At 39.1% G+C, this 57,671-nt stretch carries 39 protein-coding genes; 22 read left to right on the top strand and 17 right to left on the bottom strand.

The genetic code is table 11. The features are described from left to right. Positions 1-217 precede the first annotated feature (217 nt). On the bottom strand, positions 218-598 hold the full coding sequence (locus tag CDG79_RS05880; RefSeq protein ID WP_094341303.1) for a hypothetical protein: 381 nt from the start codon (positions 596-598) through the stop codon (positions 218-220). Between the two features lie 89 nt (positions 599-687). Here CDG79_RS05880 and CDG79_RS05875 point away from each other — a divergent pair, with 89 nt between their 5' ends. Both CDG79_RS05875 and CDG79_RS05870 read left to right on the top strand, forming a co-directional pair. Then, a complete protein-coding gene (locus tag CDG79_RS05875) occupies positions 688-1,518 on the top strand; it encodes a hypothetical protein (RefSeq protein WP_094341302.1) in 831 nt (276 codons plus the stop codon). Between the two features lie 37 nt (positions 1,519-1,555). Next, positions 1,556-2,194: a HesA/MoeB/ThiF family protein gene (locus tag CDG79_RS05870; protein WP_094341301.1), complete on the top strand. Its 639-nt coding sequence runs from the start codon at positions 1,556-1,558 to the stop codon at positions 2,192-2,194. A gap of 288 nt (positions 2,195-2,482) precedes the next feature. On the opposite strand, the gene CDG79_RS05865 is transcribed toward CDG79_RS05870, so the two are convergent. From CDG79_RS05865 to CDG79_RS05850, 4 genes are all read right to left on the bottom strand, one after another. Beyond that, a complete protein-coding gene (locus CDG79_RS05865; RefSeq protein WP_094341300.1) occupies positions 2,483-3,463 on the bottom strand; it encodes an RNA polymerase sigma factor, RpoD/SigA family in 981 nt (326 codons plus the stop codon). 569 nt (positions 3,464-4,032) lie between these two features. Continuing rightward, positions 4,033-4,314 carry a peptidase gene (locus CDG79_RS05860; RefSeq protein ID WP_094332569.1) on the bottom strand — a complete coding sequence of 94 codons (282 nt, stop codon included), beginning with the start codon at positions 4,312-4,314 and terminating at the stop codon, positions 4,033-4,035. Between the two features lie 175 nt (positions 4,315-4,489). Then, the gene (locus CDG79_RS05855) at positions 4,490-4,912 is read right to left on the bottom strand and encodes a DUF4363 domain-containing protein (protein ID WP_094341299.1); all 423 of its coding nucleotides are present in this window, start codon (positions 4,910-4,912) and stop codon (positions 4,490-4,492) included. A gap of 260 nt (positions 4,913-5,172) precedes the next feature. Beyond that, positions 5,173-9,852: a GAF domain-containing protein gene (locus tag CDG79_RS05850; protein WP_094341298.1), complete on the bottom strand. Its 4,680-nt coding sequence runs from the start codon at positions 9,850-9,852 to the stop codon at positions 5,173-5,175. Positions 9,853-10,113: 261 nt separating this feature from the next. Between CDG79_RS05850 and CDG79_RS05845 the strand changes: the two genes are divergently transcribed. The 4 genes from CDG79_RS05845 (at position 10,114) to CDG79_RS05830 (ending at position 14,747) form a co-directional block, all read left to right on the top strand. Further along, positions 10,114-10,437 (top strand): YnfA family protein, encoded by a 324-nt coding sequence (locus CDG79_RS05845; protein ID WP_094341297.1) that lies wholly within the window; start codon positions 10,114-10,116, stop codon positions 10,435-10,437. Positions 10,438-11,052: 615 nt separating this feature from the next. Then, positions 11,053-12,477, top strand: a complete 1,425-nt coding sequence (locus CDG79_RS05840) for an ammonium transporter (RefSeq protein WP_442946175.1) — start codon at positions 11,053-11,055, stop codon at positions 12,475-12,477. Positions 12,478-12,585: 108 nt separating this feature from the next. Continuing rightward, a complete protein-coding gene (locus CDG79_RS05835) occupies positions 12,586-13,443 on the top strand; it encodes an SGNH/GDSL hydrolase family protein (RefSeq protein WP_094341295.1) in 858 nt (285 codons plus the stop codon). Between the two features lie 95 nt (positions 13,444-13,538). After that, a complete protein-coding gene (locus CDG79_RS05830) occupies positions 13,539-14,747 on the top strand; it encodes a 4-hydroxy-3-methylbut-2-enyl diphosphate reductase (protein WP_094341294.1) in 1,209 nt (402 codons plus the stop codon). A 63-nt stretch (positions 14,748-14,810) separates the two neighbouring features. Here the strand turns inward: CDG79_RS05830 and CDG79_RS05825 are convergent, their stop codons facing one another. Beyond that, positions 14,811-15,965, bottom strand: coding sequence for a trypsin-like peptidase domain-containing protein (locus CDG79_RS05825; protein WP_094341293.1), 1,155 nt, complete (start codon positions 15,963-15,965; stop codon positions 14,811-14,813). 977 nt (positions 15,966-16,942) lie between these two features. On the opposite strand from CDG79_RS05825, the gene CDG79_RS05820 reads away from it, so the two are divergent. Next, positions 16,943-17,359 (top strand): XisH family protein, encoded by a 417-nt coding sequence (locus tag CDG79_RS05820; RefSeq protein ID WP_094341292.1) that lies wholly within the window; start codon positions 16,943-16,945, stop codon positions 17,357-17,359. Continuing rightward, the gene (locus CDG79_RS05815; RefSeq protein WP_094341291.1) at positions 17,347-17,682 is read left to right on the top strand and encodes a XisI protein; all 336 of its coding nucleotides are present in this window, start codon (positions 17,347-17,349) and stop codon (positions 17,680-17,682) included. The genes CDG79_RS05820 and CDG79_RS05815 overlap by 13 nt, the downstream gene beginning before the upstream one ends. A 56-nt stretch (positions 17,683-17,738) precedes the next feature. On the opposite strand, the gene CDG79_RS05810 is transcribed toward CDG79_RS05815, so the two are convergent. The 3 genes from CDG79_RS05810 to CDG79_RS05800 form a co-directional block, all read right to left on the bottom strand. Further along, the gene (locus CDG79_RS05810; RefSeq protein ID WP_189524895.1) at positions 17,739-21,641 is read right to left on the bottom strand and encodes a serine protease; all 3,903 of its coding nucleotides are present in this window, start codon (positions 21,639-21,641) and stop codon (positions 17,739-17,741) included. Positions 21,642-21,696: 55 nt separating this feature from the next. Next, the gene (locus CDG79_RS05805; protein WP_189524894.1) at positions 21,697-24,786 is read right to left on the bottom strand and encodes a trypsin-like peptidase domain-containing protein; all 3,090 of its coding nucleotides are present in this window, start codon (positions 24,784-24,786) and stop codon (positions 21,697-21,699) included. Positions 24,787-24,956: 170 nt separating this feature from the next. Continuing rightward, on the bottom strand, positions 24,957-25,502 hold the full coding sequence (locus CDG79_RS05800) for a COP23 domain-containing protein (RefSeq protein ID WP_094341288.1): 546 nt from the start codon (positions 25,500-25,502) through the stop codon (positions 24,957-24,959). A 383-nt stretch (positions 25,503-25,885) separates the two neighbouring features. Here CDG79_RS05800 and CDG79_RS05795 point away from each other — a divergent pair, with 383 nt between their 5' ends. Then, complete coding sequence (locus tag CDG79_RS05795; protein ID WP_223278023.1) at positions 25,886-27,184, top strand: AAA-like domain-containing protein; 1,299 nt, start codon at positions 25,886-25,888, stop codon at positions 27,182-27,184. Positions 27,185-27,225: 41 nt separating this feature from the next. Next, the gene (locus tag CDG79_RS05790) at positions 27,226-30,687 is read left to right on the top strand and encodes an AAA-like domain-containing protein (protein WP_094341287.1); all 3,462 of its coding nucleotides are present in this window, start codon (positions 27,226-27,228) and stop codon (positions 30,685-30,687) included. 48 nt (positions 30,688-30,735) lie between these two features. Here the strand turns inward: CDG79_RS05790 and CDG79_RS05785 are convergent, their stop codons facing one another. Continuing rightward, on the bottom strand, positions 30,736-30,939 hold the full coding sequence (locus tag CDG79_RS05785; RefSeq protein WP_094341286.1) for a hypothetical protein: 204 nt from the start codon (positions 30,937-30,939) through the stop codon (positions 30,736-30,738). Positions 30,940-31,058: 119 nt separating this feature from the next. On the opposite strand from CDG79_RS05785, the gene cbiE reads away from it, so the two are divergent. Next, positions 31,059-32,267 carry a precorrin-6y C5,15-methyltransferase (decarboxylating) subunit CbiE gene (gene cbiE, locus CDG79_RS05780; protein ID WP_094341285.1) on the top strand — a complete coding sequence of 403 codons (1,209 nt, stop codon included), beginning with the start codon at positions 31,059-31,061 and terminating at the stop codon, positions 32,265-32,267. A 359-nt stretch (positions 32,268-32,626) separates the two neighbouring features. Here cbiE and CDG79_RS05775 read toward each other — a convergent pair whose 3' ends face one another. Next, positions 32,627-32,812, bottom strand: coding sequence for a hypothetical protein (locus CDG79_RS05775; protein ID WP_094341284.1), 186 nt, complete (start codon positions 32,810-32,812; stop codon positions 32,627-32,629). A gap of 526 nt (positions 32,813-33,338) precedes the next feature. Between CDG79_RS05775 and CDG79_RS05770 the strand changes: the two genes are divergently transcribed. The 8 genes from CDG79_RS05770 (at position 33,339) to CDG79_RS05735 (ending at position 44,787) form a co-directional block, all read left to right on the top strand. Further along, positions 33,339-34,850, top strand: a complete 1,512-nt coding sequence (locus CDG79_RS05770; protein ID WP_094341283.1) for a hypothetical protein — start codon at positions 33,339-33,341, stop codon at positions 34,848-34,850. Positions 34,851-35,086: 236 nt separating this feature from the next. Beyond that, complete coding sequence (locus CDG79_RS05765; RefSeq protein WP_094341282.1) at positions 35,087-36,745, top strand: mechanosensitive ion channel family protein; 1,659 nt, start codon at positions 35,087-35,089, stop codon at positions 36,743-36,745. Positions 36,746-36,925: 180 nt separating this feature from the next. Next, positions 36,926-38,473, top strand: a complete 1,548-nt coding sequence (locus tag CDG79_RS05760) for an FAD-dependent oxidoreductase (RefSeq protein WP_094341281.1) — start codon at positions 36,926-36,928, stop codon at positions 38,471-38,473. Between the two features lie 22 nt (positions 38,474-38,495). Next, a complete protein-coding gene (locus CDG79_RS05755) occupies positions 38,496-39,203 on the top strand; it encodes an actin-binding WH2 domain-containing protein (RefSeq protein ID WP_094341280.1) in 708 nt (235 codons plus the stop codon). 216 nt (positions 39,204-39,419) lie between these two features. After that, positions 39,420-39,989: a hypothetical protein gene (locus CDG79_RS05750; protein WP_094341279.1), complete on the top strand. Its 570-nt coding sequence runs from the start codon at positions 39,420-39,422 to the stop codon at positions 39,987-39,989. A 683-nt stretch (positions 39,990-40,672) separates the two neighbouring features. Continuing rightward, entirely contained in the window at positions 40,673-41,386 is a 714-nt protein-coding gene (locus CDG79_RS05745) for a hypothetical protein (protein ID WP_094341278.1), read from the top strand. A 75-nt stretch (positions 41,387-41,461) separates the two neighbouring features. Then, positions 41,462-43,042, top strand: coding sequence for a tryptophan halogenase family protein (locus CDG79_RS05740; RefSeq protein WP_094341277.1), 1,581 nt, complete (start codon positions 41,462-41,464; stop codon positions 43,040-43,042). Between the two features lie 212 nt (positions 43,043-43,254). Next, positions 43,255-44,787 (top strand): flavin-containing monooxygenase, encoded by a 1,533-nt coding sequence (locus CDG79_RS05735; protein ID WP_094341276.1) that lies wholly within the window; start codon positions 43,255-43,257, stop codon positions 44,785-44,787. Positions 44,788-44,899: 112 nt separating this feature from the next. Here CDG79_RS05735 and CDG79_RS05730 read toward each other — a convergent pair whose 3' ends face one another. Next, entirely contained in the window at positions 44,900-50,506 is a 5,607-nt protein-coding gene (locus CDG79_RS05730; RefSeq protein WP_094341275.1) for an ATP-binding sensor histidine kinase, read from the bottom strand. Positions 50,507-50,580: 74 nt separating this feature from the next. On the opposite strand from CDG79_RS05730, the gene CDG79_RS42115 reads away from it, so the two are divergent. The 3 genes from CDG79_RS42115 (at position 50,581) to CDG79_RS05720 (ending at position 52,487) form a co-directional block, all read left to right on the top strand. After that, the gene (locus CDG79_RS42115; RefSeq protein ID WP_189524893.1) at positions 50,581-50,739 is read left to right on the top strand and encodes a hypothetical protein; all 159 of its coding nucleotides are present in this window, start codon (positions 50,581-50,583) and stop codon (positions 50,737-50,739) included. A 51-nt stretch (positions 50,740-50,790) separates the two neighbouring features. After that, positions 50,791-51,990, top strand: a complete 1,200-nt coding sequence (locus CDG79_RS05725; RefSeq protein ID WP_094341274.1) for an acyl-CoA dehydrogenase family protein — start codon at positions 50,791-50,793, stop codon at positions 51,988-51,990. 245 nt (positions 51,991-52,235) lie between these two features. After that, positions 52,236-52,487, top strand: coding sequence for a hypothetical protein (locus tag CDG79_RS05720; RefSeq protein WP_094341273.1), 252 nt, complete (start codon positions 52,236-52,238; stop codon positions 52,485-52,487). Positions 52,488-52,552: 65 nt separating this feature from the next. Here CDG79_RS05720 and CDG79_RS05715 read toward each other — a convergent pair whose 3' ends face one another. From CDG79_RS05715 to ssuD, 5 genes are all read right to left on the bottom strand, one after another. Next, positions 52,553-53,503 carry a D-2-hydroxyacid dehydrogenase gene (locus tag CDG79_RS05715; protein WP_094341272.1) on the bottom strand — a complete coding sequence of 317 codons (951 nt, stop codon included), beginning with the start codon at positions 53,501-53,503 and terminating at the stop codon, positions 52,553-52,555. 3 nt (positions 53,504-53,506) lie between these two features. Next, positions 53,507-53,971 carry a GNAT family N-acetyltransferase gene (locus CDG79_RS05710; protein WP_094341271.1) on the bottom strand — a complete coding sequence of 155 codons (465 nt, stop codon included), beginning with the start codon at positions 53,969-53,971 and terminating at the stop codon, positions 53,507-53,509. 178 nt (positions 53,972-54,149) lie between these two features. Continuing rightward, a complete protein-coding gene (locus tag CDG79_RS05705; RefSeq protein ID WP_094341270.1) occupies positions 54,150-54,920 on the bottom strand; it encodes an ATP-binding cassette domain-containing protein in 771 nt (256 codons plus the stop codon). A gap of 142 nt (positions 54,921-55,062) precedes the next feature. Further along, entirely contained in the window at positions 55,063-55,890 is an 828-nt protein-coding gene (ssuC, locus tag CDG79_RS05700; RefSeq protein ID WP_094341269.1) for an aliphatic sulfonate ABC transporter permease SsuC, read from the bottom strand. A gap of 87 nt (positions 55,891-55,977) precedes the next feature. Next, complete coding sequence (gene ssuD / locus CDG79_RS05695; RefSeq protein WP_094341268.1) at positions 55,978-57,126, bottom strand: FMNH2-dependent alkanesulfonate monooxygenase; 1,149 nt, start codon at positions 57,124-57,126, stop codon at positions 55,978-55,980. Positions 57,127-57,671: the final 545 nt, after the last annotated feature.

Genomic DNA, 57,671 nt, shown 5'->3' with positions numbered 1-57,671 from the left:
AAGTAACACTGCCAAATGCAGTGGGCGTGTGTGAATGGGGAGTACGAAGAACCTGGGAGGTAGGCTTAAAAGTAGCCATTCCTTGAAAGAGTGTGTAACAGCTCACCAGCGGAGTCCCTCTAGTAACTGAGAACACGCAATGCTCCACCAACTTGCACGCAGGAATTGTACTACTTCCTAAGTAGGAGGCTATCGATTAACAAAATTAAAATTAACTTCAAGTTTTTGACTTTAATACTTCTATAGCTTTAAATCCTTCTATAGTCTGACCTAAAAATATCATGGGAACACTCAAGCTAAACGGATTACCAGTTTGAATCATATTATAAATGGCAGTTAACGCATTTAGCGACATCAATCCTACTGCAATACCTAGTGCAATTTTTGATTTACGTTGGACAAAGAAACCTAGAGTTAGATACAGTAAACCAAAAAATAAACAGCTAATTCCCAATGTTAGATAATCACGAAATCGACTACCGGCGAAAAATAATATTATGCTGAGAAAAATGCACAGAACTCCAACTGCGTAAACTGCACGGTAAGCAGATGCTAACTTTTTTCGGGATTCTGATATTTGTTGTGTTTGGGTAGTCATTTTTGGGTTGATAGAGTGCAAATTATGTTTTTTTATATACTCAATTCCTGGCAATAATCTTGGGTAATTATGCGTAAATAGAGATAATTATGTCTGATATCCGTAAGCTAATCAACCAAATTGCGATCGCAGAAGCGCAATTACATACCACCCAATTCCTTGCACCTTGTGTTAAAGGTGGACGAGTTCGCACACGAGTAGCTGGGATGGTTTACACTTTCACGCCAAAGCCTAATAAATTTGAAGGTTGGGGCATCTTTCAGCCTGTGGATCAAAAAACAGCAACGGTTGTAGAAGAAGCAGAATTACCCCAAATTGCGGAATACCTGCAACACTTTCCCCAAATACGGCTGCGGTTAGCACACCAATTGCAAAAACAAACCTGGTTAGCATACTCCGTAAATGAAGCAGATGTGCGTCAACGGTTGAAGATAGTTAAACCGATCGCAGTCCACTTAGTTACCGAGGGTATCGCTTTTGAGCAAATCATTGCCCGATGGAATGGACAGTCTTGCTGGTTCGAGGAAGTAGATCGCCGTACCGATCCGGTAATTGTTGAAACTCTGCAATCTGCCGTCAAACAACTCATTCCGGCTGAAGAATTACAGTTTAAGGGCATTACTCCAGAAATCCGTACAGTGTATGAATTAGCAACTCGGCGCATTGAGGGATTTACTCAACCCCAACAGGATGAAAAGCGATTGAGAAAGGCATTACAAATGGGTGGGGGTGAATTAAACCAATTCCACGATCGCAACGATTATTGGACAGTCGATTGGACAACTGCTGATGGTGTTCGCCATAGTAGTGCGATCGCTAAAACTGATTTGACTGTTGTTAGTTCTGGTATTTGCCTAAGTGGACGCGATCGCGATTTCGACTTGCAATCCTTAGTAGCTGTCATAGAACAACAAGAGTAGTTAATTACGAATTACGAATTACGAATTACGAATTATTATGAGTATCTTTTTTCACGAACAGCTTTACCGCACCAATGCTGTGATGACAAAGCTGAAAAACTATCCTGTAACCATTTGTGGCGCTGGAGCATTGGGAGCTAATATTGCAGAAAACTTAGCTCGGTCTGGTTTTGATAAACTGACAGTGATAGATTGCGATCGCATTGAGGAGCGTAACCTTTCAACTCAGCCTTACTACCGTTCTGATGTTGGAGCGTTCAAGGCGAAAATCTTGGCGAACAATTTATATCGAGCAATTGGTACTAAAGTTGATGCTAATACAAAAGAATTGACACCAGCAAATACAACTCAACTACTCAAAGACAGCCAGCTAATTATCGATGTCTTTGATAATAGTGTGGCGCGTCAAGCAGTGAAAGATTATGCTGAACAATTAAGCATACCTTGTCTTCATGCTGGACTATTGGCTGATTATGCAGAAGTGATTTGGAATGACGTTTATCGCGTTCCTTCCGAGGTTAATGATGATGTTTGTGATTATCCATTGGCACGAAACCTGGTGATGTTAACTGTTGCTGTGGCGTGTGAGGCGATCGTTTCATTCATTACCACAGCAGAACAGCGTAACTTCAGCATCACCCAGAAGGATCTGACTGTTCAATCTCTATTTTTATAGATTGCGATTATCAGAATTTATCAAATTCTGCGAGTTTAATTAAAGAGCAACTAACAAGCAGTAAGTTTTGTCGCAGGGTATAAATCCCCATTACAAATTACGTTAGCGAGTCTTGCCTACGGCACGCTGGCGCGAACGAGCGTCATTACGAATTACGAATTAACTATAGGACTCCTATTTGATTTTTGAACAAGATTCAGTACACATCTATACCCTTCTTTTCTGTTAAGAGTTCCCTATTCCCCGTTCCCTACCTACGCAGATAATTTCAGGAATCAAATCGGATTACTATAGATAGCTGTGTATCTTATCCTTATGTCTTCTTAGACTACCCAAAGCTTGTTGCTCTATCTGTCGCACTCGTTCTCGACTAATACCCATACGTTGACCAATCTCAGCTAAAGAAAGTTCATTTTCATCTGTTAAACCAAAACGTAAAGTTAATATTTCTCGTTGTTGGGGATTTAATTTTGACAATAAAGTTTGAAGATTTTGCTGAAGAAATTTTTGGTCAGCGTATAATTCTGGAGACAATCCATTATCCTCCAACATATCTTGTAATTCTATATCTTTTTCTGAGCCAACTCGTAATTCTAGCGAGACAGGTTGACGTGCTAAGAGTAAATAATCTCGAATTTGTTTTGGATCTAAAGATAGTTCTTCAGCGATATCAACTGCTGTCGGAGTACGACCCAATTTTTGAGTTAGCTCGCGTTGAATCCGTTTTATTTTGTTAAGTTTTTCTGTAATATGAATAGGCAAGCGGATAGTACGTCCTTGTTCGGCGATCGCTCGTGTAATCGCCTGACGAATCCACCAATAGCCATAGGTTGAAAATTTATATCCTTTAGTAGGGTCAAATTTTTCAACTCCTCGCTCTAAACCTAAACTTCCTTCTTGAATTAAGTCGAGAAAATCTAGGTTATGTCTTTGATACTTTTTAGCAATAGATACTACAAGCCGCAGGTTAGCTTTAATCATTTTCTGCTTGGCTTGATGTCCCTGAGCTAGCTGTTGCAGCAGTGAATTTTCACCGATATTTGTATTTTCAATCCACTCTTGTTGTGTTGGTTGACGTTTTAATTGAATAGCTAATTTTTCTTTTGCAGCCAGTAAAGCCATCATTTTTTGAACTTGCTTGGCAAAATTAATCTCTTGCTCATTAGTCAATAAAGGTATACGTCCAATCTCGTGAAGATAAGTACGCACTGCATCAACAGTAGATAAAGGTTTTTCATTTTCTAGAGACTGGTAAGATAGATTATTCATAGTTATTTGAACCTTGAGAAATACTTGTTGCTTTAGAGGGAAAGAAATTTCAATCTGACATAATTAGTATGACATTCAGAAATGAAATTAGAATTGAATTCTGATTTTTGATAATTAAGGCGCTAACTTTACTTATGAGTGCAATCGGTTTGCAACTTGACTTTTAAAGGTAAAAGTAAAGAATTGGGAAATATTTTCTGATTCTTGTCATGTCTAATTATTTCGCCAAGACTAATATTTTAAAGTTAAGAGCTTGATGTGACAGGAGCTTGTCAAAGAATTGAAAAAGTTATGTCTGTCCAAATTCTATGGAATGTCGATTTAGTAAGGGAATGGGACGCAGGGAGAAGAAATATTTCATTGCTCCTTGTGGGTACAACTTATGGAGTCTCTTGCAAAAGTAGCTTTTACAAGAGGGGGGAAACAGATGTATGTTAAAGGGAAAGGGTTTTTTATTACTCCTTTTCCCAATTTCTGTAAGAAGTTTATTGATTTTTCCTTTGGGATTCTTTGCGATCGCAGGGTAACTTACTTGTTTTTATACTTTAAAAGATTGCGATCGCTCTTGACTAATTATTTCCAGATTTTGGCTTTTTCCTACCAAACAAACTAGTCATACTTAATCCAGTAACCAATAACCCCAATAGCCCTAGTCCGTTCAAAATCGGGTAGATTCCCTCTAAACCGAAGATTTCACCACGATGAATCGAAAGCAGTAGACTACGAGGAACTCCAAGGTTAGCTGACCATTCACCTACCAGCGTAACCGCAATACCAGTTAACAATGTTACAGCAAGTGGTAAAGCCAAAATAATCGCTAGAGTCCGGTGGTATTTGCGAAATGAACGCATTATCCAAAATCTCCTGGAGAAATCAAAGTCATTATATTGTTAGTCAAAAGTCATTAGTACCAATGACTTTTGACTAATGACTAAATCGGCGGGCGGCTATCTCGGATATCCATTAAAAGAGTCGGATTATCGCCGATTTTCGGTGAAAAATCTGCTAATTTGTGGTTCTCACTTCTTACTTAGAAACAGTGGCGATATTTGTGTTAAGCGTTTGTAACCCTTTAAGAGATTTCGCTTTATCTTTAGCTTTCAGCGAACCCTTCACCTGGGTCGCAGTATCTTCGATTACATTATAGGTTTTTGAAGATTTAGTTTTGACACCATCCTCAACCTTAGACCAAGCGTTTTCAAACTTATTAAATTCCTGTTGAGCTGTGTCAAACTTTCCGGCTTGAACCGCAGTTTTTGTATTTGAAACTACACCGACTAAAGTATCAAAACCTCCCTGTGTAGCAACAGGAGTTTTTGATACTGTTGTCGCCGCAGTTGTTTCAGTGGTAGCAGGAGTCTGAGTAGTAGATTTTTGATCGCTGTTGCATCCGACCAATGTCAGTAAACCAATTGCGGCAACAGGGATGATGTAGATTAAGCGTTTCATAAGACCTCTTGAATAATGATAAATCGTCAAGTACCGACGGTATCAGTTACTATATCAGCAAACCTGTCGTCTAATGTTGCTGGAGATATTGGAAGATTATATGCAGATTTTTTTACGAAAATCTTGTAAATTTTTGTATAATATTATTCTGGTACGTATACATCAAGGCAGTTTTTGCATCTTAACAGTAGTTTCCAAGTAAGCTAGGTATAAAATATACACACAGAAAGTTTCTATCTCCTGCTTCATGCAAAACAAAACTATTGACCCCTAGCTCCTGAATTACTTCTTGTTAAAAAATCTTCAATGGAGTTGACAAATTCTTTTAACTCTAAAATTAACTTAGTAGCATCTCTAAGCTGTTGATGGTAAGCTAATTTTTCTAGTTTGTCAGCCGCTAGATACATAGCTTTGGCTCCAATGTTGGTACTCGCACCTTTGAGATGATGAGTTTCTCGCACAATTTGTCCAAAGTCATCAGCCGCGATCGCTGCTTTAATTATCTCTAAACGGGGTTTAATATCTTCAACGCATACTTGCAATAAACTTAATTCAAATTCTGCGTCATTTCCCGATATTCGATGCAAGTGTTCCCAATCAATTTCTAGGTCAACTGTGCCTTTGTTTGTGCTGGGAACTGTTTGTTCATACACAACTGCCTCTTGTTGCGAGAAGATCGCGCCTGTCCAATGCTCTAGAGTTGCAGCTAATTTTTCTTTAAATATTGGCTTACTCAGATAGTCATCCATTCCTGCATTGAGACACATTTGTTCATCTTCTTTCATTGCATTAGCCGTCATTGCAATTACCACAGGACGACGACGTAGAGCAAAAATATCCTCTTGCCAACGATGAATTTCTTTTGTAGTTTCTAAACCATCAAGAATTGGCATTTGGCAATCCATTAGAATCAAATCGTAAGGAATTTTTTCTAATAACTGCAAGACTTCCTTGCCATTGGCAACGACATCGGCTTTGTAGCCCAAACTCTGGAGTTGCTTTAAGGCTACTTTTTGATTCACCAAATTATCTTCAGCTAAGAGAATTCTTAACTTAGATTTAGTAGAGGCATTAACGGAAGAATTAAGAATGCTGGAAGTTTCTGTACTTGGAATTTCTTTAGTAGCCTCTAACCTTAAGTCTCTAGCCCCTTGTTCCGCTTCCGGCTGAGTTTTTAGAATAGTCATAATAGTATCGAGGAGTCGAGATGGCTTAAGGGGTTTGACTAAATAAGCAGCAAATCCTACTTTCAGCGCCCGTTGCATTTGAGCGCGTTGATTAATAGAGGTGAGAACAATCAAAGGGATGTCAGCAATTGCAGAATTGGCTTTAATTTGTTCTTCTAAAGTCATGCCATTTGTTTGAGGCACCTCCATATCAACCAAGACTACATCATAGGAATTCCTCAGCTCACAAGCTTCCTGAATAGCTTTCAGGGCAGCAGGAATACTGTCAGCTCGATCTACCTGCATTCCCCACCTAGTAGCTTGATGGTAGACAATTTTGCAATTAGTAGCATTGCTATCTACCACTAACAAGCGACGATTGTTCAAAAGTCCGCCTTCGCATTTTGGTAAAACAGGGTCAAGTTGCTTGGCAAAAGGGACTTCAAACCAAAACTTCGAGCCTTTCCCAATCTGACTTTCTACCCCAATTACTCCTCCCATCAAAGTCACCAGTTGTTTACAGATGGCTAATCCTAAACCAGTACCACCATACTTGCGAGTGGTAGAAGCATCCACTTGAGTAAATGGCGTAAAGAGTTTGCGTTGGTCTTCAGGGCTAATACCAAGACCTGTATCTGTGATGGCAAAATGAATGGTGGCTCTAGTCGAGGAAAGGGAAGATAATTCTGCTTCCACAAATACTTCACCACTGCTGGTGAACTTAATAGCGTTGCTCATCAAGTTCATCAGAATTTGCCGCAGTCTACCAGCATCTCCTTTGAGGTGGATGGGGACATTGCGATCGATCAGTGCGGCAATTTCCAATCCTTTATTATGGGCTGAAGGAGCCAATAAATCTAACAGTTCTTCAACACAAGTGGATAGGTCAAAATCTAGAGTTTCCAGAGCCATCTCTCCAACTTCAAGTTTGGAAAGATCCAAAATCTCGTTGATTAAACTTAAAAGAGCGTCTCCACTAATCCGAATTATTTCAATAAATTCTCGCTGTTCTGGGTCTAAGGGAGTATCTAATACCAAACTGGTCATTCCCAAAACAGCATTCATCGGAGTGCGAATTTCATGACTTATATTTGCTAAAAAGGCACTTTTCGTCTGAGAAGCTAATTCAGCTTGGCGACGGGCAATTTCAAGTTCTTGTCGCTGACGAGTTTCTGCTGCTAATAGTTGGGCTTGGGCTAAGGCGATACCTACTTGGTCGGCTATTTGCCGCAAAAGATCGGTTTCAAAACTAGACCATTGGTGGGAATCATCACACTGATGGACTATGAGCAAACCGCGAAGTTCGTCTTTGACAAGTATGGGTACAACCAAATTGACTTTGACTCCAAACTGTTGTAATAATTCCAGATTGCTTTGTTGGAGTTCCAGCAGATCCAATTCAGCCAGCCCGAAAACCCGTCCTTGACGGTACTGCTGTAGATAGTACTGCTGGAGATATTCTGCTCTAAAGTATGGGCCAGAGATGTTTTGCTCTTTGATTGTCGGTAAGCCAGAAACTACTGCTTCCGTGACCGTGGTTGCAGATTCATCTGGTAAAAGCTGATAGATCAAAACTCGGTCAGTCTGGAGAATCTTTTGTACCTCCTCGACAGTGATTTGGAGAATTTCTTCGATTTGCAAAGACTGGCGAATCTTAAGGGTGATTTCGGTGAATAGTTGCGATCGCAAGTTTTGGCGTTGCAATTCCTCTTCAGCCTGTTTCCTTTGAATAAACTGCCCTACTTGCTCACCGATGGAATTCATCGTTTTGGCCAAATCTAGATCGGGTGGTTGGATTTCACGATTGAAGCAGGTAATCACACCGAGGATTTTGTTACCACTGCGGATTGGAAAACCGAAAGCGGCGTGTAATCCTATTTGATCGGCGATTTTGAAGTGAGGGAAATTCAGATCCTTGACGATATCAGTAAGCCAAACAGGTTCAGAATTAGCCCAGACACGCCCAGGTAGTCCAACTCCTTTTATAAAGGTGGTTTGCCGCTTCAGTGCTGTAAATTCTTGCACCTCAAGGGAGGCTTTATGCCAGATGTCCAAAAGACGCAGCACATTTGCTTGCCCATCCACCATCCAAATTTCCCCTAAATCCCATCCCAAACTCTCACAGATCCCTTGTAAGATTTGGGGGGTAGCCTCGCCGATCGTCGTGGACTCCGCCAAAAAGCGGGTTGCAGCATATTGTGCAATTAGATGCTGTTGCGATCGTTTGCGATCGGTGATGTCAGTGCCAGTACTAACGATGTATTCCACTGACCCTTCATAGTTTTTTAAAAAGGTATTCGACCAGGCAATTAGTCGGCGACTACCATCCTTCATTACCCAATGGTTCTCTTTCTCCAGAAAGCCTCTACCAGTTAGCAATTCCTCAAAAACTGCTTTAACTGACTCTACTTCTTCAGGAAGTAAGAACAAGTTCCAGAAACACCTACCCCTCACCTCATCGAAGGAGTAACCTGTTATTTGCTCGCAAGCTTGATTGAAACGAACGATTTGCCCTTGAGAATCGAGAACTATTACTAATGCGCTAGATGTATCAAGGACTGCTGAGATAAAATTGCGTTCATGATTTAAGGTTTCTTCTGTCCTTTTGCGCTCAGTGACTTCACGATAGATAAAGTAGTAAACTACAACAAGAACGATAAAACTTAGGCAAATAGCGATCGCAATTGTCAAAGTTGTTTTGCGAGTCCAAGCCTTTGCTGCTTGTGACAGTTGCTGATGCCGCCCCCTTTCCTCATTCTCTATCTCATTGCTCACCTTGCGGATATCATCCATGAGATTTTGACTTTTATCTGTCAGTAGCACCTGCAACGCCGCCTCTAATCCCTTGTTCTGGCGTAAGTCGATAGTCTGTTTTAGTTCAGTAAGTTTAGCTGTAATCAGGGATTCAAGGGTTGCAATCTGCTTTTCTTGGTTTGGTTCATCTGTAGATAAATTTTTTAGTTTGGCAATTTCTCGATCGATGTTGGCAACTGCTTCTTGATAAGGTTTTAGATAATTTTCTTTGCCAGTGAGAATATAACTATGTTGCCCAGTCTCCGCATCCTTGAGCTGAGACAGTAGTTCTTCTAGGGTGTTGATTTTTTTATAAGTATTTTTTACTATACTGCGATTATTAATAGATACTCTTGTATTTTGATAGGAAACTACACCAATCAAAACTAAAATTACTGATGCTAGACCAAAACCTGCCGCAATCTTTTTAAAAAATTGTTTGCTTACCTTCTGTGCCTGCTTGCCTTTTTTAGTCACAAATACCAAACTTGCTAAATTTCGGCGTAATTCCAGTTGCTTGATGACTTGACGACCTAATGTTCGTAATGCCTCTATCTGATCTGGGGTAAGTTCGCGTGGTACGTAGTCAATTACACACAGGGTTCCGAACGCGTATCCCTCTGGATTAGTCAGAGGTACGCCAGCATAAAAGCGAATATTTGGGTCAGATGTTACTAGTGGGTTGGTGGCGAACCGTTCGTCATCTGTTGCATCAGGCACAACAAAAACATCAGGCTGTAGAATAGCATGGGCACAGAATGCCAAATCTCGATGTGTTTCTAGAGCATCCAAGCCGACTTTTGACTTAAACCACTGGCGATTTGTATCAATTAAGCTAATTAAGGCAATAGGAGTCTGACAAATATACGATGCTAAACGGGTGAGGTCGTCAAAAGCGGCTTCAGGTGGCGTATCGAGAATCTTATACTCCAAAAGCGTCTCGATTCTCTGTGCTTCGTTATCAGGTAATGGTGCTTTCATCCTTAAGCCTTATCTACATTCTGGGGGATTAGGGAATGGGGATTAGGGACTGGGATTGGGGGTTAGGGGGGATTATTAAAAAAGAAGTCCTTATCTTGTTTCTCCCCATTCCTTAGTACCCAGTCCCCAGTCCCCAGTAACCAATCCCCAGTCCCCAGTAACCAATTTGTTCAACAAACTTACTTTAATTAATGACAATAGTTTAGTTAAAAGCGTTAGCGTAATTTTACTGAGTTCGACCTTATTAAAAAATCGATCGTAATGATTAAGTCTCTGCTGTATTTTTTCTGGGCTGGTTTATTTGAAATTGGGGGTGGCTACCTAATCTGGTTGTGGTTACGCGAAGACAAGCCATTTTGGTGGGGCATATTGGGGGGAATGGCTTTAGCTTTCTATGGGGTGATTGCAACTCTCCAATCGGCAAATTTTGGCAGAGTGTATGCGGCTTACGGCGGTGTGTTTATTGTAATGGCAATGCTTTGGGGTTGGAAGGTAGACGGGGTAACTCCAGACCGCTACGAGCTAATAGGAGCTTGTTTAGCTTTGGTAGGTGTTTTAATTATCATGTTTGCACCCAGAACTTAAGTAAAAGTACTAAATTATTTTCGACCAATAACTTTTATAGTATTCCCTTTTAAACAGATAATAACCTCACGCAAAATCGCAAAGTTTTTTTTGCGATTATTCGCATAAGCGAGTTTATTTAAGTATAAATGCGCTTATGCGAAAGATATAAAGATAATTCACAACATATTTATGTAAATTCTCTGAGAATTCACAAATATTGTAAAATCTCACAAGTATCTTGGTTTGTAATAGTAGGTAACTAAAAATTGGTAATTTTGTAGCGGTTGAAGAAAATGCTATTCTTCAAAAAAAAAGATGTAAATTGCATCACCATACCCTGATTTCAATCTTGGCAACTAAGTAAGTTAGCGCTAAAAACCCCAAGAATGTTACGAAACATAAACAGGCTTAAAGCCCTTACTAATGAACAATGACAAATGAGAGACTTTGCCAGTTAGCTTTAATTGCGCCGACCTACTTAAATAATCAGGATTATATTTTTGTTAACATTTCCAGAAAACTCCACTTAAGTAACTTTAAAGACAAAAATGTGCGGACAAAAGTAATCAAATGTAGTTAAGTATACAAAATATTGGTGTTTAGGAAGAAAAAGAAGTGTTGAAAAAAGTTGTGATGATTGGGGTTATCACCCTACTGTTTTTGGGAGGGCCGCTGATGGGCAATGCTTTTGCCCAAACACCAGCTGCTGTGCCTGCTGCTGATACTGGAGATACGGCATTTATGCTGATTTCAGCAGCGCTTGTGCTGTTAATGACACCAGGATTAGCGTTTTTCTATGGTGGATTTGTGCGATCGCGCAATATCCTAAACACATTGATGATGAGCTTTGTGTTGATGGCGATCGTGGGAGTTACCTGGATTCTTTGGGGTTATAGTCTTTCTTTTGCACCAGGGTTGCCGTTCATCGGTGGATTGCAATGGTTTGGGTTGAACGGTGTTGGTTTAGAGACTCAAGGCTACTTGCCGCATCTGCCTTATGAAGATGCGCTCAAAGCAGGAGACCCCAAATATGCTGATGTCGTCTCTTATGCCGGAACTATTCCCCACCAGGCATTCACGATTTATCAAGCCATGTTTGCCATTATCACCCCAGCCTTAATTTCTGGGGCGCTTGTTGAGCGGATGAGTTTCCGCGCTTATTCGCTGTTTGTGTTGCTGTGGTCAACCTTTGTTTACGCCCCCCTAGCCCACATGGTATGGGCGAAAGGTGGATTCTTGGGTTTGTACGGTGGATTAGGTGCCCTCGACTTTGCAGGTGGCACAGTAGTTCATATTAGTTCTGGCGTTTCAGCCTTGGTAGCAGCGATCGTTCTTGGCCCTCGGAAAACCCATCCCGATCGCCTTAGCCCCCCGCACAACGTTCCTTTCATTTTGCTGGGTGCTGGCTTACTCTGGTTTGGCTGGTTCGGTTTCAACGCAGGGAGTGCCTTATCTGTTGCCAGTGGAACTTCTGGGAACTTAACAACAAATTTAGCAACAACAGCCTTTGTTGCCACCAATACGGCGGCGGCAGCGGCAGCTTTAATGTGGCTAATTTTGGAAGCAGTTCTACGGGGTAAACCAACAGCTGTGGGAGCAGCTACAGGAGCCGTTGCTGGTTTAGTCGGCATCACCCCCGCCGCCGGATTTGTCACACCGCTATCAGCGATTTTAGTTGGTTTCATCACCGCCTTTGTTTGCTTCTATGCTGTGAGTTTCAAGCATAAGCTGCAAATTGACGATGCTTTAGATACCTATCCCGTGCATGGTGTTGGTGGGACAGTGGGGGCAATTTTAACGGCCATCTTTGCCACGACTCAAGTTAACGGGGGAGGTAAAGACGGAGTACTGCGTGGTAATTTGGGTGAATTGGGAGTTGAACTAGTAGCAATTGCCGTTGCCTATCTGATCGCAGGTGTTGGTACGTGGATTATTGTGAAGGTTATTGATGCTACAGTCGGACTGCGTGTCAAAGAAGAAGCTGAATTGCAAGGTTTGGATATCAACGAACACGGTGAAGAAGGTTACAACTCCGAGTTTGGCGATCGTCCGACTTAGGAGTGCTGAGTTATTCAATTTTGGATTGAAAGAAAAATCCAAAATTGGGCTGATTTGCGATCGCTAGCGTTAAAATTTGATTCAAATAATTGGTAAATTTCGCTAGTCGTGTCTACTTCTGCAAAAACCTTTCCTATCTGGGCATTTTTCTCGCTGTTAACCAACGGCATCCTAATGTTGGCGGTCATCCTGCTAATCTGGCAACAGCAGAGATTGGCCGCTTTTTTTGGGATAGTAACATCCCCAGAATCAATCAGCCTAAACAACTCAACCCAAATTGCTACACCTGATTTGGGTCGCCGTCACCAACTCACTTACCAAGAGTGGGTAGATATCCTCCAGCAAGAAGCCAAGGTAGCAGCCGATCAACGAACTCCGCATTTAAGCATTCTGGCGGGAGATTCTCTGAGTTTGTGGTTTCCCTCTGAGTTATTACCCGAAGGCAAAAATTGGCTCAACCAAGGTATTTCTGGGGAAACCAGCAATGGACTATTGAAAAGATTGAAAATATTTGACCGCACCCAGCCAGAGGTGATTTTTGTGATGATTGGCATTAACGATCTAATTCGGGGGATAAGCGATGGGGAAATTTTAGATAATCAACGGCAAATTATCAATTACCTCCGAAAGACACATCCCACAGCGCAAATTATTGTCCAATCAATTTTGCCACATGCAGCAGAGGAAGCAACCTGGAAAGGACGAGATAAACTGTTAGCTGTTGCCAATAGCCGTATTCAGGGGTTGAATCAGCAACTGCAAAGTATTTCTACCAAGAAAGGTGTCAAATATCTCGATTTATATCCCCTATTTACCAACAAACAAGGAAATCTCCGCCGTGAATTTACTACTGATGGCTTACATTTAAGCCCTGAAGGCTATATAGTTTGGCGTTCTGCATTGCAGATTTATGGCGAAATCGAATTAAAATCTCAGTCTCAGCGGACTTCGGGGGGAAAAGGTTAAAGGACAAAAAGAAGTAATATCTTTGAATACAACTTTGTATAAATCGCGGCTTGGCGCGAGAAAATAAAAAATAGTGGTTGAAGTAGACAAATCTAATGGATACAAAAGCTTTTAAGCGCAGCCTGCAACATTCAGAAAATTACAATCGCAAGGGCTTTGGTCATCAAGCAGAAGTTGCCACCCAGTTGCAATCTGAGTATCAGAGTAACTTGATTCAGGAAATTCGCGATCGCAATTACATCCTGCAACGGGGTGATGTGACAATCCGACTAGCACAAGCTTTTGGCTTTTGCTGGGGTGTAGAACGGGCTGTGGCCATGGCCTACGAAACTCGTCAACACTTCCCCACAGAACACATCTGGATTACTAACGAGATTATCCACAACCCTTCTGTAAATCAGCGAATGCAGGAGATGGAAGTTGAATTCATCCCCATTGAAGGAAAGAATAAAGACTTTTCTGTTGTTGGCACTGGGGATGTAGTGATATTACCTGCTTTTGGGGCTAGCGTTCAAGAAATGCAGATCCTTCACGATAAAGGCTGCAAAATTGTTGATACAACTTGTCCTTGGGTATCTAAAGTTTGGAATACAGTAGAAAAGCACAAAAAAATCGATTATACATCAATAATTCACGGTAAATATAAGCACGAAGAAACAGTCGCTACTAGTTCCTTTGCTGGCAAGTATTTAATTGTGTTGAATTTGCAAGAAGCAAATTATGTTGCTGACTATATTCTTAATGGTGGAAACCGTGAAGAATTTCTGACAAAATTTGCTAAAGCTTGTTCAGCAGGATTTGACCCCGATCGAGATTTAGAAAGAGTTGGCATTGCTAACCAAACTACAATGCTTAAAGGTGAAACTGAGCAAATCGGGAAACTTTTTGAGCGGACTATGTTGCAGAAGTATGGCCCCACCGAGTTAACTCAGCATTTCCAAAGCTTCAATACCATCTGTGATGCCACCCAAGAACGGCAAGATGCAATGTTGGAATTAGTGGAACATAATTTAGATTTAATGGTAGTAATTGGTGGGTTTAATTCATCGAATACTACTCAATTGCAACAAATTGCTTTTGAGCGAGGAATTCCTTCTTATCACATTGATACTGTTGAACGAATTAAATCAGGAGATTCTATAGAACATCGACAATTAAATGGGCAATTAATGACTACAGAAAACTGGTTGCCAGATGGTGAAATTGTCGTGGGAATTACTTCTGGTGCTTCTACGCCAGATAAAGTGGTGGAAGATGTGATTGAGAAGATTTTTGCAGTTAAAGCAATAGCAGCAGTAGTTTAAATTGTCGGGGCAATTCATGAATTGCCCCAGAGCGCGTGTAGTTTTGCGTAATTCCTAAATAAATTACTTCTGAGATATCGCTCGTAAACTGTAACCACCAGATTCTCCCGCTTCAAAAGTGTTAGCCAACAGATAATAGACACCATTTTCTGGTAGAGTCACAGTCAATCGAGCATTAAAATTATTTGGGGAAATGTCGTCATTTTCTGCTATGAGTCGTTCTTTAGCAGGAAGCAGCAAGTACAAGTGAGGGTCTATTTGGTCACTATCCATCTCAATAGTTATCTGTTGACCTGCTTTACCTTCAAAGACATAAGTGTGAAAATAGCTATTATTTGGTAAAGTGCGATCGCCATTTTTCAGGCTTGCTTGTAGAACTTTACCATTCATGGGTAAATCCGTGTCTTCATTATTAGTAGGTTGTTTACGCCCACTTGCTAACTGAGCATTACCTTGTTCTACGGCTACCAAAAAAGGCTGGATTAATTCAGTAGGAATTGCAAAACTAATACCAATAAATCTTTTTATTTCGGTGTCATTGAAAATTGCACTATTAACACCAATTACTTGCCCATTAGAGTTGAGCAATGGCCCTCCAGAATTGCCAGGATTAACGGCTGCATCATGTTGGATTAAGCCCAATTTTTTATCAATGCGACTGATCACACCATAGGTTAAAGTATTTTGCAATTCCAGACTCAGGGGAGTACCAATAGCATAGACAGATTGACCTACTTGTGCTGAACCAGGTGTAGCTAAACGCAGGTAGGGTAGATTTTTTTGATTGCGAATCTTGAGTGCGGCTAAATCTAAACCTCCAGATCCAAAACCAACCACATCAGCTAAAACTTGTGTACCATCAGCCAGTACTATTGCAACAGTTTTAGAACTATCTTCGACAACGTGAGCATTAGTTAAAACTAGACCATCTGGACTTACAATAAAACCACTACCATGTCCGAAACCAGTAGCGATCGCAACTACAGCCGGACTAGCTTTTGCATATAGCTGAATCCGGTTTTGTTCTTCAGAATTTTCGGCGACAAGAATAGTTGATTTGATTTTTTCAGCCTGTTTACCTAATAAAGTAGGTTCACATTCTTGAGGGCTTTTGGCAATAGCAGGTAGTTGGCAACCAAATAAACTACTAATACAAACTCCCCCAATAACAGTTGTCAAGATTGCTGAAGTTCCTATTGTTAAAAATTTTCTGTTCATTTTTCAACCATCCTTAATAAGTGAAATAACCTTAGTAACAAAAAAATCCGCATGCTTTATGCTCAGAGGTTGTTTGAAAAGTGGTTGGCTGTAATTTTAGGCACTTACTGATCCCCCCTAACCTCCCTTAAAAAGGGGGAAGAATCAAAGTCCCCCAATTTATCGGGGAGCCACTGCGTTGGGCGGGTTCCCCGACTTGAAGCACGTGGCGTGGATTTAGGGGGATCTAAAACTTTTTGCTACCGATAGGAGGACTTTTCAAACATCCTCTCAGGAGACGGTTTCAAAAATTGTTTTTTCCTACTCTTCTCTGCACCTCTGCATGAGACATAAAATATTTAACTTCTTCTACTAACAAGTATCTTATTCTGATCCACCGAAGCAACTCGCAATTTGAGAATAAATTCACCAATGGAAGATATTACACTATTTGAGTGAAGTTTTTTTCAACATTAAGCTGATATAGGACTACTATTTGATCTTCAAAAAGATACGTAGGGTGTGTTAGCGACAGCGTAACGCACCAAATCCTTACGAATGGTGCGTTAGGATGAAATCCGTAACGCACCCTACAGTACCTAATTTTGTTCAAAAATCAAATAGGAATCCTATATGCAGCTAAATTGCATAACACAAAAACGTCAAAATATTGTAGTATGGGCATCTTGCCCGCATCGCATATACAAATTAAATACACAACAGCTTATCAGCTTCAGTTTCGCTAACAGACTTCAGTCTGAGGCTACTCCTAGACTCCCAGAGAGAGGTTTAAGGGAGGTACAAACCCCGGCGGCAAGCTTTAAAAATTAAGACGCTACAGGAAGCCACTTTAGTATTCAGAGTTCAGGAATACAGAGAATATCGATGAGGTCACGCATTGACTTTACCAGTGCTATATTTAGAGACAATATCAATTCATAATACCCTGCGGGAAACTGCACTTCGCGCGTCTAAGTAATTAAGAAAGTTATATTTGAATGGCTGCAAGAGATATTTTTCATGGTGCTGTTAGAAAAGGGCTAGAGAAAGAAGGTTGGGTGATTACAGATGATCCTCTAGAAATTGAAGTCAGTGGGGTTGAAATGTACATAGATTTGGGTGCAGAGGCGATATTAGCAGTTGAAAGAGCCGGAGAGAAAATAGCGGTTGAGATTAAGAGTTTTCTTGGTGCATCAAATATTTACGAATTTCATACAGCATTGGGTCAATGTTTCAACTATAAAATTGCTCTAGAGATTCAAGAACCAGAACGAGTTTTATACTTGGCTGTTCCTTTAGGAACTTATAGCAGCTTCTTCGCATTGCAATTTATTCAAATTGTTATTCAACGCTCTCAACTAAAGCTAATTGTTTACGATCCGGTGAATGAGGTGATTGTAGAATGGAAAAATTAGAGCAATATCGAGGTTATATTCAAGAATTATTAGCAGCTTATGCTAGTCGAGGTTCGTCAAAAAGTGAAATAGAAAAACAAGTCCTTTTTGATACTATTCACGATCACTATCAATTAGTCTACGTAGGCTGGAAAAATCGACGACGGCAATATGGCTGTGTTTTGCATCTAGATATCAAAAATGGGAAGATTTGGATACAATACGATGGGACTGAGATTGGCATTGCTAATGATTTAGTAAAATTAGGAGTCCCAAAGGAAGATATTGTTTTGGCATTTAATGAACCGTTGGTAAGGCAATATACGGGATTTGGTGTGGGTTAAAAAGGCTAGAAGCACTGCCTATTGCTGTTATTAATTTGTTTGGTTATAAACACAAACTATTGCTTTGTTCGCAATACTTGAATACTAGGATGGGAAAGGAGTTTTCGCGCCTCATCAATTAGGTGTGTTCCCCAAAGATTTTGCTTGAGAACCTCGACATCAGCAAAGCTTTTATCTAAATGCAAAGCGGCTTTTGCCATGTTTAGAGCCTTTTGTTGCTCACCTTTGGCATATAAAGCAACTGCTAATGCCATTTGTGGTTCTGCTACACTACCATTAATCTGAACAGCTTTTTCCCACTGCCCAATTGCTCCATCTACATCTCCATTTTCGTATTTGATATAGCCAATATTGATGATAGCTTCTATAAATTTTCCATCTTTAGCGATCGCTTGGTTGTAATCTGCTAATGCGGCATTATCATTTCCTTGTTTTTGATAGACAACACCCCGTCCAAAGTGAGCTTGTGGATTATTTGGCTGGAGTTTTATCGCTTGATTAAAATTGGAAAGCGCAGTCTGATAATCTTTTAATTGAACGTAAATCTCACCTCTCAGTGAATAAGCCTCTGCATTATTTGGCTGAAATTTTAGCACTTGACTATAATCAGAAAGTGCCCCTGGATAATCCTTCAACTGAGAGCGAAGACGACCCCGAAAGGAGTAGGCATTGACATTATTTGGCTGAAGTTTAATCGCTTGACTATAATCAGCGATCGCTGCTTGATAATTTTTACTTTGAATGTAAACATTCCCCCTGAGAGAATAGCCATCAGCATTATCAGGCAAGAATTTAATCACTTGATCTAAATCAGCGATCGCTCTCTGATAATCTTTCAATTTATAGTAGACATCATACCGGAGTAAGTAAGCTTTTGCATTATTAGGTTCAAGTTTAATGGCTTGATTATAGTCTGCCAGTGCAGCTTTGTAATCTTTTAACTGAACGTAGATACCAGCCCGTGAAGAGTAAGGTAAAGCGTATTTAGGTTGCAGTTCAATGGCTTTAGTATAATCAGCCAATGCTCCTTGAAGGTCATTCAAATTTTCGCGTACTTCACCCCGGGTTTGATAGGTGAAGAAAACATTTGGTTGACGTTGAATTTGTTGCGAATAAAGTTCAATGGCTTTAGTGTAATCAGTCTGCGCTCCTTGAGAGTCATTCAAGTTCTTACGAATACGACCCCGACGGTAATAGTAATCTGCATCATCAGGCTGAAGTTGAATCGCTTGATTAATATCAGCTAGCCCACCTTGATAATCTTTTAATTCTTTACGGAAATCACTCCTAATTTGATAGTTGCTAGCATTGCTAGGATCAAATTTAATCGCTTGATTAATATCCCCTAACCCTCCTTGATAATCTTTAAAATCGTAGCGGACACGAGCCTTCATTCCGTATTGTATGGCCAGAGTCAGATTCTGGAATGGCCCATTTTCCAATACCTCAGAATTCGAGGAGAGTTTAATTGCTCGATCTAAATCTGCTAATGCCTCCTGATAATCTTTCAACTCGTAGTGTATAATACTTCTGTCAAAGTAGTAGGAATGATTTTCACGTTCGAGTTTGATTGCTTCATTAATATCAGAGAGCGCTCCTTGATGATCTAGCAACAGAGTATTACGGACTCCACTTCTACAATCGTATCCTCCAGCATTATCAGGTTCAATTTTAATAGCTTGATTACAATCAGCTAACGCATTCTGAAAATCACCAAATTGAATGCGAATATTACCCCTACCTATATAGCCATCAGTAGAGTCAGGTTCGAGTTTAATAGCTTGATTGTAATCTGCTAAAGCCCCCTGTTCATCTTTCGCTACTGTGCGGATATTACCCCGTATTAAATAATTGTTTGCATTGTCAGTTTCTAGTTTAATAGCTTGATTGTAATCTGCTAAAGCCCCCTGATTATCTTTAGATGATGTACGAATAATACCCCGGTCTATGTAGTAGTTAGATAATGGCTTAATCTCAATTGCTTTGGTCATCGATGCTAAAGCCTCTGGGTAGCGCTTTAAATGCATCAATAGAAAGCCGCGTTCTATATAAAGGGAAACTTCTTCACTGTTGTATTCAATTGCCTTGTCAACTGTTGCTAGTGCTTCTGGATATTTTTTTAATTTGTACAGCACCTGTGATTTCATATCCCAAGCTTCATCACTGTCTGGTTTGATTTTGATTGCTTGCTCGAAAGCTGCTAAAGCTTCTGGATATTTTTTCTGTGTATCTAGTGAAAGAGCAATAGCAAAATAAGCTTCATAAAAATCTGGTTTTAGCTTAATTGCTTGTTGCAAAGCTGCCACTGATTCAGGATATTTTTGTAATCGCCATAATTGATTACCATAATTGAGCCATTCATATTCATTAGCATTTTGTGACGGCTTTTGGGCAACAAATAAAGGATGATTTTTCAGTGCATTAATTTCTGCGTCTGTGAGTTTTGGGGGTGCTTTAATTACTACTTTTAACAGTTCTGGTTTCAAGCCAGATTTTGTCGCTATACCCAAAATGCTATTACTTGGCACTCCTAAACCTAATCCTAGTTCAACTTGAGCAGTTGTTTTGTTTTCACTAGCTGTATTAATGCCAATTACTTGTCCCATTGCATCTAATACTGCTCCCCCACTCATTCCTGGTTGTGTCAGATTTGTGTAACTCAACTCATAACCGACATCAACCACAAAATTTAAATAATCGAGGCTGTCTGCACGGGCTAATACTAGGTCTTTTCGCTGAAGTGCACCTGCTGTAAATTTCCGTTTTCCGCCATCTTTTCCCGGAAATCCAGATAAGAATATCCACCTATTTTTGTTTGAAGAGTATAAGTTATATTTAGCAATTGTGGCAACTGAATAAGTTTGATTGCTTGTGAATTTAACTAGCGCTGCGTCTAACCCCTCTGGCTTGAATATCTTATCTGGCTGCACTGCATATCGCTTGCCATCTGGGGTAATAATTTGATGTTGATATGAATCCTCTACCACATGACGTGCAGTAACTACATAATAAGTGTTTCCTTGTTTAGCAATTATTACTCCTGAACCATTTCCATTCTGTTCTTGATGATTTTTATCTTTAGATTTCAAGTCAATTCGCACGGTAATTTGTTCGGCAATGTTATTAATTTTATCTACAAATGTATTACCTGATGTTGGTTTTTGAGCTTGTTGCTGATTACGCCATTCTGGAGGGATAATTACTAAGTTTGGTGCAACTTTTGCTAAAGTTTGAATGGGAACTGCAAAACTCAGTTGTCTCAATTGCTGAAGTTGTTCTGCATTCGGTTGAGTTCCATCTTGATAAGAATAAGCATCAGTTAAAATGGCATTGTTTGTTAATCCATTTATCCCGATCAATTCACCAGATTGATTTAATAAAGCGCCTCCACTCATTCCTTGTCTAACTTTGTTGGTATAACCAATTTGATAACCACCAACTAATGGTTGAGTAGATAACAGGGAGATTTTGCCATTACTGATAACTAATTTTTTGCTATCATCAGGAAACCCAGCAGCAAATACTTCTTGATTTTCTGATACATTTGAGGTGCTAGCTAAAGCTACGATTTGATAGTTTTCTTGGGATTGAAACTGCAAGATGGCTAAATCATTACCTTTTAAAGAATCACCTTTACTAATAACTGTAACTGTATATATTTTGTCATCAGGTGTTTGAATTCTATAACTTCCCTTATTGCTGATAACATGGGCATTGGTAAGGACGGTGTAAGTTTGCCCTTGTTTACTAATTAATACTCCACTTCCACCCTTGCTGTTACTCAATACTTTGACGGTGATGGCTTGGGCTAGTTGACGAATTCCTTCTGAGGATAGAGAGTTATTTGACAATACAGAAGTAGATTTATTAGCTACTTGTTGGGGTTTCGCAACGTAGGCGTTAGGGAGTATGAACAAACTACTTAAAATGGCGATGAGAATTTTTTGAGAATGATTCATAATTACAAGTGGATATTTAATCTGTAGTAAATTTGTAATTAGTTTTAAATCTAAGTTACTGTTTGATAAAAGCTTGAATACTAGGAGTTGCCAAGAGTTTTCGCGCCTCATCAATTAAGCGCGTCCCCCAAAGATTTTGCTTGAGAACCTCGACATCAGCAAAGTTTTTATCTAAACGCAAAGCGGCTTGTGCCATGTTGAGAGCCTTTTGTTGCTCACCTTTGGCATATAAAGCAACTGCTAATGCCATTTGTGGTTCTGCTAAACTGCTATTAATCTGAACAGCTTTCTCCCACTGCCCAATTGCTCCATCTACATCTCCATTTTCGTATTTGATATAGCCAATATTGATGATAGCTGCTACTAATTTTGAATCTTTAGCGATCGCCTGATTGTAATCTGATAGTGCGGCGCGATCGCTTCCTTGTTTTTGGTAGATAACACCCCGCGAAAAGTAGGCATTGGCATTATCAGGCTGAAGTTTAATCGCTTGACTATAATCAGCTAATGCTCCTTGATAATCTTTTAATTGAACGTAAATATCACCCCGATTTAAATAGACTATTACATCATTTAATCCCAGTTTAATCGCTTGACTATAATCTGATAGCGCTCCTTGAAAATCTTGTAACTCAGAACGGACAATACCCGATAAAAAGTAACTTGCTCCATCCTTTGGCTGTTTGAGAATTGCATTGAGACTATCAGGTAATGTTCCCCGATTCTCTTTTATTAGAAAGCGAGCACCAAGCCGGAAATCAGCTAAACCTCCATCAAAATCTTCTAACTTAAAGCGGATACCAAACCGCAATAAGTAGGCTTCTCCATTATTAGGCTGAAGTTTAATCACTTCATTGTAATCTGAAAGCGCTCCCTGATAATCTTTCAAATTAGAACGTACATTGCCCTGCACTAAGTAGATTTGTGGATTATCAGGTTCGAGCTTGATTGCTTGATTCATATCAGCTAGTCCGCCTTGAGTGTCTTTCAATAGATAGTGGCTAGCACCCCGTAAGGCGTAAGCAACAGCGAAGTCAGGCTGGAGTTTAATTACTTGATTAGCATCAGACAGCGCCCCTTGATAATCTTGCGACTGAAAGCGTATAGAACCTCGTGTTAAGTAGCTAAAATAAAAGGGCTGAATCTTAATCGCCTTATCAATTGTTGCTAGTGCTTCTGGATAGCGTTGTAAGTTAAACAATATCTCAGTACGTTGTAAGTAAAGACCTAAGTCGTTAGCACCGTACTCAATTGCCTTGTCAATTGCTATTAAAGCCAAAGAGTATTTTTTTACACTTAATAGTACAAGACTTTTAAATTTCCAAGCTTCATAATAATCAGGTCTCAGTATAGTTGCTTGATCAAGGGCAGCTAAAGCTTTTTCAGGGTCATTACCTCCACTTCCTAGCACTAAACCAAGGGCATAATGAGCTTGGTAGAAATTTGGTTTACGCTTAATAATCTCTTGTAAAACAGTTATAGTTTCCGAAAATCTTCTAATACGCCATACTTTATTGGCATATTTTAACCAATCTGATTCATTCGCATCTGGTGATGGTTTTCGGATAGCAAATAAAGGATGGTTTTGCAATAAATCAATTTCTGAATCCTTGACAATTGGTGGTTTACTGCTACTCACTTTTAATGATTCTTTCTTCAGTCCTGCTTGTGTAGCTAAACTCAAAATGCTACTACTGGGTACTCCATATCCAAAACCTATTTGAATCTCGCTGATTTCTGGATTTTCAATCCCTGTATTAATCCCAATCACTTCCCCCATAACATCTAGCACTGGGCCACCACTCATTCCAGGTAGTGACAAATTGGAATATAGCAGCCTATAACCTCGATTCAAGTACCCCTGCAATAACTCATTGCTTTCTGAACGTTGAACTAATGCATCTCCGATAGAAATAAATCCAGGAGTTAATTTTCGATTACCTCTATCTGCTTTGGGAAATCCAGATAGAAATACCCACGATGTTTTTGTATCAGTAAGGGGATCACGAAATGAACGATTATATGTAGAAATCGTGGCGATTGAGTAAGTTTGATTGCTAGTAAACTTAACAATTGCTGCGTCTAATCCCTCTGGCTTGAATATATTATCTGGCTGCACTGCATATCGCTTGCCATCTGGGGTAATAATTTGATGTTGATATGAATCCTCTACCACATGACGTGCAGTAACTACATAATAAGTGTTTCCTTCTTTAGCAATTATTACTCCTGAACCATTTCCATTCTGTTCTTGATGATTTTTATCTTTATATTTCAAGTCAACTTGCACGGTAATTTGTTCGGCAATGTTATTAATGTTATCAACAAATGTATTACCTGCTGGTTTTGTCGCTTGTTGCTGATTGCGCCATTGTGGAGGAATAATTGCTAAGTTAGGCGCAACTTTCGCTAAAGTTTGAATGGGAACTGCAAAACTCAGTTGTCGCAATTGCTGAAGTTGTTCTGCACTAGGTTTTGTCCCATATTGATAGGCATAAGCATCAGTTAAAATGGCATTGTTTGTTAATCCATTTATCCCGATTAATTCACCAGATTGATTTAATAAAGCGCCTCCACTCATTCCTTGTCTAACTTCGTTGCTATAACCAATTTGATAACCCCCAACTAATGGTTGAGTAGATAATAAGGAAATTTTACCATTACTGATAACTAATTTTTTGCTATCATCAGGAAACCCAGCAGCAAATACTTCTTGATTTTCTGATACATTTGAGGTACTAGCTAAAGCTACGATTTGATAGTTTTCTTGGGATTGAAACTGCAAGACGGCTAAATCATTACCTTTTAAAGAATCACCTTTACTAATAACTGTAGCTGTATATATTTTTTCATCAGGTGTTTGAATTCTAGAACTTCCCTTATTGCTGATAACATGGGCGTTGGTAAGAACGGTGTAAGTTTGCCCTTGTTTACTAATTAATACTCCACTTCCACCCTTGCTGTTACTCAATACTTTGACGGTGATGGCTTGGGCTAGTTGACGAATTCCTTCTGAGGATAGAGAATTATTTGCCAATACAGAAGTAGGTAGATTAGCTACTTGCTGGGATGTCGCAGCGTCGGTGATTGGTAGTAGGAAGCAAGTGCTTAAGATGGCAATAATCAACGAATTGAATTGGTTCATTTTTGTATTTAGATAAAATTCCGGCATTCCTGAATATGAATATAAATTTTTATTTGCGCCTCTGCGTGAGTTTTTCATACCTTCAATCTGCAACGCTTTCATCGTGGCGAATTGAGGGTTGATTTTGAAACGCAGAGGGGACGCAGAGTTTTATTTAGCCAAAGTTGATCTTATTCCTTCTCAACGGGGGCTGTTTGCAGAAACTTCTTGATGTCAATTTTGTAGTAGACTGGTTCTTGTTTAGTGCTATGCTCTACTGGTTTAGTAGCACGTCCTCTAAGAGTGTCTTTGAGGCTATCAAGAATTTGTAGAGGATCGTCTTGAGGTCGTAGAGTTAGCAGTGTGGTATCGCAAGCAGCGTCTTCTTTTTTGGCTGTGCAAATCACTGCTTGATTATTGACTGTACCGTTAGTGATATAAGCCAAACTTTGATTGTTGTAAGCAGTCTGGAATCGAGACGATACTTGTTCACACCGCTGTTCTGGGGTAACAGTCTTACTATTAAACCACGCATATCTCCAATGTATAATTGCAATTTTCCCTCGTGATGTCCAAGCATAAGTAGTGGGGACGCGTAGATTAGCTTCTTGGTCGTAACCTGAAGCGCAGATAAAACGAACTTCATCATCAGCTTTCGCTTGACTAGGTATAGAACTGATACAACCAACAGTCAAAGCACAGCCAGTCAATAAAGAAATGATTGGTTTTAGTTGCATAATTTTTCTCCTGAAATCCTGAAAAACAACGCTTTTGGAATAATTGCGAATTAGATATTTTCTCACAACCAGTACAATTAGTACAGATGAAAATCAAACTTGATTCTTAAGATTCATCTTAAAATCAAATTTACACACAACTGCATCTTTGATAAAAAATTCATCTATTTCAGTTGCACAGCTATTAAGGTGAAGTTTTCTTCACCATTTTGAGTATGTATCTGAGACTTGCTAAACTAAATATGGAATTTTTGCATGATAACTACTCTTGTTATCCCCATTTTTTTAGTTGGAGAAATATAACTCTGACTTTTCACGTTCTATGGAAAAGCCCACGAAAAAACTAACCTCCTAAACCCCTTCCCGCATCGGGAACTAGAAAAATGCCGATCAATCAACAAAGATTTGAAAAAATATATCAGGATGAATTGACTCCGAAACAAAAGAAAGTATTGCCTTTATTTTTAGCTGGACAAACTGATGAACACATAGCCAGAGAACTTGGCGCTACGCATCGTTCTACAGCTAGTCATCAACTCAGAAATATATCTACAAAATTTGGCTTTCCTCCTGAGACTGAACCAGATTATCGTTGTAATTTGATTGAGATGTTTGCCAAATATAAGCCAGAGTTAGTTAGTGTTAAAGCTTTAGAAAAATGTGGGCATATTATTCAGAATGTTCGCTTCCCAGAAGGTCTGGAACCACTAAATTCTGCTTTTTATCAAGAACGTTCTCCTATTGAATCTTGTTGTTATACTGCTGTTAAAGAACCAGGCGCACTAATTCGGATTAAAGCACCTAAGCAGATGGGTAAAACTTCGTTGCTGAAAAGAATTATGGCTGAAGCTAATAAAAGTAGTTATAGTACGGTTTATTTGAATTTTAGCTTAATAGAAAAAAATAAATTTACTAACGCTCATAATTTTCTCCGCAGTTTTTATGCTTATGTGATTAATCAATTACCTTCAGCACCTTCGCTAACAGTCTGGGATACAGACATTCCAAGTATGGTGAACTGCACTCTGACATTCCAAAGTTTGCTTAAACAATTGGATGGTGTTTTATTTTTAGCTTTAGATGAAGTAGATAAATTATTTGAATACCCAGAGATTTATGAAAACTTTTTTCCGATGTTGCGTAATTGGAATGAAAACGCTAATGAGTCAGATACATGGGAAAAATTGCGGCTCTTAGTAGCACATTCTACAGAAGATTATGGGCGTTTAGATATTAATCAATCTCCTTTTAATGTGGGATTACCAATTAAATTGGAAGAATTTACTGAAGAACAGGTGAAGAGTTTAGCTATCCGACATGGATTAGATAGTAAAAATATTCTTCCTCTGATGTCTCTAGTGGGGGGACATCCTTATTTAGTGCGGTTAGCACTTTATTATTTGGTATGTCAGGATGCAACTATTGGGAAATTGCTGCAAGAGGCTACTACAGATACAGGAATTTATAGTGAACACTTACGCCGACATTTGGAGACTTTTCAAGAAAATCAAGAGTTAGGAAGGGTGTTTAAGGAGATAGTGAGTAATACTCAAGGAATTAAAATAGAGCGTAAAAATCGGCAAATTTATCAATTAGATAGTATGGGAGTGATTAAATTTAGCAATAATTTTGTGATGCCACGCTGTAGATTGTATCATGAATATTTTGGCGATCGCTTGTAATTACAAAAATAATCTCACGCAGAGGCGCAGAGAGAGGAGAAATGGGATTTAGTAACTATTATAAAGTCGGTGGTAGTTTAAATGCTAATCATCGCACCTATGTAGTCCGCAAAGCAGATACACAAATCTTTGAACTGCTGAAAGCTGGGGAGTATTGTTTTGTATTTAACTCGCGTCAGATGGGTAAATCTAGTTTGCGAGTTCAAACAATCAAAAAACTTAGAGCAGTAGGAATCAAATGTGCTTCTATTGATTTAACTATTCTTGGTAGTCACATCAGCCCGGAAAAATGGTATAAAGGATTTGCCAATCAGCTATTATCTAGTTTTGAAATAGATGATATAGATTTTAATAGCTGGTGGTTACAGCATGATTCATGGACGGAAGTACAGAGATTAAACTTACTTTTAGAGTCATTCCTGCTGAATAAATTAACCTCTAATATTATCATTTTTATCGATGAAATTGATAGCCTGATTAAAAGTGCATTTAAAGATGATTTTTTTGCTTTAATTCGCGCCTGTTATAATCTCCGGGCTGAATCTCCAAAATATGAGCGTTTAACTTTTTGTTTGCTTGGGGTGGCTACACCAGGAGATTTGATTCAAGAAAGGGAACGCACGCCGTTTAATATTGGTAGTTCAATAGAATTAACTGGGTTTAGCTTTACAGAAGCAAAGGATGCTTTAATTGCAGGGTTAGAAAGTCAGGTAGAACATCCAGAAGCAGTATTGCAAGATGTTTTAAGTTGGACTGGTGGACAACCATTTCTCACTCAGAAGTTATGCAGTTTAATTGTACAAGAAACAGAAAATAGCTATGGGAGTGTTAATGAATTAGTTGATAATTTTATCATCCACAATTGGGAATCACAAGATGAACCAGAGCATTTACGAACAATCCGCGATCGCATTCTACGAAATGAGCAAAAAGCTGGCAGATTACTAGGATTATATCAGCAGGTTTTATACTCAAGCAAGGGAGTTGCTATAGATGGTAGTCAAGAGCAAACAGAATTAAGACTCTCAGGTTTAGTAGTTAAAAAAGATGGTTATTTAAAAGTATATAATTCTATCTATCAAGCCGTTTTTAATCGAAGTTGGCTCAAACAAGAATTAGACAAACTCCGTCCCTATAGTGCAGCAATTAATAACTGGTTACATTCCCAACATGAACCATCCTGGCTATTGCAAGGTAAAGCCTTAGATGAAGCGTTAGTATGGGCTGTTGGCAAAAGTTTAAGTAATTCAGATTACGAATTTTTACAGGAAAGTCAAAAAGTTGCTACAGAATTACAAATTGAGGTAAATCAGAAATTAGCAGAAGCTAGTCAAAAATTAACTAAAGCTAATGTAACCGTTAAACGAAAGTTAACTGATGCAAATAAAAAAGCAAAATACATAGTTTGGATTGGAGGAACTATCGCAATTATCCTCATATTAATAAGTGTGATTGTTGGACAAAATCAATTGCAAACAGCCAAAGAAGCTACAAGACTTACACAAGTTGGCTATAACGTTGCACAGCAATTTGAATCTAAACAACTTGAAGCTTTACTTTTAGCTATGAAGGCTGGAGAAGATTTAAAATATCTGGTAAAAAATCAGTCTTCTTTGGGAGAATATCAAACAATTAGTCCCTTGTCGGCTTTACTAAATATTCTCGTGAACATTCATGAATATAATCAATTTGATAGTGGACAAACAACACTCAATAATCTGGCTTTTAGTCCTGATGGCAAAATCATTGCTTCTGGTGGTAATGATGGTAGTGTTAAATTGTGGAATCAGAATGGAACTGCGATCGCAACTCTGATTGGACATAAAAATAAGCTGAAAAGTATTAGTTTTAGTGAGGATAGCAGAATTATCGCTTCTGCTAGCCAAGACGGAACTATTAAACTCTGGCAACGAAATGGTACTCTCATTAAAACCCTTTATGGACATCAAAGTTGGGTAATTAGTGCTACATTTAGTGCGGATAACACTATTGCCTCTGCTAGTAAGGATGGTACTATAAAACTCTGGCAGTCAGATGGTACTCTGATTAAAACTATACCACTCAAAAGTCATGCAATCACTAGTGCTACCATCAGCCCTAATGGTAAAATTATTGCCGTTGGTAACGAAGAAGGAAATATTGAACTATGGAAAAGTGATGGCACTTTCATCACAACCATTGTTGGGCATAAAGGTTGGGTGACAAGTATTAATTTTAGCCAAGATGGAGAAAAGATTGTTTCCGGTAGTGATGACAAAACTATCAAACTTTGGAAAGCCAATGGTACTCTAATTAGAACAATTGAGGGGCATACAGCTAGGATAAATAGTGTCAGTTTCAGCCCTGATGGTAAAACAATTGTTTCTGGCAGTAGTGACCAAACTATAAAAATCTGGCAACTAGATGGTACTCTAATTTATACTTTCGTTGGACATGGTGATTCAGTAGCTAGTGTGAGTTTCAGCCGTGATAGCAAAATAATCGCTTCTGGTAGTGAAGACGGAATTGTGAAACTCTGGAAGCTGAACGCAGATATCTTGACTACATTAACTGGGCATAAACGCGGGATAAGTAGCCTCAATTTTAGCCCTGATGGCAAAATAATTGCTTCTGGGGGTGACGAGGGTACTGTGAAATTATGGCAGCGAAATGGAACTTTAATTGCTAACCTCAGAGGACATCAAGGTTCAGTAAATAGTATCAGTTTTAGCCCCAATAGTAAAACTATTGCTGTTGGCACTGATCAAGTAATTGCCAAAATTTGGCAGCAGAATGGTACTCTAATTCATCCTCTGACTGAGTACAAAGGGGTAGCAAGTGTTAGCTACAGTCCTAATCAAGAAATGATTGCTTTTGGTACTGACAAAGGAACTATTAAACTTTTAAAATTAGATGGAACTTTAATAGAAACCTTCGGTGAACATAAAAATTGGGTAACAAGTGTCAGTTTTAGCCACGATGGTAGAATTATTGCTTCTGGTGGCGATGGCGAGGATAAAACTATCAAACTTTGGCACTTAGATGGAACTTTAATTACTACTCTAACTGGACATAGAAAGGGTATTAATAGTATAATTTTTAGTCCTGACGACAAAATTATAGCTTCAGTAAGTACAGATCAAAGTATCAAACTTTGGCAGCTAGATGGGACTTTAATTACTACCATGACTGGACATAGTGATTCAGTAAATAGCGTCAGCTTCAGTCCCGATGGAGAAATTATAGCTTCAGGAAGTTCAGACAAAACTATCAAACTTTGGAAAAAAGATGGAGTTCCGAGCACTACATTGATTGGACATAAAGGTGCAGTAACCAGCGTCAACTTCAGTCCTGATGGAAAAACTCTTGCCTCTGCTAGTAAGGATGGTAAGGTAATTTTATGGAATTTGCAGTTAGATGATTTACTAGCACTGGGATGTCAATGGCTGGAAGACTATTTTGTAACTCATTCGGAAACTCGTAATAGTTTGCGTCCATGTAAGTCAAGCGGCGTAAATAATTAAAGGTTTATGGTGAGGACTTTAGTCCTAAAATGAGGGGTTGTTAAGGATTTAATCTAACGGTTTCACACGATTAGCTTCAATATCTGCTTTTGCACGCTGGATTAACCGATCCAATCGACCAGATTTTGCATCTACTTGAATTTGCTTGTCCCAGGCAACATTGAGATATTCTTGAAGCCAGTTCGATAGATCCTGTATTTCACCTTCAGACAATTGCATAATATCGGCTTCGATTTCTAAGAGTGAGCTCATCGAGTTATCCTCAATCCAGCACTATGCACTCTATACTACCAGCATTGACGGAATAATTCAGAATTAGAATTAGTGTCAAGTCTTAGTTATGAAGTAATAATTATTAATCATCAATTAGCATGACAGAGAAATGGCTTTCTATCGTCGGCATTGGAGAAGATGGATTACAGGGGTTAAGCGCGATCGCTCTTTCCCTAATCACTCAAGCTAAAGTAATTGTCGGAGGCGATCGCCATTTGGCAATGCTTCCTACAGACGATCGACGTGAAAAACTAGTCTGGACATCCCCCATTAGCGCGTCTATAGACGAAATTATTCAGCGTCGGGGTCAGTCAATTTGCGTACTTGCAAGCGGCGATCCCATGTGTTATGGCATTGGTGTAACTTTGATGAGGCGAATTACCATCTCTGAAATGACGATTATTCCCGCACCTTCAGCCTTCAGTCTCGCCTGTGCCAGGGTGGGATGGTCTTTAACTGAGGTGGAAACTTTGAGTTTGAATGGTCGTCCATCCTCCTTACTCCAGTCCTACATCTATGCGGGAGCTAGGCTGTTGATTTTGAGTGAAGGAAAGGACACACCCCCCATTGTTGCCGAAATTTTGACAAATCGTGGCTATGGTGGTAGTAAAATTACCGTATTGGAGCGCATGGGTGGCACTCATGAAAGAATTGTGTCAGGTACGGCTGCATCTTGGAGTGAAACTGAAATTGCGGCTTTGAATGCGATCGCAGTTGATTGTATTGTTGATGCTGGGGTTATCCCTTTACCAAGATTACCAGGACTACCAGATAACGCCTACCACCACGATGGACAGTTAACTAAACGTGAAGTTAGGGCAATCACCCTAGCAGCTTTGGCTCCCACACCAGGAGAATTATTGTGGGATGTTGGCGCGGGTTGTGGCTCAATTTCTATCGAATGGATGCGGAGTAATGCTCGGTGTCGGGCGATCGCGATCGAACAAAATTCATCTAGACTACTATATATTGCCGATAATGCTGCTACTCTCGGTACTCCAAGTCTACAAATTATTGAAGGGAAAGCACCCCATATCTTGAAAGACTTGCCTGCACCAGATGCAATTTTTATTGGTGGTGGGGTAACAGCAACAGGACTTTTTGAAGTTTGCTGGGAAGCATTGCAGCCGGGTGGACGTTTGGTGGCAAATGTCGTGACAGTAGAGGGCGAGCAAACTTTATTTCAATGGCATGAACAAGTCGGTGGCGATTTGACTCGTGTTGCTATTCAACGGGCTGAACCTATTGGTAAATTTTTGGGCTGGCGAGCAATGGCAACTGTGACGCAATGGGTAGTTGTAAAATAACAAGATTTGTGCGGGATCTAAAAACGTGCCAGCTAAATTTTTGAGTCATTTTGTCAATAACAAGACCTAAATCTCAATAAAGCCCAAAGTAATCGGATTAATCCCTACTTAACATTACCAGCCTAGAAACAGCTTACCGTTATATCTGTCAAAATGTAATTAATTATCTAAATAAATTTGAGATATTTACTCTAATTAATTCTTCTATAATCGACTATTTGAGTAATGAATAATAGCTATTATTTTTTATCTATGAATTAACTGTTGATTTAATCAATAGTCATCATTAGTTTTTATTTATTGACATAAATGATAAGAGACGCAACTGATTGCGTCTCGACAAGTCAGCTAAGTATCATCTACACTTCAGTAATTTTGTCAATCTGCCAAAAAACAGAAATAATTGCAGGCGCTTGCTCAAATTCGCTAATGGGGGCGGGTTTCATGTCCCGGTAGTCCAGCAGTTGGACTAAGATCAGGTAAGCGATCGCTAAAATCACTGAAATCGCACCTGTAAGAATAGCAATTAATTTTGAACGTTCCATCAGTCTTTCCTGTAATACAAGTTATTGTTCTGTGTCTATATCCACATTAATACTTGAGACCGATATACATTATTATGATGGGCTATCAGTTAAATAGTAATCAATAGCTGTTCTTCATCCACCTGATAAACAACTCGATTGCGAAAAAGACCTGCGAAATCATCTTTGAACTACTTGCTTGATATTTGGACGTTAGTAAGCACCCTTTCGCAATGTATCAAAGTAACGGTTTAGATTTTGCACCGCTCTATCTATCTTTACATAGTTGAGCTTTTTCGCACCCACCTACTTATTAAAGCAATATATAAAGATAGAGTTTCGATTATACCGCAAGCCTTTGCAAAGTCTAAAAGGTGTGATAGAACATAGCAAAGTTAAGAACAAAATTAAGTACCAAAAGACTCATAGCTATTTGCTATTAGAGCTTTTCGACATCATAATTGATGAAAAAGCTACATAGTTGCTGTTATCTTGTTACGATGTTAACTACTGCAATATATTCACTTAGATTTAAATTAATAATTTCATGATTCGTATTGCTAAATTAAATAAAATTGACTTTATAATTTTGATTATTATTGTCATAATTGGTCTTGTGCATTTACCTTTTCCGTTTGACGGAGATCAAGCATTTTTTAGGCTAGGTGCTTGGGAAATGCAACAAGGAAAGGTACTGTATCGTGATTTTTGGGATATTAAGCAGCCGGGAATTTTCTGCTTTTATTTTTTAGCAGGTACTTTGTTTGGTTTTGATGAGATTGGCATCCATGCCTTTGAACTTATTTACATGTTACTTTTTTCGATAATATTACAGCTAACTCTAAAAAGCTATTTTCGACATCAAATAATTGCAAGTCTAGTACCTTTGTTAACAGTTGGTGTTTACTATATTGTTTCAGGTGCTTGGCAGCTTACTCAAGTAGAAGCACTGGTTGGCTTTCCTTTATTCCTTTGTCTGTGGCTAACATTTAAGTGTTTTAAAAATGAAGGTAAACAAAGATTTTATCTACTTTTAATGTCAGGATTTATTGGGGGAATTGTCCTCCTATTTAAATTACTCCTTCTGCTTATCTTACTTTCGTTTTGGCTGACTATATTTATGTATTCTCTGTTAATTAAACGAGAGAGAATTAAAAAAATATTTATAGAGACTTGCTTACCAGTTTTCATAGGAATAATATTTCCTCTTTTAGTCGTTTCCAGCTACTTTGTCTGGGTTAATAGTTTTTCAATAGTGTATGAAACATTTTTTATCTATCCACCCCTTATTGTTGCTAATGCCGAATTTCATAAACTTGAGTTGATTTCAGGAATAAAATGGTTTTTGCAGAATTTTTACCCTTTAGTTTTAATGGCTGCTGTTGCAGTATATGTATCCTTGCACAAGTCTAAGAATATATTGACTTTGCTACTTGTTGTTTGGTGTATTTTTGGTTTTGGTGTTATTATTCTACAACGAACAGCATTGTGGGAATACCATTATTTACTATTGTTTGTACCCATAGGGATTTTAGCAACTAAAGGATTAGATATATTATGGGAGTCTTTAAAAGAATTAAGGTCTTTACTCCCGACAATTTTGCTCATATTTTTATTGTTATTACCTTTATCATCCACTCTGATAAAAAAGACTGTTACCCTGATCGACAATAACTTTGCTTTAACTGAAGATACACGATTAAAATATCAGACTGTTTTTAGAAAAAAATATCCATCTCTTCATTCAGAGGCTAACTTTATCTCTCAGTCAGGAAGTCTTGCTGGTGATATTTATGTAGCTGGAGATCCATCTATTTACTACTTCTCTGGTCGGATTCAAGCCACAATACTACGTGGTTGGGCACTTGAATATTTTCTGCCTGAACAATGGCCAAGACTTATAGAGCAGTTAGATTCATCAAAACCTCCTTATATCTTTATTGATTATGAACCCCAGACTATAATCAAAGAAAATTTTCCCAAAATGCTGGAATTTGTTGAGCAAAGATACCAGGTTTTACGTCAAAATAATAACGGTATTTGGTATATCATCAAATGATACAGCAATTCGTAAGTAAGTGAGGTAGGTATAAAATGTAGGACAAAAAATCAGATAAAAAGAGTTTCTATCTCCTCCTTCCAGCAAGAACTGCCTCAAAGCTTTTATGCAAAACTGTACTAAGTGAAACCAAGAAAGCGTTCTTGGGAAGATATTTACGAACATCTTGATTCAACGATTACAATTCCTGTTCGTTTAGAAGGTTAATTTGACTCCAAAAGAAAAGGCAAATACCAATGATTTATAACCTTGTTGCCCAAGCGGCGGAATCTACATCAAAAGTGCCGTTAGTACCACAAGCACATCCGACCTTACCAACGAGTACACAAATTAGTTATTTTTTCTACACATTTGGTGCATTTATAGTTGTTGGCTTCATACTCTACATATTATTATTTTATTTTTTGCGAGCGTTTTTTCGCCGAACAGAAAAAGATACAGCCCTACTTATCCTTGGCATTTTACAAATTCCTGCTATAGCTATTTTTATTTTTGCTAATCTCAAACTCTCACTGACCCAACTAGGATCGGGAGGAATCATAGATTGGATCGATCGAGGACTTACGGCTTTACTAATTGCTACTGTCACCTACTCCATATCTCTGTTGTTTACGGAAGCAGTAGTTTCCTACTTGAAAGACTACGCGCGGAAAACTGAGGCTGTATGGGATGATGTATTAATCCCACTTTTAAAAAATTTTATCCCAGTCATAATTTACTTAATTGGGATATCTCTATTTTTTAGCACCCTTGGGTTTGATTTAACTGGAATCGGTTTAGCTATAGGTAGCATCACTGTAGTTCTGGGATTGGCAGTAAAAGATATTTTAAGCGATTTTTTTAGTGGATTGGTATTGTTAGTTGATACGCCCTTTAAATTTGGTGATGTTATCGCTATGCCAAATGGTTCAATAGCAATTATCAAAAATATCGGTATCCGAGTAACTAAGCTATATCTGATTAACGAACATTGCGAAGTATATACTCCAAATACATCTTTGGGAAGTCAAAATATCATCAACCTCAGTCGTCCTACAACTCACTACGCTTATACAATTAAGGTGTCAGTCAGAGTAGATGCAGATGCAGTGGTAGCAACAAATATTCTGCGGCAAATTATCATTGGACATCCAGACACATTAGGCAATATCGATGAGAAAATTCAGTATTTGGAAAGCTTTGCGGCATTGAAAGAAGCCGAGGGAGATAAGCTGTCAAAGAAAGAAGCAGGGCGTTTGCGTTTACTAGTTGAAAAAGAGGTGAATAGTCACATAGAGAAGATTGAAGAATCCTTTGAGGTTTTTGTTAGACAAATTAAACAATTAGAGAAGGGTGGATTGACTTCAGAAGAGTTGAAAAATATCCAGCAAAGCTATCTAGAGATATTGAATCTTGTAGGGCTAGTAATTATCACAGAACGAAAGGGTAAACGGGTAAAATCCTGGCTAGATGAAGAACAAAATTCATCTAGTAAACAGTTAATATTTTTAATCCGAGAATGGTATAAAACTTGGTTAGAAGACCCTGACTTAGTATTTGAAGATCAACGTATTTTGCCCGATGAATGGGAGCAAAAAATTGACCTCCTCAAAATTAAGTTAAATAAATTATTTCAAAAAGTTTCCAATCCAGGTGTAGATGAAACAAGATTAGATGACTACTCTTTAAAAGTTGTCGAATGGCTAAATGACAGTTTTAAAGAATCTAATGTTGCCTGGAAAGAGCCACAAGTTCAGTTAACTGATATCCAAGGTTCTGGTATGCAATTTTCTGTCAGGTTCTACGTTGATAATATTCAGTTAGAACACTGGCGGCGTGGCGATCGCGTGCAAAATGAGGTCCGCCGAGAGATGGTAAGGCGGCTGAGACAAGCTTATATCTACACACTAGGATGAGGGAGGAGTTGAATTGAAAAGAATTAAAAACTAAGTAGAAGACTGCAAAAACAGCCATTACCGTGTTGAAAGGGATATTTACAGGCTTACCTGCGATCGCAAAATTATTCGATTTGGGACAAAGGTTTAATTCCAGCAAAGATACGATCGATACTAGTAACTCTGCTGGCATTAAACCCTATGTCTTTAACCGAAGAAATTCTTTCCCAATTACCAAACGATGTTTTAGGAGGATTGCGTCAAAGCGATCGCATCCTTACATCTGTGCGAGAAAACACCGCACCCACACCACAGTTAGTTAAAGAAAATCAACAACCTTTAGGCGTTGTAGACTTCGATGTGCTTATCTGCGGTGGCACTTTAGGCATTTTAATTGGTTGTGCCTTAGCTGTGAAGGGACTGCGGGTGGCGTTGATGGAACGGGGAGTTTTGCAGGGGAGGGAACAAGAATGGAATATCTCTCGCAAAGAACTAGATGTATTTGTGGAATTGAACTTGCTGACTGAGGAAGAATTATCAAGTGCGATCGCCACCCAATATAACCCAGCGCGAGTTAGTTTTGATGGCGGTACAGAAGTTTGGGTAGAGGATGTTTTGAATATCGGCGTAGATCCAGTTTATCTGCTGGCTACATTGAAAACCCGATTTCTCGCCGTTGGTGGAAAGTTGTTAGAAAACACACCCTTTACCGAAGCAATGGTTCATCAAGATGGGGTAATGGTAAATAACCAATTCAAAACTCGGTTATTAATCGACGCGATGGGACATCTTTCACCCATCAGCCAACAAGCACGCCAAGGCAAAAAACCAGATGCACTGTGCTTAGTTGTGGGAAGTTGCGCCCAAGGTTTTGCGGAAAATAACTCAGGCGACTTGTTATTATCATTTACATCCTTGCAAAATCAATGTCAGTACTTCTGGGAAGCCTTCCCAGCCAGGGATGGTAGAACAACTTACTTATTTACTTACATGGATGCACATCCCCAACGCTTGAGTTTAGAAGCTTTATTTGAGGAATACCTGCGTCTCCTACCAGAATATCAGAGAGTGGAATTGAACAAGCTGAAATTTCAACGGGCCTTGTTTGGTTTCTTTCCCACCCATCGCCAAAGTCCGCTAAAAACCCCTTGGAATCGCATTCTACCAGTGGGAGATAGCAGTGGTAGTCAATCTCCCTTGAGTTTTGGTGGTTTTGGGGCAATGGTGCGTCACCTGAAGCGTTTAACTTATGGCATTCACGAAGCACTAGAAACAGAACAATTATCTGCAAAAGCCTTAACACTGCTGCAACCCTATCAGCCAAGTCTGACTGTTACTTGGTTGTTTCAAAAGGCGATGAGTGTTAGTGTAAATCAAAAAATTGCCCCAGATCAGATTAACCAACTACTCTCAGCAGTATTTCAGGAAATGCAGCAGTTGGGTACACCAGTGCTAAAACCATTTTTACAGGATATAGTGCAGTTTTCGGCACTAACGCAAACATTGTTAAAAACTGGTTTATCTCATCCGGGAATAGTTGCCAAGATCGTTCCGCAAGTAGGTGTGGGAAATTTATTAGATTGGATGATACATTACAATAATTTAGGTGTATATACTGCCTTATTTTTGTTGAGTCCAATGTTAGAAACATGGATTAGGCATCAACCAAATGAACAACAATATTATTGGCATCGTTTGATCGATGCCTGGAAGTATGGTTCTGGCGGTGATTACTCAGATGAAACTTGAATAATATCTCTGTGAGGCGAATATGATTGAACGGAAATCTTCAGGAATAAAATACTTTGCAGTGCTGATTGGATTCCTGCGCGATCGCCAAGGATTTCTAGAGGAAGTTCGCCAAGGGACGAGATTACCAAATAAAATCATTTCTCTGCTGGTTTGCAGTTCCTTATTTCTCGCGGCTTATGGCGGAATCATTGGTGCATACCATAGCTGGATGCAAGCTTTGTCTTCTGCCATTAAACTCCCAGCCCTTTATTTAATTACACTCCTGATTTGTATCCCGACGTTGTTCTTTGCTAATATTATTTTTGGTTCCAAGCGGACTTTTGCACAGCACTTAGCATTAGTATTGACTGCTGTTTCAGTTACGAGCGTACTTTTATTTAGCTTTGCACCAATAACTCTTTTTTTCTTAATTACCACCAATAATTACCAATTTTTAATTCTGCTAAATGTATTCATCTTTGCATTAACTGGATTTATTGGAATTTCGTCTTTATATCAGGCTACAAATATAGTTTTAGAACAGGATAATGAAGGTACTAAGACGCGCGGTAGAATTGTAAAATTTTGGCTATTTCTTTACGCTTTCGTAGGCAGTCAGTTAGGCTGGACTCTCAGACCATTTTTTGGCACACCTGGTTCGGCTTTTGAACTATTCCGCGAAAGGGAAGGCAATTTCTATTTGAGTGTAATTCACACTATTAGCTATCTCTTAGGAATCCGTAATTAGTAATTATTAATTTAACAAAATATCGAATATATAAAATCAGTTTTTTGCTCAATTTAGGTTCATTGTTTCACAATCTATCCCACATTCAACACGTTGATGTGTCATATCATATCTGGCAAATTACTTGTGAATATGTCATTGCGAGAGCAACGAAGTGGTTTGAAACTAGTACCACTAGTGGACTCTCTCTCTATTTGCTACTATGTATAATTAGTGATGATTAAATTATCCAAATACTCAGTTAACCTTGCTTTCTCTTGCGTTGTCGCCTATATTATCGCTTCTACGGCTACGGTAATTGCTCAACCCAAACCTTCACAAAGCAATTCGATAACAAAATTAACACCGACTCAATTAAAAGTTTTGCGATCGCTAGGGTTAAAAGTAGCATTACCAAGTTATATACCCGCAGATTTTCGTGCTGACAAAGTATTAGTCTCGGCTGGGCGCGAAAATGTTGACAGCTTGGGTTACTTAGTTGTTTACAAAAATTCAAGTGCAGATAAATGCTTTGCGATTGAGTCAGTATCTGGTGGTATTGGCGACTTGCCTTCTGGAACGCGCAGTTACCCGATAAATTCTCCGATATTTGGAAAAAGCGTTTTGGAGCAAGGACTATACGGTAATGCCAAACAATCAACATTGCTATCGCAGTGGTTGGGTTCAGAAAGTGGTCTCTTTTACAGATTTGTTGGTACGGGAATAGTACCAGAATTGTCTAATTGTAGTAACGTTACTCCCCAAGAAGCAGTCAGAATTACGCAGTCGATTCGATACTTGAATTAATCGACTACGGCTTGTTTGTAAACGCATTATGTCGGGAGCTTTCGGCCCCCAGCATTGCACCACGTGTTTCGCATCACTCCACGCCCATTGGTGACAAGTTCTTGCGGCGCGTTAAGCACTTTTGGCGGTAATAGTACCCTTGAGGGTACTATCCATAGAAAAATATAAACACTACATTAACTGTGTTAGAAATTCCTTCCACAAAAACCATACAGGATTTTATTGGCTGATTTTTTTGCCATCAAGTAAAAACAAGTGTGAGAAATCCAGGTTCTCTATGCCAATACTTGTAAATTGGCAAAGATATTCTAAGTTAGGGACTTCCAAAAAATAAAATATACAGTAGGGTGTGTTAGGCGAAAGCCGTAACGCACCGAGATATCTGGCGGTGCGTTACGCTGTCGCTAACGCACCCTACAAAATTGGATATTTTTTTAATTGGAAGTCCCTTAGAACGGCATTGAAATATATTACCTTTCACAAAACAAGGCAACGGTCACAAGGGTAATAAAGTATCAATCAAAACTTTACTTGTAAGTATAGTGCTTACTAGTATAGAAAATTTTGTGTCGAGATGCGTAGCACAATACACAAGAAATTATTGTCCTACTTACTAGGAGTGCGATCGCTAGTATGAGGAACTTTCGCTCTAACATTAAACATTGACAATAGGTACAACAAATATGCAAGAAGTATTAACCTTGATTGAGCAAAAAAAACAAGAATATGCTCAACTGCCCTTGTTTAATTTTATGCGAGACAAAACTATAAATCACAGACAAAGGCTAGCTTGGGCACCATGTGCGGCTCATTTTATTATGAACTTTGCAGAACTGAATAAGTATTTTTTGCGAGTAGAACCAACTAACGATCCGATTCAGAGACTAATTAACAAGCATACTTATGAAGACGATCATCATTGGCTGTGGTTTGTGGAAGATATGAAAAACCTAGAGCTTGACAAATCATTGAAATTTAGTGATGCATTAAAATTTCTTTGGGGTGAAGAAACAAAGAATGCTCGCTGGTTAAACTATCAACTTTATCGATATACTTCCCAAGCTACTCCTATCCAGAAAATCATAGTTATTGAAGTTACCGAAGCTACAGGTAACATAATGTTTTCAGCTACAGCAGAGATTTGCAAAGAAGTTAAAGTAATTACCGAAAAACCATGCCGATATTTTGCAGATTTCCATCTGGCTGTTGAAACTGGTCACATGACAGGTGCATCTGGAATAGAAGGAATTTTACAACATATTCAACTATCAGAAGTAACTCGACAAGAAGCTTTTGAATTGGTTGAGAACTTATTTACAGTTTTTACACAATTTACAAGCGATCTTTTGGTATATGCTGAAACCCATGAAATTGAGCAAAAATTGAAAGCTGCATAAATTCTTAAACAAGCTTTTTTAAATTTGCTTCCAGACTTAATTTTAAACTTAAAGAGGAAAAGAGGAACTCTAGCTATGTCACAGGATGTACAAAATGTTGTGATTGTTGGTGGTGGTTCAGCAGGTTGGATGACGGCAGCTTATTTGAGTAAAGCACTAGATAAAAATATTCAGATTACGCTGGTAGAATCATCTAACATCACAAAAGTTGGAGTTGGAGAAGCAACTTTTAGTACCATCAAAGTATTCTTTGATTTTCTGGGGCTACAAGAAGATGAATGGATGCCAAAGTGTAATGCCACATACAAGATGGCAATTAAGTTTGTCAATTGGAATGCGAAGGGAGATCACTTCTACCATCCTTTCCAGAGATACGAGGTGATTGATGGCTTTGATCTCTCTGAATGGTGGCTGAAAATGAAGAAAGATCGAGAAGCATTTGATTATGCCTGCTTTTTAACTCCCTGGCTGTGTGACAATCAAAGTTCTCCTAGATATCTGGATGGTAAAGTCTTTGATGACAAAGTTCAAAATGAATTTTCTCAAGGACATATTGTCAAGAAAAGTATCCTAGATAATTTAAAGATTCAGTACCCCTATGCCTATCATTTTGATGCGAATCTACTCGCAAGATTCATGAAAGATTATGCAATGGAAAGAGGAGTAAAGCAAATTGTTGATGATGTGGTGGATACCAAGTTAACTGAGGATGGCAGCATAGGTAGCCTCACAACCAAAGAGCATGGCATTCTTAGTGGCGACCTTTTCATTGACTGTACTGGTTTCCGTGGTCTTTTGATCAACAAAGTGCTTGATGAGCCATTCATTTCTTATTCAGAGTCGCTGTTGTGCGATCGCGCGATCGCCATGCAGATACCAACCGATCTAAAAAAAGATGGTATCAACCCTTACACCACGGCAACTGCGCTTTCCTCTGGTTGGGTCTGGAATATACCTTTGTATGGTAGAAATGGTACAGGGTATGTTTATGCCAGCGCATTCATTTCTGCTGAGGAAGCAGAACAGGAATTTCGCCAGCACTTGGGATCTGCTGCTGATAATTGTCAAGCCTCTCATATCAAGATGCGGATTGGACGCAACAGAAACTCATGGGTGAAAAACTGTGTAGCAATTGGTCTTTCTAGTGGATTTGTGGAACCATTAGAATCTACTGGCATCTTTTTCATTCAACATGGAATTGAAGAATTAGTTAGCCACTTTCCTAGCAAATCTTTCAATGAAGAGCTAATTCACAGCTATAACAAGGTTATCGCTGACTGCATAGATGGTGTGCGAGAATTTTTGACACTTCATTACTATGCTAGCGATCGCACTGACACAGAATTCTGGAAAGCAACTAAGACCAATATCAAAGTCCCAGAAGAACTAGGGGAAAAATTAAAATTATGGAAAAATAGACTGCCGAGCAATAAGAGTATTAATCCGAAATACCACGGCTTCGAGTCTTACTCTTATTCAGTAATGTTGCTGGGGCTAAATTATATGCCTGAAAGCAGCCTGCCCATTTTAGAGCATATCAAAAATCACAATGCCCAAGCTGCATTTTTGGAAATTAAGGAAAGAGCCAATTACCTAAGTTCAACTTTGCCGTCCCAGTATGAATATTTAACCCATGTAATTAAGTCACAAGAGTAGTCTGGGTATCTGAGAAAATGTTTGAAAAGGGTCGTTTGACCTCATAGTTAGCACAGCCAAGTATCTCAGTATAGGGCTAGAGCCTTGATTTATCGTTGCAGTTAAGCCCATCAGAAGGGCTAGACCCGGACTTTTCAAACACCCTCTTAGCTTGGTTAGCGATCGGCCACAGCAGATTCCTGTACCAATTTCATAATTTAGGAGAACCCAAGATGACAGTCAAACAAGTCTGTGTGATTGGAGCTGGAGTCAGTGGATTAGTCTCAGCAAAGACATTTCTTGAGGAAGGTTACGAAGTTACATTGTTCGAGAAACGGCAGGGACTTGGTGGTGTCTGGGAAAGATCGAGGACTTACCCAGGACTATCGATCCAAAATCCCAGAGACACTTATGCTTTCTCAGACTATCCTATGCCAGCCTCTTATCCAGAATGGCCTTCAGGAGAGCAAATATGTGCTTACCTTGAATCCTATGCTCAACACTTTGGTGTAGTAGAAAAAATTCAGTTTGGTGCAAAAGTAACTAAAGTGGAGCGTAAATCAGGAAATACTACTGGATGGATAATTAGTGTTAGCTTTCAAGAAAACGATCGGGAGATCGGAAAAAAAAATTACGAGTTCGACTTTCTTATTGTGTGTAATGGCACTTATGATATTCCCTACATTCCTAACTTGCCGGGAATGGAAGAGTTCATTGCCGCTGGAGGTCAGGTAATACATACTAACAACTTTAATGACAGCTCTGTAATTGAGGGCAAGCGAGTAGTTGTTGTCGGTTTTGGCAAGTCAGCCACCGATCTTGCGAATCTCGCAGCTAGTAAGGCTAAGGAGTGTACCCTTGTCTTCCGTCAAGCGCTGTGGAAAGTTCCTAACTTCTTTCTCGGTCTGTTCAACCTCAAGTATATTTTCCTGACTCGGTTTGCAGAAACTTGGATGCCCTATCATAAACTTCAAGGATGGGAAAAGTGGCTGCATAGTTTTGGGAAGCCATTGGTGTGGGCATTCTGGCGGTTAAATGAGACTATCCTGCGCTTACAGTTTCCGCTTGATGCTTGTGGGATGGTGCCCAAACAACCTATGGACAAATTGATTGGCTGTAGTATCGGCTTGGTGCCTAAAGGCTTTTTTGAGTATGTACGTGCAGGCAAAATTCGTGCTATCAAGACAAAAATCAACAAGTTTTTTGCTAGTGGCGTAGAATTGGATAACGGCGAGCAAATACAAGCAGATGTTGTTGTCTTTGGTACAGGATTTCTTCAAGATATCCCCTTTTTAGAAGAGAAGTATCACAGGCAAGTATTTGATGAGGAAGGCACTATCCATCTTTACCGCCATCTCATTCACCCTCATGTTCCCCAGATGGGTTTTGTTGGTTATAACTACACTTTCTGTGCCCAGTTATCAGCAGAGATTGGTGCTAGGTGGTTATCAGAGTACGTCAAAGGAAGTATAACTTTACCATCCCAACAACAGATGCTAGAGGATGTAACAGCAGAGTTGGAATGGAGGAAAAAAGATAGACCTTATGCTTTTGTCAGTGGAGCATGTGTAACTCCTTTTACATTCCATTACATTGATGAGTTGCTTCAGGATATGGGTCTGAGTAGCCGCCGTCAACCAGGTAACTTGCTTGGGGAGTTTCTGATGCCAATAGATCCATCTGCTTACAAACATCTCCGCCAGGAATTACAGGTAAAAGAACATCCATTTCTCAATAATTCTGCGATCGCCTCCGCCAAGGCGTAGCCCATCGCGCCAATTGTACTGATGAGAAGCGTTCGTTGATATCTCCCTAATACGGTTTGGTGAAGTTCTCAACCTAACCGTATTGTAAATTTTCCAGTCTCGGCAGCTTGTCTCACTGTTGCATTGGAATCTCAATCACAAACTCAGTCCCCTTTCCAAGAGTTGAATCACAGCTTAAATGACCGTTGTGTTTATCAACGATTTGATAGCTAATTGACAACCCTAATCCCCTACCACTTCCCACTGGCTTAGTAGTAAAAAAAGGATTAAATATTTTCTGCTCTACCTGTGCAGTCATGCCGTGACCGTTATCAGCAATCCGAATCTTCAGCGTGTTTACTTCTCCTAGTTCAGTACAAATCCAAATCTGAGGCTTTTTCCTCGGAAAATCTCCTTCATTCTCGTCCTCATCTAAAGCATCGATTGCATTACTTAAAATATTCATAAATACTTGGTTTAGTTGACCAGCATAGCAAATAACATTCGGCAGTTGTGCGTATTCTTTAAAGACCTCAATTTCTGGGCGATTGCTCTTTTCCTTAAGTCGGTGCTGCAAAATCATTAGGGTACTATCGATGCCTTCATGAATATTTACAGGCTTCATTTCCGATTCATCTAGACGAGAAAAGCTACGTAAGCTCAGAATAATATCTCGGATACGGGAACTTCCCATATTCATAGAATCGAGGACTCTTGGTAGGTCTTCTTTCAGGAATTCTACATCCATTTCCTGAATTTTTTGCTTCACTATTACTGAGGGATGGGGATATTGCTGGTGATAAATATTAATTAAATCTAGCAATTCTTGAACATAATGAGTTGCGTGAGTAATATTTCCATGAATAAAACTGATGGGATTATTAATTTCATGAGCAATTCCTGCTACCATTTGCCCTAATGAAGACATTCGTTCACTTTGAATTAATTGACTTTGGGTACTTTGTAATTCTTCTACAGCTTCTTGCAGATGTTGATTTTTTTCGTTAAGTTCTGCTGTTCTGACTTCCACTTTTTCCTCTAGTATATAACTGTATTCCTCCAAGCTCTCATTAGCTTCAGCCAAATTTTTATAGAGAATAGCATTTTCTAAAGAGATTACAGCTTGGGTCGTTAATAGTTTTATAACTTCTAGGCGATCGCGTGTAAATGCCCCTATCGTTAAATTGTTTTCTAGATAAATCAACCCTACAAGTTTGCTTTTATTAAGCATTGGAATAGATAATATACTCTTTGGCTCCTCACGGTTAATATAGGTATCTGCCGCAAAATTAGCTTCAGAATTAATATCATCAATTACTAATATTTCTCTAGTTCGTTTAATATAATTAATTAAAGAAATAGGAACACTATCGCTAAACTCTAAAGGAACAGATAAAAACTCAGTATGAGTATCTCCAAAAGTGGAATTATAACTAATTGCAGTAATAGTTAAATCTAAGTTATCAGCTTCACACAAAATCAGTACACATTTAGAAGCTCCTGCATTCTCCATTACAACTTCCATTAAAGTAGAAAGGAGTGCCTCTAGCTCAATCTCTCCAGACACTGCTTGAGAAGCTTTAATAACAGTTCCCAAATCTAATATATCTGAAATAGTAGTGTTGACATTTTCATTCGTAAGCAGAGTATGGTCAGTACTAAGTGTAGATAAGTGTATGCTCAGTTCAGGTAGGGTTTTTTCACTGCAAAAATTGCTAAGTTTTTCTTGCTTAATAATGGGTGCAAGCAATTGAGGATAGCGTTTTTGCAAGTCATTAACTTTGGCTAATGCTCCCCAGCGAACATAGCAATTGTAGGCATCAGTGAGGTAGACTTGGGCGATTCTTTGTTTACCCCATTTGAGATAAAATTTAGCCGCTAATTCGTAAGCAAGAGCTTCTTCGTTAATGTAGTCATTTTGTTTTGCAAGAAAAATAGCTGACTCATAATTATCTATCGCTTCAAGATATTGACCAAGAATTCCATGTCGTTCCGCTTCTACTAAATAAAATTTATGCAAATGATTCATGGGAGCCTGAACTGCCCAGTTTTGCATTTTTTTCTGATTTTCTACCACTCTATTCAGAATTTTTTGTTGCTCAAATTTCTCTAAATCACAGTATACTGCTAGATGGGTTAATGAATCGTAGAAATAAAATTGAGCAGTAACAAACATGCCTACACCAGCATATAAGTACTTTTCTAGCATTACTGTATTTTCAAGAGCTTGAGAGTAATCAGCAAGTAGATAGCATAGGTGAAGTTTGCAGAAATATAGGAAAAAAAGTGCTACTCCATCTTTAGCTTTAAGATGAAGTGATAGCATTTTATCTTCATCGTATGCTTCACCAATTAAAGTCTGAGGATTTTTCACATTTCCAAGAAGATTCAAAATTGTCTGCCGAAATATTTCATTCCAATGAAATACTCTTTCTTGCTTTATTTGCCTAATAGTATTACTATGGATTGCTAGATCGTGTTCAAGCTCTACTAATTCCTTTCCTGTAAAATATGCATGTTGGGAGTAGCCATAAAGAGCATAAGCTGCAAATTCCATATCTCCTACTTCGAGATTAGTAGTATAAGCCTCAAGTAAAGGTTTCAATGTTTGCTTTATATGCTCTTTCCAATGTCTGACAAGATGATTAAATGTTTCCATAATCTTGCCAGTTACCTCTTTTGTTTGAAAATTAGGCAATAAACTCTCAGCCAGTTTGCCAAATTTATATCCCGAATCAATGTCTCCTATTACTCCACACAACATTACTCCATACATTACGTATGCAAAAGCAGACAAAGGAGAATTACCAAATCTGATAGATAAATTGATCTGTTTCAGAATAATTAACACTAATAATTCCGGTGCAACGGTATAAGTAATACCAATTACACTAGATAAGATACGCATGATTATTAATTGTTTGGCCTCTGTAATTTCTGGAAGTTCAATTAAGTCTTGAATAGGTCTATTAGCTAATTTTGCAGATGTTATCTCTATTTCTATCTGAATATCTGATTGACTGGGATTTGTAGGAAACTCTACTCCCAAAGTTTCCAAAAATGTTTTTGCAATATTGACAGCTTCCAGTTCTTTTCCTTGTGCACCATAAGACTGTATTTTTACTTCATAAGCTTTAACTCTATCTAGTGGGGTTTTCGCTTTTAGCAACACAGCCTGGACAAATTTTTCTGTATATTCAAAATCACCACTGAGATATGAGGCATCTGCGGCGGTATTATACAAAGCTAAGGTGATATCGTATTTCGTATCCCAACTATCATCAGCTAATAGCTCAATTCCAGTAGTTAAATACTTAAGTGCCGATGAATAAGCTGTTGATACTAAAGCTTTACGTCCAGCAATCAGATTCATTTCGGCTAGCTCATTACGTTTAGCTTGCTCGGTGATGAATTCGACTGCAATATTAAAATGATTTACAAGCTCAAAAATATTTTCTTCTCGTTCGGAAACTGGGGTATTTTTCAAGATAAGCAGCCCAATTTTTAAGTGTATTTGTTTAATTTGGTCTTGGGGAATTAGAGAATAAGCTGCTTGCTGAACTCTATCATGTACGAATTTATACCTCTGCGATGGAAAATTAGTAATTGATAAATTTTCCGATTCTCTATTTGAAAATCCTAATAGTTGTTTATCATTTTCTGGTGTAAGACTATAACCATCTTTCTGAGGTATAATTAGTCCTTCAACTAATGCTTGCCATAAGTCGGATGCAGTATCTATTAATGATTTTTCATTGACAATTGATAATGTTTTTAAGTCAAACTCATTACCAATACAAGCAGATATTTTTAATACATTTTGTACGTTTTTGGGCAATCTTTCTATTTGGATGCCCATCAATTCTACTACATCATCTGTAAGGGATAAAGTTTTAATTTTGGTAATATCGTACTGCCAATGACCAGCATCAAAATCTAATTCAATTAATCCCTCATTATATAATAACTTAAGAAATTGAGATGTAAAAAAGGGGTTGCCTTTAGTTTTAATAAACACCATTTGAGTCAGAGGAACAGCAATTTCCTCTCGACAAAGCAGCGTATCAGCAATCAGATGGTTTAAATCAATCTGACTTAAAGGTGAGAGTTTAATTGTATTAATTACTGCTCCTGTTTTAGCAATTTCTTTTAGTGTCAAAGATAACGGATGTAGATTTGAAACTTCATTATCTCTATAGGTGCTAATTAGTAGCAAACCACCCTTAGTTTCATATATATTCTCTTTATCCTTAGCAAGGCGAGAAGAAGTCTCATCCATTAATAATTGAATAAACTTCAAAGAAGCTATATCTGCCCATTGCAAATCATCTAGAAATATTACCAGAGGATGCTCTTTAGTGGTGAAAACCTGGATAAATCTCTGGAACAATAAATTGAAGCGATTTTGAGCAGCGCTACCAGCAAGTTCAGTAGATGGAGGTTGTTTACCAATAATTATTTCCAGTTCAGGAATTACATTAATGATTACCTGAGATTGCGTACTCAATGCCGATAAAATTTTGGTTTTCCATTGTTGAATTTGGGCATCGGTTTCGGAGAGTATTTGCCCAATTAAATCCTGTAAAGCTTGCACCAATCCTGATAACGGGATATCACGTTGGAATTGGTCAAATTTACCTTTGATGAAGTAACTATGCTGTCTTGCAATGGGTTTGTGGACTTCGTTGACCACAGCCGTTTTACCAATTCCTGAGTAACCAGCGACTAAAATCATTTCCGTGCTTCCGCTTGTCACCCGATCAAAAGTAGTGAGTATAATTTCGATCTCTCTTTGACGACCATAGAGTTTTTCAGGAATGGTAAAATGGTTCGAGATATCCCGAATCCCTAATTCAAAGACTGCAATACTTCTTTTCTCTTGCCATTGGTTTTGACATCTCTCCAAATCATATCTGAGTCCATGAGCACTCTGATATCTATCTTCAGCATTTTTTGCCATTAGCTTGCTGATAATATTAGATAAAACTGGAGGGATATTGGAGTTAATATAGCTGGCTTTTGGCGGTTCTTTAGCAATATGAGAGTAGACTAACTCCATAGGTTCAGTAGTACTAAAGGGTAACTGCCCAGTCAAGAGTTCAAAGAATGTGACACCCAAGGAATAAAAGTCGGTACGGTAGTCTATACCCCGATTCATGCGTCCTGTTTGTTCAGGGGAAATATAAGCTAGAGTACCTTCTAGAACGTTGGGATTCGTGAGAAATTGAATTTCTCTTGGTAATAGAGTCGCAAGACTAAAATCGATAATTCCGGTCTTACCTGTTATCCGATTAATCAGAATATTGGCAGGTTTGATATCTTTGTGAATGATGCAATGGGAATGTAGCCCTTCCAAAGTTGTGCTAATTTCAATGGCAATATCGAAAAACTCACTCAACGAAACATAATTTTTTCCTTTTTTATGCTCTTCTTGCTGCCAGAGATTAAGGGCAATACCACCAAAATCTTCCATGACTAGAACATATCTATTATGGTATTTTTCTAGACTTATTGGTTTGACTATACCCGGAATTTCAAGATTTTTGGTAATACTATATTGATTGACAAATTGATTAATTTCATCGAAATTAGGATCTTCGTTACGCATCAATTTTAAAATAATTGATTGCTGGTCTTTTTCTCTGATAGCTCGATAAACTAAGGTTTTTTTACCGGAGTATAGTTGCTTAATAATGCGATAGCCAAGTATAAGAAATACCGGATTTGATTCTACTAACATTGGATCTAGTTCTTATAAGTTTATGTTTATGCTTTAGTATACCCAGAACATAATTACTACTATCATTAGATATAATGAGCTTTTGGAATAAGCGCCGATCGAGTTGCCCGATCGCTAAATCTTCTAGCTGGCTTGCTCTGCGAAAGCTATTTGTGTCATACTTGCATAACTTACTAATTCCTAAATTCCGAGCGGCTTTAAGTAGTATTGCTAGCGATCGCCAAAAGACCTGAGTTCGAGGTCATAAACTGAAGAAGAAAAGAAAGCAGGATTTAGGCTACTTTATGTCAAAGTTGGAGCAAGCAGTGCCAGACACCTTTGTAACCAAAAGCTTAGAAACTCTCCCTAATATTTTCGACCGGGTTGAGGCTCTGGGCAAGGACTTTGCTACCCGTGCAGGGGCACACGACAAAGATGGTTCTTTTCCTTTTGAGAATTTTACAGCTTTGCATGAAGCAGGATTACTCAGCCTCACCATTCCTCGTGAATTAGGTGGTCAGGGTTTAGGGTTGCTAACTATCTGCGGAGTGATTGAAGGGATAGCGCGTGGCGATGCTTCAACCGCGCTAGTACTGACAATGCATTATCTCCAACATGCCCATGCAGCCCGTAGTCGTCGCTGGCATCCAGAAGTATATAAACGGCTGTGTCGTGAATCCATTGAAGGCATTGCCCTGCTGAATGCGGCCCGTGTCGAACCAGAGTTAGGAACACCAGCTAGAGGCGGATTACCTGCCACAATTGCCGAAGGCACAACAGAGGGTTGGCGTTTAACAGGCCACAAGCAATACACCACAGGTAGTCCCATCCTCAGTTACTTTATTGTTTGGGCGCGGACAACTGAGGATGAACCACAAGTTGGTAGTTTTCTAGTTCCGCGCGATCTGCCCGGTTTGCGAATTGTCGAAACCTGGGATCACTTGGGCATGAGAGCTACAGGTAGCCACGATCTGATTTTAGAGAATGTATTAATCCCCTCAGAGTATGCTCTGAATATCAGTCCCATATCTGCTGCGCCATCCTTCGATCCCCTGATTTCCACTTGGGGCAGTTTGACAATAAGTGCCTTATATCTAGGTGTTGCTACTAGTGCGCGAGACTGGCTGGTTAAATATCTTTGGGAGCGATCGCCTTCTAATCTCAAAGAGCCACTGGCAACTCTACCACGCTTCCAAACTGCCGTGGGTGAGATAGAATCACTGCTATTTGCTAACAATAGATTGATTTATAGCTTGGCTCAAGATATTGATAAGGGCGAGTATGAGTCTAACGTAGGATTACAGGCACAAGCTGTTAAATACCTGACCACAACTAACTCAATTCGGGCTGTAGAGATTGCGTTAGAACTGACAGGTAATCCTGGTATGTTAAAAAGGAATCCTTTAGAGCGACACTACCGAGATGTTTTATGTAGTCGTATCCATACGCCACAAAATGATGTTATTTGCCAGTCATTAGGTAAGTCGGTGTTGAAAGCCAAGTGATTGGCGAGTGGGGGATGAGGGTAGGGTGTTGATTTTATACCTTTTCAGGGGTTAAAAATTCATGCCCAATCCTTTCCAATCCTTGCTGAGTAAAATTTGCAGTGGGAAAAGTTATTTTTCGCGTTCTTTAAGTAATGAGTAATGAGTAATGAGTAATGAGTAAATACCTATTACTTATTACTCATTACTTATTACTCATTTAATTTGCTTCACCGATGATGACACCAAAACTGTATGAATAAAAAATGGGTAAATCTCATCAAAGTCAACACCCTAGGATAATACCCACCATCGACTCTACCAATCCGGTAATATCTTACTCAGAATTACAAAGTAATCCGGTAATATCTTACTCAGAATTACCAGATAATGGTCTTATAATATACACAAATATTGGAAATTTAGTAGAAGTGCCAGAACCAACTTTTGGGGCACTAACAATGGCAGGAAGTGGCATGGTAATGCTGTTGATGTTACGGAGACGTTCAATTATCTAAAAAACGGTAAGGCTAAGAGCGAACAAGCTGACCGACGTGAGTCAGAATTTAAAATTTTAAATTGTTTAGTATCCTGCTTTCTTGTCTACGACATTTCGTAAGGGCTGACCAGTTTGGTAGCGGATAAGATTGTCGATAAACAGTTGTGCTATACGCTCTCTCAGCCGTGGTGAAAGGGCTGAACAATGGGGTGTGATAAAAGCGTTTGGTAGCGACCACAAAGGACTTTCCGGTGGCAGAGGTTCTGTAGCTACTGTATCTAATCCAGCACCCGCAATCCATCCCTCACTTAGTGCGGTGAGTAATGCAACTTCATCCACGATCGCACCACGAGCGATATTAATTAAGTAAGCAGACTGACGCATGGAGCGCAATGCAGCTTCATCGATCAAGCCTTTAGTTTCTGGAGTAAGCGGTGTAGCAATTACTACATAATCTGCTGCTGGGAGGAGCGATCGCCATTCATCAGCACCAACAATCTTGTCAAAATTCGGTAGGGGTTCGGGATGGCGGCGACTACCCCAAACTTTAACACCAAACGCTTTAGCGCGAGATGCGATCGCTTGACCTATATTCCCAGTGCCGAGAATTAATAAAGTTGCGTCTGCCAACTCTTCGAGAAACACTCCTCTTACCCAAGTGTGTGCATCCTGCAAAGTCTGCAATTTCCGCAGATTCTTGGCGTGATAGAGCATGAATGCCAATACAAATTCCGAAATTGGAATCGCATGAACCCCTGCGCCATTAGTAAGGATAATGTCCTTTTGCAAAAAATTTGGTGTGAGAATGTGATTTACGCCAGCGCTTGGTGATTGTTGCCAACGCAGTCTAGGTGCTGCTGTCAGTACTTTGTCAAGGGTAGAAGTTTTCAGATAAAATCCGTTGACATAAACTTCTGCATCACTGACATCACCATCGAGATTACCTTCACTATCCACTTCCACAACATCTATATCAGATGGTAGGTGTGGCTCAATATCAGCAATGAGATGATCGGGTAAAATTAGTTTTACCATTTGCTACTCCCTAATTTCATTTTGGATCGTACCTTTGGTGCGCTTCCACAACCCCAATGATAAATAAAGTTGTTTCGCTAAGAAATTACCTTCAACAATATCAAGTAATAATATTTCTACCTCGTTAATAGCTTTTGCTCTTTCAATTAATTCGTTTAGTAATAATTTACCTATACCTTTTCGTCGATGTTCTTGTTGAACATACATACTAGTAATATATGCTTTATGCCTAAGTTTTATTCTTGATTCTTGGTGAAATGCAAATATTCCAATTAACTCTTTATCTTCAAGGCAGCCCAAAATAAAGTTATTATTATCTACTAAGATTCTATCCTGAAATTGTTCTATGGTTTTAATTGCTTCTTCATGATCCGTTGTGCCAAATGAATCTGGATTTTTATACAAAGCTTCTAATCTGATATTTCTATAATCTTTTACATCATACTTTGTTAATTGTCTAATTATCATTATTTAAATTTAAATAATAGATATCTATATGTTTTTTTTAATCAAGCTTTGAGTGTTTAAAAACAATTTCGGATTGCTATAACCGCTTTTTAAGAGTAAGTTGTAATCTCGAAGTAGCCTATTTACCGCAGCTACCTCAAGTTTAATCTCGATTGACTAAAAAACTAAAACTTAAATTTTAACTACTCAACTGTAGTAATTGGTTATTTGACAGAGTATTTTCATTGGTCATTACTCGCTGGAGAACTGCTTCTCTGATATTTACAAACACTTCGCTACTTCTATCTCGCGGGCGTGAAAGTCTCACAGGTAAATCGAGAGAAATTTGTCCTTCATCAATCACTATCACTCGGTCTGCTAACGCGACAGCCTCTTCCACATCATGAGTAACCAAAAACGCAGTAAATCTTCGCTCTTGCCATAAATTTTCAATTAATTGCTGCATTTCTAAGCGAGTTAGAGCATCTAATGCTCCCAAAGGTTCATCTAACAACAACAAACGGGGCTGACTGACTAACGCCCTTGCCAATGATACCCGTTGCCGTTGTCCACCAGATAAAACATACGGCCACTCATCAGCCCGATCTTTAAGTCCGACTTTATCTAGTGCCCACAAAGCTTTTTCACGCCAATCGCCTTGTAAGCCTAACCCTACGTTTTGGATAACGCGCTTCCACGGTAACAAACGGGGATCTTGAAACATCACTCTTACAGAGCCGCTAAGTCTACGCAGTGGTTCTCCATCCAGTAGTATTCCGCCTGAAGTTGTTTTATCTAATCCTGAAACCAGACGCAATAAGGTACTCTTACCACAACCACTTCGTCCAACAATAGCGACAAATTCACCTGCTTCAACTTCTAAATTTAGTGAGTTTAAAACAGTTTTCTTGCCGAAAGATTTCGTCAAATCCAAAATACTTAGTTGTGTACCCTGTACATTAGAACTCACTTGCAAAACCTCATTTTTTTTCAGAACAATCAGGATTTATTTCTTTGATAAGACGTTGAATTTGTAAATTACACTCAAAATGAATATAAATCAAAAGTTAAAATCAGGAGTTTTCAACCTTTGAATCTGGTGACTTTAGTATTTATGACTTTTGATAGTTTGGATTCCAAGCCAAAAATTTTGTTTCTAATCCTTTGGCAACAGCATCTGCTAATTTACCAAGCAGTGCATAGATCACAATACTTAAAACCACAACATCAGTTTGCATAAACTCACGGGCATTCATTGCCATATAACCAAGTCCAGAATCTGCTGCGATCGTTTCTGCTACAATTAGTGTCAACCACATAATCCCCAAAGAAAAACGTACACCGACGAGAATCGAAGATAAGGCTCCTGGAAAAATAATTTGCCATAATAATTGTGGTGTTTTCAATCCATAGACTTTTCCCATCTCAATCAGTCCAGGATCAACACTACGGATGCCATGAAATGTATTGAGATATAACGGGAAAAATACCCCCATAGAAACTAGAAATAATCTAGCTTGATCGCCAATACCAAACCAGAGAATTACTAAGGGAATTAATGCCAAATTAGGGATAGTGCGGAGCATTTGCAAGGAACTATCTAATAACTTTTCTGCTATCCGGGAAAAGCCATTGAGCAATCCCAAACCGAATCCAATACTGCCACCAACTATAAAACCAGATATCGCCCGCCCAGCACTAATTCCTATATGTTGAAAAAGTTCTCCGGTGGAGGCTAGTCTAATGGCTGTAGCGATTACGCCACTAGGGGCTGGTAAAATTCTGGTTGAGAGTAAACCAGTTCTGGAAGCAAGTTCCCAAAATACTAGCACTAGAACGGGCACAATCCAGGGAACTATTTTATCGATTTGCGGGTTTTCTAACACCTCGCTCAGGGATATATTATTGTTTCTTTTGGTGTGTTTAAGGCTAATAGTCATGGGATTTTGGATTTTCAATTGTTCCGAAGGATGAATCTAGAAGCATCATCAACATAATTCGTAATTTGCTCTTTAATTACGAATTATTCATGAAGCACTCGTTAGTTGTTTAGAAAATTTTTCATTGGCGACAATTTCGCTAACAGTACTCAAGACTGGTGGCGTTAAAAGTGCAGGTTCGCTTTGCAAAGGTAGGTGTGGAAATAATAATTCGGCGGTGCGATACGCTTCTTCTAAATGGGGATATCCAGAGAACACAAAGGTTTCTATGCCCAAATTACGATATTCCAGCATCCTAGCGGCAACGGTATCGGGATCTCCAACTAAGGCTGTACCAGCACCTCCCCGCACCAATCCAATTCCTATCCACAGGTTGGGACTAATCTCTAGGGTTTCTCGACTACCACTATGTAGTTTACTCATTCGTCGCTGTCCTTCAGAATCAGAACTAGCCAAGTTCTCCTGAGCTTTTGCGATCGCATCGTCATCCACATACTTAATTAGCTCATTGGCTGCATCCCAAGCCGCAGACTCGGTTTCTCGCACAATTACATGCAAGCGAATCCCAAAGCGGACTGTTCTACCAAGTTCCGCCGCCAATCGCCTAACTTCAGCAATCTTTTGAGCAACTTGTTGTGGAGGTTCACCCCAAGTCAGGTAAACATCTATATGTTTAGCAGCAACCCGCTTCGCAGCAGCAGATGAACCACCAAACCACAAGGGTGGATAGGGTTTTTGAACTGGTGGGAATAAGAGTTTACCACCTTTGATATCCAGGTAGTTTCCCTTAAAATCCACTGTTTCCCCACTGACAATACCCCGCCAAACGGTAAGAAATTCATCGGTTAAATCATAGCGATCGTCATGACTAAGATGCAAGCCATCCCCAGCGAGTTGCACCGGATCTCCACCTGTCACCACATTAATCAACAATCTTCCTTTAGAAATCCGGTCAAATGTTGCTGCCATTCTTGCAGCAGCACCCGGAGAAGTAATTCCTGGGCGAATTGCCACAAGAAATTTCATCCGCTTGGTGACAGATATGAGAGCAGCAGCAGTTATCCAAGCATCTTCACAAGAACTCCCTGTGGGTAACAATGCACCCGTGTAGCCTAAACTATCCACAGCTTGGGCAATTTGCTGCAAATAATCAGGTGTGGCAACACGAGAACCAATATCTGTGCCTAAATAGCGTCCATCATGAGATCCAGTAGGAATAAACCAGAGAATTTGCATGTTTGTCAGGGTATGGGAGTTTAATTTACGATTATCCGACCGAATTACCGTATTTTATAGTCAAGATTTTACCCGATATTATCTAAAAATCAAGCCTAATTTAACCATCAGTAAAAAATGGCTGACTGAATAACGAACTCCTTAGCCGACGATTATGACACTTTCGTGGTCAGAACTGCTGTGTTGGAAAATACAACTTTTAACTGAGTAAGCCACATTTCCAATTCGATCGGTAATTACGTAATTAACTCAGATGATACCAGAGATTATGAAATATTATCTGTAATAACCCAAGTTGCTAGTACCGCAAGGCGGAATTCAAAATTCAAAATTCAAAATTCAAAATGAATACAGCGTAAGCCTTTCGTTGATTTGAAATGGTAGCTTTATTTACGCCGTGGTGTACTAGTTACTCTTACAGGCGATCGCCTACGCCACGCTAAGTACGTGGGCGTAAATAATTATCATTGGGACAAGGTAGGGGGCTAATACCCGGATTTCTCACCACACCTCTCAAAGCCCGTGCTTGTGCAGGGGAGCAGGGG

It is taken from the genome of Nostoc sp. 'Peltigera membranacea cyanobiont' 232, assembly GCF_002245985.1.
Lineage (GTDB): Bacteria > Cyanobacteriota > Cyanobacteriia > Cyanobacteriales > Nostocaceae > Nostoc.
The sequence above is the reverse complement of the archived record's forward strand: the minus strand, read 5'-3'. Positions and strand labels throughout refer to the sequence as shown.

What these genes read in the sequence shown, in the direction of transcription:
- CDG79_RS05880 (WP_094341303.1), bottom strand. Translation starts at nt 598, where the DNA reads ATGACTACCCAAACACAACAAATATCAGAATCCCGAAAAAAGTTAGCA.
- CDG79_RS05875 (WP_094341302.1), top strand. Translation starts at nt 688, where the DNA reads ATGTCTGATATCCGTAAGCTAATCAACCAAATTGCGATCGCAGAAGCG.
- CDG79_RS05870 (WP_094341301.1), top strand. Translation starts at nt 1,556, where the DNA reads ATGAGTATCTTTTTTCACGAACAGCTTTACCGCACCAATGCTGTGATG.
- CDG79_RS05865 (WP_094341300.1), bottom strand. Translation starts at nt 3,463, where the DNA reads ATGAATAATCTATCTTACCAGTCTCTAGAAAATGAAAAACCTTTATCT.
- CDG79_RS05860 (WP_094332569.1), bottom strand. Translation starts at nt 4,314, where the DNA reads ATGCGTTCATTTCGCAAATACCACCGGACTCTAGCGATTATTTTGGCT.
- CDG79_RS05855 (WP_094341299.1), bottom strand. Translation starts at nt 4,912, where the DNA reads ATGAAACGCTTAATCTACATCATCCCTGTTGCCGCAATTGGTTTACTG.
- CDG79_RS05850 (WP_094341298.1), bottom strand. Translation starts at nt 9,852, where the DNA reads ATGAAAGCACCATTACCTGATAACGAAGCACAGAGAATCGAGACGCTT.
- CDG79_RS05845 (WP_094341297.1), top strand. Translation starts at nt 10,114, where the DNA reads ATGATTAAGTCTCTGCTGTATTTTTTCTGGGCTGGTTTATTTGAAATT.
- CDG79_RS05840 (WP_442946175.1), top strand. Translation starts at nt 11,053, where the DNA reads ATGATTGGGGTTATCACCCTACTGTTTTTGGGAGGGCCGCTGATGGGC.
- CDG79_RS05830 (WP_094341294.1), top strand. Translation starts at nt 13,539, where the DNA reads ATGGATACAAAAGCTTTTAAGCGCAGCCTGCAACATTCAGAAAATTAC.
- CDG79_RS05825 (WP_094341293.1), bottom strand. Translation starts at nt 15,965, where the DNA reads ATGAACAGAAAATTTTTAACAATAGGAACTTCAGCAATCTTGACAACT.
- CDG79_RS05820 (WP_094341292.1), top strand. Translation starts at nt 16,943, where the DNA reads ATGGCTGCAAGAGATATTTTTCATGGTGCTGTTAGAAAAGGGCTAGAG.
- CDG79_RS05815 (WP_094341291.1), top strand. Translation starts at nt 17,347, where the DNA reads ATGGAAAAATTAGAGCAATATCGAGGTTATATTCAAGAATTATTAGCA.
- CDG79_RS05810 (WP_189524895.1), bottom strand. Translation starts at nt 21,641, where the DNA reads ATGAATCATTCTCAAAAAATTCTCATCGCCATTTTAAGTAGTTTGTTC.
- CDG79_RS05805 (WP_189524894.1), bottom strand. Translation starts at nt 24,786, where the DNA reads ATGAACCAATTCAATTCGTTGATTATTGCCATCTTAAGCACTTGCTTC.
- CDG79_RS05800 (WP_094341288.1), bottom strand. Translation starts at nt 25,502, where the DNA reads ATGCAACTAAAACCAATCATTTCTTTATTGACTGGCTGTGCTTTGACT.
- CDG79_RS05795 (WP_223278023.1), top strand. Translation starts at nt 25,886, where the DNA reads ATGCCGATCAATCAACAAAGATTTGAAAAAATATATCAGGATGAATTG.
- CDG79_RS05790 (WP_094341287.1), top strand. Translation starts at nt 27,226, where the DNA reads ATGGGATTTAGTAACTATTATAAAGTCGGTGGTAGTTTAAATGCTAAT.
- CDG79_RS05785 (WP_094341286.1), bottom strand. Translation starts at nt 30,939, where the DNA reads ATGAGCTCACTCTTAGAAATCGAAGCCGATATTATGCAATTGTCTGAA.
- cbiE (WP_094341285.1), top strand. Translation starts at nt 31,059, where the DNA reads ATGACAGAGAAATGGCTTTCTATCGTCGGCATTGGAGAAGATGGATTA.
- CDG79_RS05775 (WP_094341284.1), bottom strand. Translation starts at nt 32,812, where the DNA reads ATGGAACGTTCAAAATTAATTGCTATTCTTACAGGTGCGATTTCAGTG.
- CDG79_RS05770 (WP_094341283.1), top strand. Translation starts at nt 33,339, where the DNA reads ATGATTCGTATTGCTAAATTAAATAAAATTGACTTTATAATTTTGATT.
- CDG79_RS05765 (WP_094341282.1), top strand. Translation starts at nt 35,087, where the DNA reads ATGATTTATAACCTTGTTGCCCAAGCGGCGGAATCTACATCAAAAGTG.
- CDG79_RS05760 (WP_094341281.1), top strand. Translation starts at nt 36,926, where the DNA reads ATGTCTTTAACCGAAGAAATTCTTTCCCAATTACCAAACGATGTTTTA.
- CDG79_RS05755 (WP_094341280.1), top strand. Translation starts at nt 38,496, where the DNA reads ATGATTGAACGGAAATCTTCAGGAATAAAATACTTTGCAGTGCTGATT.
- CDG79_RS05750 (WP_094341279.1), top strand. Translation starts at nt 39,420, where the DNA reads ATGATTAAATTATCCAAATACTCAGTTAACCTTGCTTTCTCTTGCGTT.
- CDG79_RS05745 (WP_094341278.1), top strand. Translation starts at nt 40,673, where the DNA reads ATGCAAGAAGTATTAACCTTGATTGAGCAAAAAAAACAAGAATATGCT.
- CDG79_RS05740 (WP_094341277.1), top strand. Translation starts at nt 41,462, where the DNA reads ATGTCACAGGATGTACAAAATGTTGTGATTGTTGGTGGTGGTTCAGCA.
- CDG79_RS05735 (WP_094341276.1), top strand. Translation starts at nt 43,255, where the DNA reads ATGACAGTCAAACAAGTCTGTGTGATTGGAGCTGGAGTCAGTGGATTA.
- CDG79_RS05730 (WP_094341275.1), bottom strand. Translation starts at nt 50,506, where the DNA reads ATGTTAGTAGAATCAAATCCGGTATTTCTTATACTTGGCTATCGCATT.
- CDG79_RS42115 (WP_189524893.1), top strand. Translation starts at nt 50,581, where the DNA reads ATGAGCTTTTGGAATAAGCGCCGATCGAGTTGCCCGATCGCTAAATCT.
- CDG79_RS05725 (WP_094341274.1), top strand. Translation starts at nt 50,791, where the DNA reads ATGTCAAAGTTGGAGCAAGCAGTGCCAGACACCTTTGTAACCAAAAGC.
- CDG79_RS05720 (WP_094341273.1), top strand. Translation starts at nt 52,236, where the DNA reads ATGGGTAAATCTCATCAAAGTCAACACCCTAGGATAATACCCACCATC.
- CDG79_RS05715 (WP_094341272.1), bottom strand. Translation starts at nt 53,503, where the DNA reads ATGGTAAAACTAATTTTACCCGATCATCTCATTGCTGATATTGAGCCA.
- CDG79_RS05710 (WP_094341271.1), bottom strand. Translation starts at nt 53,971, where the DNA reads ATGATAATTAGACAATTAACAAAGTATGATGTAAAAGATTATAGAAAT.
- ssuC (WP_094341269.1), bottom strand. Translation starts at nt 55,890, where the DNA reads ATGACTATTAGCCTTAAACACACCAAAAGAAACAATAATATATCCCTG.
- ssuD (WP_094341268.1), bottom strand. Translation starts at nt 57,126, where the DNA reads ATGCAAATTCTCTGGTTTATTCCTACTGGATCTCATGATGGACGCTAT.